This is a genomic window from Vibrio sp. THAF64 (assembly GCF_009363455.1).
Lineage (GTDB): Bacteria > Pseudomonadota > Gammaproteobacteria > Enterobacterales > Vibrionaceae > Vibrio > Vibrio coralliilyticus.
In genome coordinates this window covers 1,383,242-1,440,912 of the sequence record NZ_CP045356.1, presented here as the reverse complement: position 1 = coordinate 1,440,912, position 57,671 = coordinate 1,383,242, and the positions used below count along the sequence as shown (strand labels likewise).

Annotated in this window: 53 protein-coding genes (2 of these 53 running past the window's edge); 22 read left to right on the top strand and 31 right to left on the bottom strand. The window is 45.9% G+C overall.

The genetic code is table 11. The features are described from left to right. Window positions 1–17, top strand: the end of a protein-coding gene (locus tag FIU99_RS22995) for a GNAT family N-acetyltransferase (protein WP_006961567.1). The gene continues 478 nt to the left of window position 1, outside the view; 17 of the gene's 495 nt are visible here — the last part of the coding sequence; its start codon lies off the left edge, out of view; it ends in the stop codon at window positions 15–17. Window positions 18–51: 34 nt separating this feature from the next. On the opposite strand, the gene FIU99_RS22990 is transcribed toward FIU99_RS22995, so the two are convergent. Together FIU99_RS22990 and FIU99_RS22985 are read right to left on the bottom strand one after the other, a co-directional pair. After that, on the bottom strand, window positions 52–1,029 hold the full coding sequence (locus tag FIU99_RS22990; RefSeq protein ID WP_006961568.1) for a phosphotransferase: 978 nt from the start codon (window positions 1,027–1,029) through the stop codon (window positions 52–54). Beyond that, complete coding sequence (locus tag FIU99_RS22985) at window positions 1,026–1,313, bottom strand: GNAT family N-acetyltransferase (protein WP_039952178.1); 288 nt, start codon at window positions 1,311–1,313, stop codon at window positions 1,026–1,028. Before FIU99_RS22985 ends, FIU99_RS22990 begins: the two co-directional genes overlap by 4 nt. Window positions 1,314–1,483: 170 nt before the next feature. On the opposite strand from FIU99_RS22985, the gene FIU99_RS22980 reads away from it, so the two are divergent. Further along, window positions 1,484–2,221 (top strand): flagellar brake protein, encoded by a 738-nt coding sequence (locus tag FIU99_RS22980; RefSeq protein ID WP_006961570.1) that lies wholly within the window; start codon window positions 1,484–1,486, stop codon window positions 2,219–2,221. A 69-nt stretch (window positions 2,222–2,290) separates the two neighbouring features. On the opposite strand, the gene FIU99_RS22975 is transcribed toward FIU99_RS22980, so the two are convergent. Further along, window positions 2,291–3,721 carry a methyl-accepting chemotaxis protein gene (locus FIU99_RS22975; protein WP_006961571.1) on the bottom strand — a complete coding sequence of 477 codons (1,431 nt, stop codon included), beginning with the start codon at window positions 3,719–3,721 and terminating at the stop codon, window positions 2,291–2,293. A gap of 278 nt (window positions 3,722–3,999) precedes the next feature. On the opposite strand from FIU99_RS22975, the gene FIU99_RS22970 reads away from it, so the two are divergent. Continuing rightward, on the top strand, window positions 4,000–4,464 hold the full coding sequence (locus tag FIU99_RS22970; protein ID WP_006961572.1) for a GNAT family N-acetyltransferase: 465 nt from the start codon (window positions 4,000–4,002) through the stop codon (window positions 4,462–4,464). On the opposite strand, the gene FIU99_RS22965 is transcribed toward FIU99_RS22970, so the two are convergent. Together FIU99_RS22965 and FIU99_RS22960 are read right to left on the bottom strand one after the other, a co-directional pair. Next, window positions 4,461–5,363 carry a DMT family transporter gene (locus FIU99_RS22965; RefSeq protein WP_006961573.1) on the bottom strand — a complete coding sequence of 301 codons (903 nt, stop codon included), beginning with the start codon at window positions 5,361–5,363 and terminating at the stop codon, window positions 4,461–4,463. The two genes, FIU99_RS22970 and FIU99_RS22965, sit on opposite strands and share 4 nt — an antisense overlap. Window positions 5,364–5,666: 303 nt before the next feature. Next, complete coding sequence (locus FIU99_RS22960; RefSeq protein WP_006961574.1) at window positions 5,667–6,836, bottom strand: tetratricopeptide repeat protein; 1,170 nt, start codon at window positions 6,834–6,836, stop codon at window positions 5,667–5,669. Window positions 6,837–7,188: 352 nt separating this feature from the next. Here FIU99_RS22960 and nagB point away from each other — a divergent pair, with 352 nt between their 5' ends. From nagB to FIU99_RS22935, 5 genes are all read left to right on the top strand, one after another. Then, on the top strand, window positions 7,189–7,989 hold the full coding sequence (nagB, locus tag FIU99_RS22955) for a glucosamine-6-phosphate deaminase (protein WP_006961575.1): 801 nt from the start codon (window positions 7,189–7,191) through the stop codon (window positions 7,987–7,989). Between the two features lie 256 nt (window positions 7,990–8,245). Continuing rightward, on the top strand, window positions 8,246–8,794 hold the full coding sequence (locus FIU99_RS22950; protein ID WP_006961576.1) for an ECF-type riboflavin transporter substrate-binding protein: 549 nt from the start codon (window positions 8,246–8,248) through the stop codon (window positions 8,792–8,794). 6 nt (window positions 8,795–8,800) lie between these two features. Beyond that, on the top strand, window positions 8,801–10,492 hold the full coding sequence (locus FIU99_RS22945) for an ABC transporter ATP-binding protein (protein WP_006961577.1): 1,692 nt from the start codon (window positions 8,801–8,803) through the stop codon (window positions 10,490–10,492). Then, complete coding sequence (locus FIU99_RS22940) at window positions 10,489–11,328, top strand: energy-coupling factor transporter transmembrane protein EcfT (RefSeq protein ID WP_006961578.1); 840 nt, start codon at window positions 10,489–10,491, stop codon at window positions 11,326–11,328. The genes FIU99_RS22945 and FIU99_RS22940 overlap by 4 nt, the downstream gene beginning before the upstream one ends. Window positions 11,329–11,461: 133 nt before the next feature. Further along, a complete protein-coding gene (locus FIU99_RS22935) occupies window positions 11,462–12,940 on the top strand; it encodes a DUF1566 domain-containing protein (protein WP_006961579.1) in 1,479 nt (492 codons plus the stop codon). A 57-nt stretch (window positions 12,941–12,997) separates the two neighbouring features. Here FIU99_RS22935 and FIU99_RS22930 read toward each other — a convergent pair whose 3' ends face one another. Then, on the bottom strand, window positions 12,998–13,777 hold the full coding sequence (locus tag FIU99_RS22930) for a PilZ domain-containing protein (RefSeq protein ID WP_006961580.1): 780 nt from the start codon (window positions 13,775–13,777) through the stop codon (window positions 12,998–13,000). Window positions 13,778–14,141: 364 nt separating this feature from the next. Between FIU99_RS22930 and rsgA the strand changes: the two genes are divergently transcribed. The 4 genes from rsgA (at window position 14,142) to FIU99_RS22910 (ending at window position 18,500) form a co-directional block, all read left to right on the top strand. Then, window positions 14,142–15,197 carry a ribosome small subunit-dependent GTPase A gene (rsgA, locus tag FIU99_RS22925; RefSeq protein WP_006961581.1) on the top strand — a complete coding sequence of 352 codons (1,056 nt, stop codon included), beginning with the start codon at window positions 14,142–14,144 and terminating at the stop codon, window positions 15,195–15,197. A 208-nt stretch (window positions 15,198–15,405) separates the two neighbouring features. Continuing rightward, window positions 15,406–16,623 carry a serine/threonine transporter SstT gene (gene sstT, locus FIU99_RS22920; RefSeq protein WP_006961582.1) on the top strand — a complete coding sequence of 406 codons (1,218 nt, stop codon included), beginning with the start codon at window positions 15,406–15,408 and terminating at the stop codon, window positions 16,621–16,623. A 280-nt stretch (window positions 16,624–16,903) separates the two neighbouring features. Beyond that, entirely contained in the window at window positions 16,904–17,386 is a 483-nt protein-coding gene (locus FIU99_RS22915; protein WP_006961583.1) for a molybdopterin-dependent oxidoreductase, read from the top strand. After that, on the top strand, window positions 17,370–18,500 hold the full coding sequence (locus FIU99_RS22910; RefSeq protein ID WP_006961584.1) for a GGDEF domain-containing protein: 1,131 nt from the start codon (window positions 17,370–17,372) through the stop codon (window positions 18,498–18,500). The genes FIU99_RS22915 and FIU99_RS22910 overlap by 17 nt, the downstream gene beginning before the upstream one ends. Before the next feature lie 101 nt (window positions 18,501–18,601). Here the strand turns inward: FIU99_RS22910 and pstB are convergent, their stop codons facing one another. The 4 genes from pstB to FIU99_RS22890 all read right to left on the bottom strand — a co-directional run bounded on the left by pstB (window position 18,602) and on the right by FIU99_RS22890 (window position 22,143). After that, window positions 18,602–19,351, bottom strand: coding sequence for a phosphate ABC transporter ATP-binding protein PstB (pstB, locus tag FIU99_RS22905; protein WP_006961585.1), 750 nt, complete (start codon window positions 19,349–19,351; stop codon window positions 18,602–18,604). 57 nt (window positions 19,352–19,408) lie between these two features. Further along, window positions 19,409–20,272: a phosphate ABC transporter permease PstA gene (pstA, locus tag FIU99_RS22900; protein ID WP_006961586.1), complete on the bottom strand. Its 864-nt coding sequence runs from the start codon at window positions 20,270–20,272 to the stop codon at window positions 19,409–19,411. A gap of 21 nt (window positions 20,273–20,293) precedes the next feature. After that, a complete protein-coding gene (gene pstC / locus FIU99_RS22895; protein WP_006961587.1) occupies window positions 20,294–21,226 on the bottom strand; it encodes a phosphate ABC transporter permease subunit PstC in 933 nt (310 codons plus the stop codon). 95 nt (window positions 21,227–21,321) lie between these two features. Then, entirely contained in the window at window positions 21,322–22,143 is an 822-nt protein-coding gene (locus tag FIU99_RS22890; protein WP_006961588.1) for a phosphate ABC transporter substrate-binding protein, read from the bottom strand. A 374-nt stretch (window positions 22,144–22,517) separates the two neighbouring features. Here FIU99_RS22890 and FIU99_RS22885 point away from each other — a divergent pair, with 374 nt between their 5' ends. After that, window positions 22,518–24,161: a methyl-accepting chemotaxis protein gene (locus tag FIU99_RS22885; RefSeq protein ID WP_039952180.1), complete on the top strand. Its 1,644-nt coding sequence runs from the start codon at window positions 22,518–22,520 to the stop codon at window positions 24,159–24,161. A 104-nt stretch (window positions 24,162–24,265) separates the two neighbouring features. Here the strand turns inward: FIU99_RS22885 and FIU99_RS22880 are convergent, their stop codons facing one another. Beyond that, window positions 24,266–24,985, bottom strand: coding sequence for an SDR family oxidoreductase (locus FIU99_RS22880; RefSeq protein ID WP_006961590.1), 720 nt, complete (start codon window positions 24,983–24,985; stop codon window positions 24,266–24,268). Between the two features lie 154 nt (window positions 24,986–25,139). On the opposite strand from FIU99_RS22880, the gene FIU99_RS22875 reads away from it, so the two are divergent. Further along, a complete protein-coding gene (locus FIU99_RS22875; protein ID WP_152472563.1) occupies window positions 25,140–26,045 on the top strand; it encodes a LysR family transcriptional regulator in 906 nt (301 codons plus the stop codon). Here the strand turns inward: FIU99_RS22875 and FIU99_RS22870 are convergent. The 19 genes from FIU99_RS22870 to FIU99_RS22780 form a co-directional block, all read right to left on the bottom strand. After that, a complete protein-coding gene (locus tag FIU99_RS22870; protein WP_152472562.1) occupies window positions 26,031–27,467 on the bottom strand; it encodes a coniferyl aldehyde dehydrogenase in 1,437 nt (478 codons plus the stop codon). The genes FIU99_RS22875 and FIU99_RS22870 overlap by 15 nt on opposite strands. 128 nt (window positions 27,468–27,595) lie before the next feature. Continuing rightward, a complete protein-coding gene (gene dsbD, locus FIU99_RS22865; RefSeq protein ID WP_253899457.1) occupies window positions 27,596–29,335 on the bottom strand; it encodes a protein-disulfide reductase DsbD in 1,740 nt (579 codons plus the stop codon). Beyond that, complete coding sequence (locus tag FIU99_RS22860) at window positions 29,335–30,216, bottom strand: FAD:protein FMN transferase (protein WP_006961594.1); 882 nt, start codon at window positions 30,214–30,216, stop codon at window positions 29,335–29,337. The genes dsbD and FIU99_RS22860 overlap by 1 nt, the downstream gene beginning before the upstream one ends. Then, window positions 30,206–31,429 (bottom strand): DUF3570 domain-containing protein, encoded by a 1,224-nt coding sequence (locus tag FIU99_RS22855; RefSeq protein WP_006961595.1) that lies wholly within the window; start codon window positions 31,427–31,429, stop codon window positions 30,206–30,208. Before FIU99_RS22855 ends, FIU99_RS22860 begins: the two co-directional genes overlap by 11 nt. 19 nt (window positions 31,430–31,448) lie before the next feature. Next, window positions 31,449–31,913 (bottom strand): DUF4266 domain-containing protein, encoded by a 465-nt coding sequence (locus FIU99_RS22850; RefSeq protein WP_006961596.1) that lies wholly within the window; start codon window positions 31,911–31,913, stop codon window positions 31,449–31,451. Beyond that, window positions 31,910–32,374 carry a TlpA disulfide reductase family protein gene (locus FIU99_RS22845; RefSeq protein ID WP_006961597.1) on the bottom strand — a complete coding sequence of 155 codons (465 nt, stop codon included), beginning with the start codon at window positions 32,372–32,374 and terminating at the stop codon, window positions 31,910–31,912. The genes FIU99_RS22850 and FIU99_RS22845 overlap by 4 nt, the downstream gene beginning before the upstream one ends. Window positions 32,375–32,398: 24 nt before the next feature. Continuing rightward, window positions 32,399–33,592: a Tad domain-containing protein gene (locus tag FIU99_RS22840; protein ID WP_006961598.1), complete on the bottom strand. Its 1,194-nt coding sequence runs from the start codon at window positions 33,590–33,592 to the stop codon at window positions 32,399–32,401. Continuing rightward, window positions 33,585–34,154 (bottom strand): tight adherence pilus pseudopilin TadF, encoded by a 570-nt coding sequence (gene tadF, locus FIU99_RS22835; protein ID WP_236612188.1) that lies wholly within the window; start codon window positions 34,152–34,154, stop codon window positions 33,585–33,587. The genes FIU99_RS22840 and tadF overlap by 8 nt, the downstream gene beginning before the upstream one ends. Continuing rightward, window positions 34,144–34,578 (bottom strand): TadE/TadG family type IV pilus assembly protein, encoded by a 435-nt coding sequence (locus FIU99_RS22830; RefSeq protein WP_006961600.1) that lies wholly within the window; start codon window positions 34,576–34,578, stop codon window positions 34,144–34,146. The genes tadF and FIU99_RS22830 overlap by 11 nt, the downstream gene beginning before the upstream one ends. Then, complete coding sequence (locus FIU99_RS22825) at window positions 34,572–35,306, bottom strand: lipopolysaccharide assembly protein LapB (RefSeq protein WP_006961601.1); 735 nt, start codon at window positions 35,304–35,306, stop codon at window positions 34,572–34,574. Before FIU99_RS22825 ends, FIU99_RS22830 begins: the two co-directional genes overlap by 7 nt. Continuing rightward, the gene (locus tag FIU99_RS22820; protein ID WP_006961602.1) at window positions 35,303–36,157 is read right to left on the bottom strand and encodes a type II secretion system F family protein; all 855 of its coding nucleotides are present in this window, start codon (window positions 36,155–36,157) and stop codon (window positions 35,303–35,305) included. The genes FIU99_RS22825 and FIU99_RS22820 overlap by 4 nt, the downstream gene beginning before the upstream one ends. Beyond that, window positions 36,154–37,059 (bottom strand): type II secretion system F family protein, encoded by a 906-nt coding sequence (locus tag FIU99_RS22815; protein WP_006961603.1) that lies wholly within the window; start codon window positions 37,057–37,059, stop codon window positions 36,154–36,156. Before FIU99_RS22815 ends, FIU99_RS22820 begins: the two co-directional genes overlap by 4 nt. Continuing rightward, window positions 37,056–38,393, bottom strand: a complete 1,338-nt coding sequence (locus tag FIU99_RS22810; protein WP_006961604.1) for a CpaF family protein — start codon at window positions 38,391–38,393, stop codon at window positions 37,056–37,058. Before FIU99_RS22810 ends, FIU99_RS22815 begins: the two co-directional genes overlap by 4 nt. Further along, window positions 38,393–39,559 carry a P-loop NTPase gene (locus FIU99_RS22805; protein ID WP_006961605.1) on the bottom strand — a complete coding sequence of 389 codons (1,167 nt, stop codon included), beginning with the start codon at window positions 39,557–39,559 and terminating at the stop codon, window positions 38,393–38,395. The genes FIU99_RS22810 and FIU99_RS22805 overlap by 1 nt, the downstream gene beginning before the upstream one ends. Beyond that, the gene (locus FIU99_RS22800; RefSeq protein WP_006961606.1) at window positions 39,559–40,185 is read right to left on the bottom strand and encodes a CpaD family pilus assembly lipoprotein; all 627 of its coding nucleotides are present in this window, start codon (window positions 40,183–40,185) and stop codon (window positions 39,559–39,561) included. Before FIU99_RS22800 ends, FIU99_RS22805 begins: the two co-directional genes overlap by 1 nt. Window positions 40,186–40,192: 7 nt before the next feature. Then, the gene (locus tag FIU99_RS22795) at window positions 40,193–41,602 is read right to left on the bottom strand and encodes a type II and III secretion system protein family protein (RefSeq protein ID WP_006961607.1); all 1,410 of its coding nucleotides are present in this window, start codon (window positions 41,600–41,602) and stop codon (window positions 40,193–40,195) included. A gap of 18 nt (window positions 41,603–41,620) precedes the next feature. Beyond that, window positions 41,621–42,460, bottom strand: coding sequence for a Flp pilus assembly protein CpaB (gene cpaB / locus FIU99_RS22790; protein WP_006961608.1), 840 nt, complete (start codon window positions 42,458–42,460; stop codon window positions 41,621–41,623). A gap of 24 nt (window positions 42,461–42,484) precedes the next feature. Beyond that, on the bottom strand, window positions 42,485–42,667 hold the full coding sequence (locus tag FIU99_RS22785) for a Flp family type IVb pilin (RefSeq protein WP_006961609.1): 183 nt from the start codon (window positions 42,665–42,667) through the stop codon (window positions 42,485–42,487). A 57-nt stretch (window positions 42,668–42,724) separates the two neighbouring features. Next, window positions 42,725–47,596, bottom strand: coding sequence for a DUF1566 domain-containing protein (locus FIU99_RS22780; RefSeq protein ID WP_050778639.1), 4,872 nt, complete (start codon window positions 47,594–47,596; stop codon window positions 42,725–42,727). A 210-nt stretch (window positions 47,597–47,806) separates the two neighbouring features. Here FIU99_RS22780 and FIU99_RS22775 point away from each other — a divergent pair, with 210 nt between their 5' ends. The 3 genes from FIU99_RS22775 to FIU99_RS22765 all read left to right on the top strand — a co-directional run bounded on the left by FIU99_RS22775 (window position 47,807) and on the right by FIU99_RS22765 (window position 51,049). Further along, complete coding sequence (locus FIU99_RS22775) at window positions 47,807–49,810, top strand: hypothetical protein (RefSeq protein WP_251768430.1); 2,004 nt, start codon at window positions 47,807–47,809, stop codon at window positions 49,808–49,810. Between the two features lie 421 nt (window positions 49,811–50,231). Then, complete coding sequence (locus tag FIU99_RS22770) at window positions 50,232–50,666, top strand: hypothetical protein (RefSeq protein ID WP_006961612.1); 435 nt, start codon at window positions 50,232–50,234, stop codon at window positions 50,664–50,666. 68 nt (window positions 50,667–50,734) lie between these two features. Continuing rightward, complete coding sequence (locus FIU99_RS22765) at window positions 50,735–51,049, top strand: NIPSNAP family protein (protein WP_006961613.1); 315 nt, start codon at window positions 50,735–50,737, stop codon at window positions 51,047–51,049. Window positions 51,050–51,121: 72 nt separating this feature from the next. Here the strand turns inward: FIU99_RS22765 and FIU99_RS22760 are convergent, their stop codons facing one another. Beyond that, on the bottom strand, window positions 51,122–51,763 hold the full coding sequence (locus FIU99_RS22760) for a MarC family protein (RefSeq protein WP_006961614.1): 642 nt from the start codon (window positions 51,761–51,763) through the stop codon (window positions 51,122–51,124). Between the two features lie 156 nt (window positions 51,764–51,919). Between FIU99_RS22760 and nfsA the strand changes: the two genes are divergently transcribed. From nfsA to FIU99_RS22735, 5 genes are all read left to right on the top strand, one after another. Beyond that, on the top strand, window positions 51,920–52,642 hold the full coding sequence (gene nfsA / locus FIU99_RS22755; RefSeq protein WP_006961615.1) for an oxygen-insensitive NADPH nitroreductase: 723 nt from the start codon (window positions 51,920–51,922) through the stop codon (window positions 52,640–52,642). A 430-nt stretch (window positions 52,643–53,072) separates the two neighbouring features. Then, window positions 53,073–54,824, top strand: coding sequence for an SgrR family transcriptional regulator (locus FIU99_RS22750; RefSeq protein WP_006961617.1), 1,752 nt, complete (start codon window positions 53,073–53,075; stop codon window positions 54,822–54,824). A 192-nt stretch (window positions 54,825–55,016) separates the two neighbouring features. Beyond that, window positions 55,017–56,015, top strand: coding sequence for an ABC transporter substrate-binding protein (locus FIU99_RS22745; protein ID WP_006961618.1), 999 nt, complete (start codon window positions 55,017–55,019; stop codon window positions 56,013–56,015). A gap of 71 nt (window positions 56,016–56,086) precedes the next feature. Then, window positions 56,087–56,986, top strand: a complete 900-nt coding sequence (locus FIU99_RS22740) for a proline/glycine betaine ABC transporter permease (RefSeq protein WP_039952184.1) — start codon at window positions 56,087–56,089, stop codon at window positions 56,984–56,986. Next, a protein-coding gene (locus FIU99_RS22735) for a glycine betaine/L-proline ABC transporter ATP-binding protein (protein ID WP_006961620.1) crosses the window boundary here: on the top strand, window positions 56,979–57,671 show its 5' portion. 531 nt of this gene lie beyond the right edge of the window; only the first 693 of its 1,224 coding nucleotides appear in the window; it begins with the start codon at window positions 56,979–56,981; the stop codon falls past the right edge of the window. The genes FIU99_RS22740 and FIU99_RS22735 overlap by 8 nt, the downstream gene beginning before the upstream one ends.

The window sequence follows — 57,671 nt, the reverse complement described above, 5'->3', positions numbered from 1 at the left end:
GGATGAAACCAGAGTAATAAGGGTAATAGCGAGCTATCGAAAAGGCTTACCTCATGGGTAAGCCTTTAACAACTCAAGCGCCTTGTCAGCCAACGCTTCTGTGTAATCATTGATTTTCCAATGGCCGGGACTCCAACCTTTGACAAATCGATGAAAATCCGCCCATGCAATCGCAAATAACGGCCGCCAGCTTTGCTCGACATCGTTGGCATCAATGTCAGGCTTTAATTTGTTGAGTGCCCGTTTAAGGTGGGAAAAATAGGTATCCAGAATCCAGTTTTCCATTTCATCACACTGTTCCGGCTCAACCGCACTGCTCATGAACAGAGCGACATCTTTCATCGCACATCCCTGCCCAACATACTGAAAATCGACCGCTGCGGCTTCACTGCCATCAGAAGTAAAACAGAAATTAGCCAGTTTGGCATCACCATGAACCAGTGTCTGATATGGTGCTTGACGAAGCATTCGGTCAATTCGAACCGCAGCTTGTTTCAAAGGGGTATCATCTAGCGCTTCCAGCTCATCAGGCCTTGTATCTAGGTGCCAATAAGTACCGATGTCCCACAAGCCGTCTCCTCGCTCTCCAATATGTGAAGCATGAAACCAAGCAAGCCACTTTAGCGAGGCTTCCATTTGCACATGAGCCGCGTGTTGATGAGTTTGGGTATAACCCAATTGATGTAAGTCTTCCATCACCAGAAGGAGTTCCGTCCCTTGCTGTTCAACGACTATAGGCTTAGGTTGCGGACAATAACAATGGGCCACCTGAGCAAAGCTCTGATACCAATGCAGCTCAACCTGATAGGATTTCAGTTTACGTTGATGGGAGAGATCGCTATTCCAGCCTCTCGGATGATGGGAAGGTTTAGGCAATTGCACATGCTTGATAACAATACTGGTTTCATCTACATGGAGCCTGACCAATTCGCCATAGCCACTCCACAACGATTGCAAAACTTCAGTGCCTTTAAGTTCTGTATAACCTAAACGTTGACTCAAAGCTTGGTAGTCATAGGAGGTGCTCATGGCTGTTCCGCAAGCAAGTGGGACCATTCTGGATGACGGGACATATAATGCACAACGTAGCTACAGACAGGTTTGATTGTGACTCCAAGACGCTCAAGCTCTGGCAAGATCGTTTCCATCATCACTTTCCCATAGCCTTTGCCTTGCAAAGCTTCAGGTACTTTAGTTGATGTGATGACATAGACATTGTCATGTACCTCAAATTTCATAATGGCGTCATATTCTGCCTCTAGATGGACCCGAATCAGTGAGTTAGCCCTATCAAATGTTAACTTATGTGACATATTGACCTCTAAAATTGATACATAGATCGAAAATATTTGCTATTTTGATATTTGAACGAACAATAAAGCGCACATAGAATTTTAACCCTCTGGGAAAACGTAAGATCTTCCTAGAAAGAGAAACAAACCTACAGCCAAAACAATAACATGGTAGGTCCAACGGAGGCTAGATGAATACTCAGGCGGTTGCCAAGACAGACAAATCTTCACCTATGTCTTCAAGAGATAAGAGCGTTTCCACGCTGAACAGTACTGATGCCTTGGCGATGCTTGAGCATGGCGGAGAGCTAACAATGGGCATTACGACACCAGTCGGAACGACTTTCCGCTGCAAATCCACTTTTATTGGCACTCACTCGAAAAATTTTGTTTTGGCGGAACTGCCAAAAATATCCGACGACGACTTAGACTTTTTCTTCCAATCAGGCTTTTGGACTGCGGTGCGCGCAATTTCTCACCGAGGGGAAGGGGCGATAGTCCATTTCAGAAGCCAGCTTGAACACGTAATGACAGAGCCAATACCTATGGTTGCTCTAACTATTCCTAACGCTATGCAAGTCACCCAGCTACGCAAAGAACCAAGGTATGACGTAAATCTTGCAGCACGTGTGGTTGCATCAACGCATAAGCTTGATTGTCAGATTCGAGACCTGTCAAAAAGTGGTTGCCGCTTTGTCACAGCGCCATTAAGTCGCCCGTTTCAGGTTGGTGATGATATTGCCTTGGAAGTGCATTCTGGTATGGGGAAATCAAGTAAGTTTGAGCCTTTATTTGGCAAGATATGTAATCTGCAAAGCTCGCTGCATTACGCACGTTACGGTGTCCAATTCGATGAAAACGGAACCACCAATGCCAAGCACTTGCTGGCGAACCTGAAATTTGATGGTTCTAAACTGACACTGCGTTAGGTTTTTCTAAAAACATGGCAATAAAAAAGGCTTGGTGATTAACCAAGCCTTTTTAACGTCTGATAAACGTTAAGTGCGATATTGCTTAAGGATATCAGCCAGTGAAATGGACGCCTGAGTCAGGTTAGCGACACCTTTTGAAGACTGCTCAGCCACACTGCGGATAGTATTAGACTGAGTACGGATATCACTCAGCTCAGAAGCAATGTCATTTGCCACCGCACTCTGCTCTTCCGCGGAGGTAGAAATCTGAATACTCATATCCATGATACCGCGCGCCGATTCGGAAATAGATTGCACATCACTGCCAATGTCTTCAATTAAATCGCTACTGGTGCGAGCTTGCTCTACAGTCTGTTCAGTAATCGAAGCAATGTTTTGGCTTTCTGCCTGCAATTTTTCAATCATTGACTGAATCTCAACGGTTGCTGCCTGAGTACGGCTAGCTAGAGTACGAACCTCATCCGCTACCACTGCAAACCCTCGGCCTTGCTCACCTGCGCGCGCCGCTTCAATCGCAGCATTGAGTGCCAGCAGATTCGTTTGCTCTGAAATCGCATTGATCGTCGTGATCACCTCATTAATTTGAGTCGTGTTGTCATTCAGCGTTGCAACAGAGCTGGAAGCTTGCTCGATATAGCTCGACAGTTTATCAATCTCGTTGATCGCAGACTGGACACGCTTGTGGCTGCCATCAATGTGTTGCGAATCTTGCTCCGTTTGCCCCATGGCTTGCTGTGAAATGTTGGACACTTCTTTCGCAGAAGCAGTCATCTCTTCCATCGCTGTCGCAACAGAATCTAAAGATGCATACTGGTTGCTAATCTGAGACTCACTCAACTTCATCTCTTCTTCAAACGAAGCAGAGGTTTCACTTAGTGTATTGGCGTTCTCTTTAACATTGTTCACTAAGTCCGTGAGCGTATCCATTGCTTTATCAAGAGCGCAACCAATAGTACCGAACTCGTCTCGCCCTGGGTGGAAGCCCAAACGCGAAGTCAGATCGCCTTCGCCAATTTTTTGAGTTGTGGTGTAAAGCACCCATAACGCTCCACCAATAAACGTCGCAACCCAGTAACAAAATACCGCAAAAGGAATCACCCAAACAAAACTAAAGAAGAAACTGGATAGGGCTTGAGACCTAGCTTGCTGATCTTGTACCTGATTGTTTAAAGTCAGTTGATAAACATTGCCATCCTTACTGGTTTGAGACACAGTCACAATGCCGTTATTGTAAGCAGGCTTACTGACGCTAGAGACCTTGCCAATATTGGCTTGGCCAGCTATTGACGCTTCAGAACCCGTACTCAACATCCCATCGAGTTGATGACTCGCGGCTAAAATCGCCGTTTTCTCAATTTGTTCAATTTTAGAGTAATAATTTCCACCAGCGATGCTGCCAATAGCAACAAGAAAAATGGCAAAAATCACCCACATTTTGTCATTGATAGACATCTTAATAAAAAGCTTATCTATCGTTCTGAAATCTACTTCTTTCATGTTAATCCTGCCTCTTCTAACCAAGAACTCCCTATACGGAATGTTGGTTATATAAAACTATCGGCCTATAAGAGTAATTTATGAGACATGAATCAAGTAACAATGAAATGTAATACTATTGAAATGTCATTTATGAGATCTAACCCTTACTTATACGACCTGTCGTTCTGCAACAACTCGTTACATCCGCAACATTTAAGCAACTGATTGATTAGCGGTGATTGAGAAATTTCTACGGAAGATTTAGATTATTTGTACGCTATCAACAAGGAAAAGTGATGAAGATAATAGTAGACGAATTAGACCACCCTGATGTCATCCATTTACTGCAAGAACACTTGGCGGATATGAATGCGACATCGCCACCTGAGAGTGTTCACGCTCTGGATACATCTGCCTTAAAAGCCCCTGAAGTCACTTTTTGGACAGGCTGGAAAGAAGAGCAGCTCTTAGGTTGTGCCGCCATTAAAGAGCTGTCTGAGTCACATGCTGAGTTGAAATCAATGAGGACAACACCTAGCGCGCGAAATAAAGGCGTCGCCTCAGCTCTTCTTCAGTATGCCATTGAACAGGCAAAACTGAGAGGCTATCAGCGGATTAGTCTAGAAACAGGCTCGATGTCCTTCTTTAAGCCTGCCAGAGAACTGTATCAAAAGTTTGGCTTTGAATACTGCTCTCCCTTCGCTGACTACCAACCTGACCCAAATAGTAACTTTATGACTCTCGATCTAAACGAGCGTTAACCCGAGACCTGCTCAGCGACACGTGATTTCTTCAACAGCTGGACAGGAGAGAACCCCGTTACAAGCATAGTACCAGACAATACAAGTACGGTTCCGGCAAAGGTATTGAGTCCTATCGGCTCGTCAAGGATCAACGATCCCCACATAATGCCAAACACCGGGATCAAAAATGTTACCGACAGTGCAGATGCCGCCCCTTCATCAGCCACTAGTCGGAAATAGAGCAGATAAGCCACACCTGTACAGACCACACCCAGCGCAACCACAGACAACATTTCATGGGTGCTTGGCTCACCTTGCATCGGGACAAATGGAAGCAAAGGTAATATCCACAGAACGGCCGCCCACATGTTTCCGTGCGCATTTTCAAATGCAGCTACTTTAGGAGCTGTTTTGGTATAGTTGGTCGCAATTCCATAACAGCAAGCTGCCATGACACCTGCGGCAATGGGTAGTGCTGCGCTAATACCAATGTTCACCGCATCCCAGCCGACTAGCACAACAACGCCACTCACACCAAGCAACATGCCAAATATCGCTTTACCGGTCAGAAGGGATTTATGCCAGAAAACGCCAATCAGTGCTCCCCAAATCGCCGCCGTTGAGTTCAGAACGGACAAAGTCGATGCATTGAGCGTTTGAGCGGCGTAAGCGAACAATAAAAAAGGTAACGCCGTATTAAACAAGCCGATGATCATGAAGTGTTTAAAGTGATTTCTGAAAGCTAATTTCTTGCGTAGATAAAGAGAGACTAGAAACAAACTGATCGCAGCAAAACCCACTCTGAACTCAATCAAATAGGCTGGACCAAACGTATTGGCGGCAATCTTCATAAACAGAAAAGAGCCACCCCAAATTGCAGCGAGACAGATTAAGCGCAGGAAACTAGCGGTAGACATGATTTATCCCTCTTATTGTTTGCGCCTAATGTGAATCAATTGTTAAGCAGAATCAATCATAAATTGCATTACATTTCCGAAAATGGCCATATTCTGAGTTAACGCATTTCATACGCTTGCTTCGAGAGTATCACAATGAATTTAAAGACTATTTTTTAGGTCGGTTTGGGTCAGTTAAATAGATTCATCTCGTTCAAAATCGCAACGCGAATACCGATGCCCACTACATGTCCGTGCGACGAGAATATGCAACTGGAGAGTCTGTATAAAAACAAAGCCCCTTAACAAGTAAGGGGCCGCATATCATGCTTTGTCGATATTAGATTGAGAAAAATCGAGCTTCTCTTTAATTGCAGGTTGAGCGTCATTCTCTGGTTGAGGGTCACTGCCATCATCTGGAGAAACCAGAGGCTCTTGAGAAAGATCCAATTCGAGCTCCTCAGTAGCCTGGCTACCAAGTACCTCTTTCTCTTCAAGGGGAATATTGCGCTTATATAACTTGTTGAGCGCTTTAATCACAGCGTGCTTGCTGACTTTCTTATCTTTAATTTTCTTTAGGATAGGCTTAGATAAAGATTGCAAACCCACAACCGTATCCACACCAAGGTTTAATGCTACTTGGTCACGCAATACTCTTGCAGGCTCATGACCTAACTGCCCAGCCAAGAACAACCAAATATAAGCAATCGCATTGCCATTTGGACGATGATTCATCCAAGCTTCACCAGCATTATACATAGCGTCGGTGTAACCTTTTTCGGCCGCGCGTTCGAGCCAGTAACACCCTCTGGCATGATTAGACGCCACGCCAATACCGTGAATGTAGTTCAACCCAAGCTTCATACGCCCTTCATTGTTTCGCAACGCGGCGGCTTTCTGATAATACTCGGTGGATAGACTTGGCTTAGGTTCAGGGTTATGCGGTGACGCATACCAGTCACCCAGAAATATCAGGGCGTCGACATAATTCTGCTCTGCAGCCTGCTTCAATATTTGAATCGCTTTACCAATGTTCTGATCCGTTCCTCGACCATGGAATAAAGCTGTCGCCATTTCAAATTTATGGGGGATGCTGCCTTCCATCGCAGGAATACATGTTTGCCAGAATTTAGCTTCTTCTCTCAGCACTAAGTCCTGATTCATCTTATTACTGATGCGAACAACACCGTACATGCCAGTGACGTTGTCCAGCCGCGCTGCTTTGTTGTACCAGTACAGTGCTTCTTTCAGTCTTGAACGTTCAGCTTCCTTAGCCAAAAACAGTATGGTCGGGATATGGCCACTCTCGGCCTTATGAATCCGATCTTCATGTTCTTGCTTACGGTTTTTTTCCATTGCTTTCCGGTAAGCGATTTCACGCTCTTTACGCTCTTGCTCCAGTCGTTTCTTACGCAGCTGAAGTGCAAGCATCCACATGAACATGCAAAGCAGTAACAAACCGGTCGCCCCGATGGCGATCCCTATAACATTCATCTATATCTTTTCTTCACCTTCGACTGGCGTTTTGTCGTATGAAATTCTTGTCGGCCAGCCACAACAAAAGTTGAGGATTTATACCATCTTTCTCTAATTGTACCTCACTCCAATGATTGGTTGATGAATAAAATACAAAACATGTCACAGGAGCAAACATTTACATGCTTAATTTTCGAAATAAATTTATATTGTCAGTGACAGGTGCTTTTTGAGAAAAGACCGCTAATGATTCCCCTAAATGAAAAGAAAAGTGAAAAATTGACCAAAAACAATAGCCGTTCCAACAAACTTATTTTATAATGCAAATTAATGTTTCAGAGCATCATAATTCCAATACTAGGGGCAACCAATGAGACTAATCCCGTTAAATAAAGCTGCACAGGTAGGTAAATGGGCTGCGGCGCACATTGCTAAACGCATTAACAACTTTGAGCCAAGTGCTGATCGTCCGTTTGTACTAGGTTTACCAACCGGCGGTACACCGCTTGCTACGTATAAAGCGCTTATCGAACTGTACCAAGCTGGTGAAGTAAGCTTTAAACACGTTGTAACGTTTAACATGGATGAGTACATTGGCATTCCAGCTGATCACCCTGAGTCGTATCGCTCGTTCATGTACAGTAACTTCTTCAATCATATTGATATTCAGGAAGAGAACATTAACCTGCTAGACGGTAATGCGGCTAATCACGAAGCCGAGTGTCAGCGCTATGAAGACAAAATTAAGTCTTATGGGCGCATCAACCTGTTTATGGGTGGTGTTGGTAATGATGGTCATATAGCGTTCAACGAGCCTGCGTCTTCATTGTCTTCTCGCACCCGTATTAAGACACTGACAGAAGACACCCGTATTGCAAACTCACGCTTCTTCGATGGTGATATCAATCAAGTTCCTAAATACGCTCTGACTATCGGCGTAGGTACTCTGTTAGACGCAGAAGAAATTATGATTTTGGTTACTGGCCATAATAAAGCACTGGCATTAGAAGCCGCCGTAGAAGGCAGCGTCAATCACCTATGGACAGTCTCTGCGCTTCAGCTACACCCTAAATCTGTCATTGTGTGTGATGAGCCTTCGACACAAGAATTGAAGGTGAAGACAGTGAAATACTTCACAGAGCTTGAAGCAGAAAACATCAAGGGTTTCTGATTCATCAAACAAGCTTAAGTAAGCCAGTAAAAGATAATAAATCCGATGTATAAAGCATCGGATTTTTATTTTCTAACCTATCGAAACCTTAGAGGTGGTTTCTTGAACATACCGGTTAGCCATCTAGACAGTTAGCTTTCCAACTTTATTATCAACAGGTATAATCTTTGCCCTAACATCTACAATCAATTAAAAGTCAATCAGAATAAGAACTTGTGTCAGTTCTTTGAATAATTGAGACAAAATAGGATTATCTATGAATCTATCAGCTAAAACTGTGGTTGTGATTGCAATCGGTGCTGCATTATACGGTATCGGTGGATTACCAATGTTTGGCATTCCGGTATTCGCTAACACCACACTAAAGCCAGCAATGGCAGTGCTGGCACTATTTTCAGTTCTGTTCGGCCCTTTGGTTGGCTTCCTAGTAGGGTTCATTGGACACTGGGTTACAGACCTTTTTGCTGGCTGGGGGGTATGGCTGACTTGGGTATTGGGCTCAGGCATTGTTGGTATGGTGATTGGCTTCTTCCCTCGCCTGACCCAAAATCGAATCTCAAAGGGCGAATTCAGCCTCAGAGATTTCTCTTTGTTCATAATTCTCGCGCTCATCGGTAACATTGTTGGTTACGGATGTTCCGCATTTCTCGATACAGTACTTTATGCCGAACCTTTCACTAAAGTCTTTACCCAGCTGACGATTATTGCTGCGGGTAACACAGTCCTGATTGCGGTGGTAGGCTATTTCATTCTCAAGTCTGTCGCTAAACGAAACAAACAAAGCCGCAATCTGACAGAGGCTTAATCGGCAATGACCATCGAATTTTCTGACTTCTCTTTTAGGTACGAGTCACTGGATAGACCGACGCTAAAACATATCAATCTAAGGATAGAGAAAGGAGAGAAAATCGTCATTATTGGCCCGAGTGGTAGTGGAAAATCTACGCTAGGCCAATGCCTTAACGGGCTTATCCCCCATTCCATTTCCGGCGAGATATCCGGTTCTTTGGCCTTGAATGGTCAGGACGCATCACAATGGGAACTACACCAGTTTACCGAGCAGATAGGCACTGTTCTTCAAGATACCGACAGCCAGTTTGTTGGCCTTAGTGTCGGTGAAGATATCGCCTTCGCTCTCGAGAACCAGTTGGTATCGAATATCGACATGTACCCAGTCGTTAAATCAACGGCTCGAATGGTAGAGCTTGAAGATATGCTTACCCGTTCTCCCCATGATTTATCGGGCGGACAGAAGCAGCGTGTTTCTCTAGCGGGCATTCTCGTCGATGACGTCGATACACTACTGTTCGATGAGCCTCTTGCAGCGTTAGACCCTAAGACAGGCCGCAAGACTATTGAAATCATTGACCAACTTCATAAAGAGAGCGGCAAAACCACCATCATCATTGAACATAGGCTGGAGGATGTTCTCCATCGCTCTGTAGATAGAATTATCCTGATGGAACAAGGGGAAATCGTAGCGGATATGACGCCAGATGCCCTACTCGCATCATCACTTCTGGAAAAACACGGAATCCGCGAGCCCTTGTATTTGTCTGCACTTAAAGCAGCCAACGTTGTACTCAGTGATGAGGACAAACCATCCACATTAGGTGGAATTAATCTTGAGCAACATGCCAAGCAATTCTCTCATTGGCAATGCGACCTGGCAGTAGCATCAGCACAATCAAACACACCCTTACTTTCCATTAATAATTTGACTTATTCCTATGATGGTGAAAAGAACGCTCTTGAAGGTGTGAGTTTCGATATTCATCAGGGCGAGTTTGTGTCGATTCTTGGTAAAAACGGCTCAGGTAAGTCAACCATCACCAAGTTAATCATGGGTGTCATCGAACCTGATGCCGGCAGTATAGAAATGCGCGGCCAAGATTTATCAACACTGTCCATATTTGAACGAAGCCAGAAAATTGGTGTGGTCATGCAGAACCCAAATCACATGATTTCACACCATATGATTTTTGATGAAATCGCATTCGGACTGCTCAACCAAGGTCTGAATGAAAAAGAGATTGAGCAGAAAGTACTTCGTGTGCTCGAACTATGCGGGCTAAACAAATATCGCCATTGGCCGATTTCAGCTCTGAGCTATGGACAGAAAAAGCGAGTCACTATTGCTTCTATTTTGGTTCTTGAACCGGAGCTGCTCATTCTTGATGAGCCGACGGCTGGCCAAGATTATCGCAACTACACATCAATGCTCGACTTTATCCAGACACTCAACAAGGAGCTAGGTATCACCGTTGTGATAATTTCTCACGACATGCACTTAGTCTTAGAGCATACTCAGCGCTCGATTGTAATAGCGGATAGCCGTTTGATTGCCGATGCCCCAATGACCCATGTATTTTCTCAACCTGACTTGCTCAACCAAGCTAACCTGACGACAACCAGTTTGTACGATATGGCGGTGAGGCTCGACGTTGCAGACAAAAACCAGTTTATGCAGCATTTCATAAAGCTGGAGCAGCGAGTCGCATGAATACCTCAAAAATGAAGTTTGGTATCAGTTATGTAGATACTCAATCTCCTTTGCATCAACTGAACGGCATCACAAAATTTCTGTTATTTATCGCTTGGGTCACGGTGGTGCTCACCACTTTCGATTTGCGCCTTATTTCAGCCCTGATAGCAGGCGGGTTATGGTTGCTAGCAAGCACCAAAGTGCCATTTAGAGTCTACAAACCGTTATTGATAGGAACAGGTGGAGTGCTGATGCTAAATGCACTCTTTATGTTCTTACTAGCGCCACAACAAGGTAGTGAGTTGCTGGGGAGTACGAACGTCATCCTTAACCTTCCTGGCCACTATGCATTAACACAGGAAACTCTGTTTTATTTGGTAACGGTGACTCTTAAGTACTTTAGCATGTTCCCAGTTGCGCTGGCGTTTGTCTTCACAACCCACCCAACTGAGTTTGCAGCGAGCCTTAACCGTATTGGCGTGCCTTATAAAATTGCATACGCCGTCAGCCTGACATTACGCTATCTACCTGAAGTAAAAAAAGATTTCATCAATATTATGCATGCCCAACAAGCACGAGGGTTGGATATATCCAAAACTGCGCCGCTATTTAGCCGAATGAAAAACGTCGCCAACATCCTTGGGCCATTGATCTTCTCTAGCTTGGAGCGAGCAGATGAAATCTCTAACGCAATGACACTGCGCGGATTTGGTCGCCACAAACGACGCAATTGGTATAGCCAGAAACCTCTTTCCCGCGCAGACAGATACTGTCTCACTGGTATCTTCGTCATTGTAACTCTAGCCATAGTCAAAAGAGCGCTAGAACCCCAGTTGTTCTGGTATCCATTCTAAATTCCTCTCTAAACCGAGCACTCTGCTCGGTTTTTATTATCTACTCTCTTTACGTTATTTTACTCGCTCACTACTCTCCTTTACACATCTGACGATAAAATTCATCATATAAATCATTGAGCAAGGATACGTCATGAAGATAAATTACATGGTCATCACCCTGATGGCCTATAGCATCTCTTGGACTAGTTCAGCCAGCCTGACCTACCCTATTGTTGATACAGGCCAAACAGAATGTTTTGGCATTAAACAAGCGTCTTCGACCTGCCCCACCTCTTCTGCCGACACTTTCGGTCAGGACGCACAATACGTTGGTAACCATCCCACATACCAAGCTAACATCGACGGCACCGTCACGGATAAGGTGACTGGGCTAGTTTGGTCGTCAACCACTGATATCAACAAAGACGGCAAGATCAACGCCGATGACAAGCTCAGTTATCAAGAAGCGCTTGAGTATGTAGACAAGTTACGTCTTGCTGGTTACGACGACTGGCGGTTACCTAGTATTAAAGAACTTTACTCGTTGATCTTATTTGATGGTCAAGATCCCAGCGGACTTAAGCAGACTGGCAATATCAAATTGGTGCCATTCATCGACGACCAGTACTTTGCAATGAACTCTGGAGACACACTATCAGGAGAGAGGCTCATTGACAGTCAGTTTGTATCGAGCACTAAGTATGTCTCAACAACAATGCGTGGAGATGAAACAGTATTTGGCGTTAACTTCATAGATGGTCGAATCAAAGGCTATGGTATTGAAAATCCACAAGGTGGTAAGAAAACCTTTTATGTTCTAGCTGTACGCGGCAATACTTTGTACGGTCAGAATCAATTCACAGACAACAAAAACGGCACGATCGAAGACACGGCTACTGGCCTGCTATGGCAACAAAGCGATAATAGAAAGAATGTTAAATTCCCAGAAGCCCTAAGCTACTGTCAGAACTTATCATTCGCAGGCCGAAGTGATTGGCGCTTACCAAATGCCAAAGAACTGCAATCCATTGTGGATTATTCTCGCTCTCCTAATACATCAAATTCTGCAGCTATAGATCCGATGTTCGAGACCACTACAATTCGCAATGAAGCAGGACAAACAGACTACGCCAACTATTGGAGCAGTACCACTCACCAGAATTTGCGCAATGGTGCCAATGCGGCTTATATCGCTTTTGGTCGTTCAATGGGATACATGAACAATCAATGGATAGATGTTCATGGTGCGGGTTCACAACGAAGTGATCCTAAGTCTGGCAGCAGCAACATGTACCCAACAGGTCATGGACCTCAGGGAGATGCGGTACGTGTTGAAAACATGGTGCGCTGTGTGGCAGGCGGTGATGTCCAGTTTGTGCAAAACCCACCTCAACATCAACGCATGGCTAAAGTTTTTACTAACAGTGGGACAAATACCCATTCTATGAAAAGTAGCCGCCCACAAAAAGGGGTCTCAGGCTCAGGAGGGTTACCGCCAAGAATGGATCGAAATGGTGACGGGAAACTTTCACGCAATGAGGTAAAAGGGCCGTTGAAAAAAGATTTTAGCCGCCTAGACCGGAATAACGACGGTTACCTCACACCAGATGAAATTCCCCCAAGACGCTAAGGCATAATAAAAGGGAGCGCCTGGTACAAAGGCGCTCCCTTTCTTCGTAATACTTTACTACAGTGTAAATTTTTGGCTCATCTGACAAAAGTTGAGCCCTTCAATTAAGCTTGCTACAGGCTCGAGACTACTTTTCTCAAACTGTACTCCGAATTTACAATAGCGGCTGGTCATTTTCACGTTTCTGACCACAGCTTCAAGCACTTGAGGCTCTGCAACTTTATCGGTTTCCGTAACTTGGATGCTCAATGAGATAAGATCACCAACTTTATGATTAGTCAGGTTGCGATCGACAACAATCAAGCAGCCATTACTCGAGATGTCGCGAATCTGACACTTAAAGTGATGAGATTGTGGAGCCAATACCCCTTCTAACGCTAACTCTAATCGAGCACTTTCTCTCAACCCAGCAGCAACCTGAGTCGCAGCAGGTAAAGTAATAAGAAATAGACTGTTACCTCCCGCTTCAATCACATATTCCAGCTTACTCTTAAAGTAAATTCTTGCGCCTTCACCAGCCTCAGAAATGACGCAGGCTTTGATCGCGTAACCGCGCTGAAAAAATACGGCCACTTCTTTGGGGGAAACCTTTGGCATCTCTAGCAGCATGAGGTTGTTTGAGTGGAGACCAATATATTTGGTTTTGCCTTTAAGGTTTTTGCCCGTTGGGGTGGTGATCAGGAATGCAACTTCACTCAAGGGCTTAACATCACGGAAAGCATCTTCACCATATTTGATGTTATCAGAAGGCGGTTTGGGAGCTTCTTTAGTCTGGGCAGCTTCAGCGGAAGATAGCTCGATCACTTCCGCTGTCTCGCTTTGCGTCGCTTCTGTCATTATTCTACTGTGTCCATATAAACCAACTCACATATACAGTTTATAAGCAATCACACGGTATCAGCAAGAAAAGTTAACATTAGATTTACATTAATTTATAATGCGCTTAAAAAAGAGTCGATTAGAAGAACAATCGAGATTATAATCTGGCTGAGTTTGGCTAAACTCACCACAAAATCAAACCGAAAAATTTAGGAGGATACGATGATTGTAGCAAGAACCCACCCGGCAGAATTAGTGAAGACCTCATAAGTAACAATAGGTTACAGACTTCCCTTCCTTTGCCCGGTGTAATCATACCGGGGTCTAATGACCCTAGCTGACAAATTAATGCAGAAACCCTTCTGCAGGTCTGGGGTATACAATGAATATCATTCCCAAGCAGCCGTTGAATTTGCCTCAACTTGGCTGGAATAACTTATTTCAACAACAACTGACACTTGAAGAACTTGAACACAGCCGCGTTGCGCGCGTAGTAGAGCACCATAGAAGTGGCTACAAGCTGCTCAGCGAAGATGGTGAAACGACGTTAGCCATCCATAAATCACTGCCGATGATGACTGTCGGTGACTGGCTTTTGTTAGACAAACAAGGTGGCTTCGAGCGTTTATTGGACCGCCAATCTTTGTTTGCTCGTAAAGCTGCTGGCAGCAAAGTCGCCGAGCAGCTGATTGCTGCAAACGTGTCCACTTTGTTTATCGTTTGTGCGCTTAACGATGATTTCAATCTAAGCCGTATTGAGCGCTATCTGGCCACTTCAAACGAAGCCGAGGTCGAGCCTGTCATCGTGTTAACAAAAGCTGACCTAGTCACTGATGCAGAAGAGAAGCGCCAACAAGTACAACAACTCGATCCTTTGCTTATGGTAGAAATGCTCAATGCTTTAGATGGAGAGCAATATACATCGCTAAGTAGTTGGTGTAAGTCAGGATCCACTGTCGCTTTCATGGGCTCCTCTGGTGTCGGAAAGTCGACTTTAGTCAATGGCTTACTAGGCGATTCTGTTCAGTTAACTGGAGGCATTCGAGAAAGTGACAGTAAAGGACGACACACCACCACTGGCCGTTCAATGCACTTCCTGCCAAGTGGCGGTGTCTTAATTGACACACCTGGAATGAGAGAATTGCAATTGTTCGACTGCGCGGATGGCGTGGCAGAAACCTTTTCAGATATCGAAGCGTTTGCGGAGAAATGTCGCTTCTCTGACTGCCAACACGACCGTGAACCTGGTTGTGCGGTAATAAATGCAATCGAGACAGGGCAATTAGAACAGCGAAGGCTGAATAATTATCTGAAGTTGATGCGCGAACAGCAAAGAAATAGCGCTACTTTAGCTGAGCGTCGCGCTTCTTATAAGCAGCAGACTAAGATGTACAGGAACATTCAAACGGCCAGCCGAAGTCGCAAACAAAGTTTGTAAATTTAAAAGGGGCTAAACGCCCCTTTTTTTGTACAATACTGACAACATAAATAACACAATATTCACATTTTGACATTTCCAATAATTTATCATGCTAAAAATCAATTAATTCTAGACACATTATATCAACACGCTAGTATTGTCCCACTCAGTTATCAATAACTGAAATTACTAGAAGTTTATAAAATAATTCATTGCAGGGATAACTATGCAACACAACTCTATCTTTGCCCGCTTTGCTCGCGGAAATCTGGTATTACAAATCTTAGCCGGTATCGTCCTCGGTGTAGGCTTGGCAACTGTATCTCCAGAATACGCACAAAGTGTTGGTTTACTCGGAAGCTTATTTGTCGGCGCATTAAAAGCCGTCGCCCCTATTCTTGTTTTTATTCTGGTTGCTGCATCAATCGCTAATCAGAAGAAAAATCAGCACACCTACATGCGTCCAATAGTGGTTCTGTACCTTTTCGGCACGCTGACCGCAGCGTTAACCGCAGTCGCACTTAGCTTCATGTTCCCGACCACATTGACACTGGTTTCTGGTGCTGAAGGTGCCACCCCACCTCAAGGTATCGGCGAAGTTATGAACACTCTGCTGTTCAAAATCGTTGATAACCCAGTGAGTGCACTGATGAATGCTAACTACATTGGCATTCTGGCATGGGCGATTGGTTTGGGCCTTGCACTTCACCATGCATCAGGCACAACTAAAGCAGTATTTGAAGACTTGAGCCACGGTGTCTCTCAAATCGTTCGCTTTATTATCCGTTTAGCACCATTTGGTATTTTTGGTCTGGTGTCTTCAACGCTAGCAACGACGGGTTTCGATGCTTTGGCAGGTTACGCGCAGCTACTAGGTGTACTGCTAAGCTCAATGTTGTTTATTGCACTAGTCGTAAACCCTATCATTGTTTTGGTCAAAACTGGCGAAAACCCTTACCCGCTTGTATTCCAATGTCTACGTGAAAGTGGCGTAACAGCCTTCTTCACACGTTCAAGTGCTGCGAATATTCCAGTAAACATGGCACTGTGTGAGAAACTAAAGCTTGATGAAGATACATATTCTGTCTCCATCCCGCTAGGTGCAACTATCAATATGGCTGGTGCGGCAATCACGATCACCACATTGACACTTGCAGCGGTTCATACAATGGGTATTGAAGTCGATATTCTGACCGCCTTACTTCTGAGTATCGTTGCTGCTGTTTCTGCATGTGGTGCTTCTGGTGTTGCAGGTGGATCACTGCTGCTAATCCCATTGGCCTGTGGCCTATTTGGTATTCCTAATGAAATCGCGATGCAGGTTGTTGCTGTAGGCTTCATCATCGGTGTAGTTCAAGACTCAGCTGAAACTGCACTCAACAGCTCGACAGACGTTGTCTTCACTGCAGCAGTATGTAAAGCGAAGCAAAAGCAGAACGCTTAATCTTCGTTGTTTACACACATATTAGAGCCCGGCTACATGCCGGGCTTTTTTTATTCCCTATCCACCACGTGTTCCATAGAAATCGTCGTAACAATTGCCTTTCAGGAAGTGTCTCCCAACCTTACATATTTCGTCACAAGCTAAAGACTAAACACTGTAGCTCATGTGGTTAAGCCAGATAAATCGACTTAGTTGGTAAATTAATTTCCATGGCTAATATCTGAACATATACTTAGTGACATAATGCTTATTAATTAACTGCCGTATTTAAGGAAGTTCTATGAGAGGTGTTGTTATCGCCTTTGTGCTTCTGTTTAGCACGCCCCTGTTCAGTGCAGAGTTGGTCGTCCGCATGGAAAACCAACAGCCTAAGACTTTGGTTTATGACCAACTGGTTTCCCAATACCCCCCAATCACCTTCACAACCCAGCTTCCATGGTACCCAGATGCCAATCAATTCACGGGCTTTAGAGTCTCTGACCTGCTCAAGCAGCTTGGTGTTGAAGACACGCTCGCGGTTTCATTCATTGCTCTTAATGATTATGCAGCCAGTACCACGATCGAAAACATCCTCAAGTATGACCCGATAGTTGCCTATAAAATGAATGGCGAGAAAATGAAGGTGCGAAATAAAGGCCCTTATTGGCTGGTCTTTAATTTAGATAAGTACCCTGAGATTGATAACACCGCTTTTCACTCTCAGATGGTGTGGCAAATTGACGAGATAAAGATTCACAGATATATCGATGAGAAATCCAACTAGAGTTCGTAGTTTTAACCAGATTCTATCTAGAGCTAAGGTATTACTGATCTTTCTCTCTGCGATACTGATCGTCGCCAATCTTTACTTTCTTTCTGCTACTCGAGACTTAGCCCACTCTTACAGTGAACAGCAAAACCAAGCTACGTGGTTTCTGTTTCAACTAACAAAAGAATTTTCTGAGCTGAGAGCCATCACTCCTTTAGCTGAAAAAGATGACGAGTTTTTAGATCTTACGATACTAAAATACGAACTCACTTGGAGTCGCTTCGATCTACTAATAAACAGCCGCGAAGCCGATACATTTATTGCATTGCCCGGAGCAAAGAGCTACTTCAAAACCTTGTTTGAGCAATTTAAGAGCTTGGAGCACAAAATAGAGCGGTTACCTGAAGATCGAGGACTGGCTCACAGCCTCGCAAAAGACTTCGAATATCAATACATGTCGATGATCAACTACGTAAATACGAACTTTCGTATTAAGAGTCCGCTATACCAATCTCAAATGAAGCAAGCTCAGACAATAACACATGCGCAATTCGTCCTGATGATGCTACTTTTTGCCTGTGTTGGTGTCGTCAGCTATATCATCCACAAGGAAGCGCTATTTCATAAGCAAGCATCCCTGACTGACTCTCTGACAGGGATTGCGAATCGCTTAGCATTCATGAGGCAACTGACTGATTACATCGAACAGAACACTGAATTCTCACTGATTTTGCTCGATCTCAACGGTTTCAAAAAAATCAATGATTCCCACGGCCATCAAGCAGGCGACCTCGCGTTGAGGATCGTCTCTGCGCGTTTGGTCGAACTAATGAGTCGTCACAATCTATCCGTATTCAGGATTGGTGGTGATGAATTCGCGGTTCTCACCAACTCAGCAGATGAAACCACCATCAAACAACTGTCGGAGTCCATCAATCGCTGCTTTGACGACAGTATTACTATTCAGAACCAGAAGGTCTATCTTTCCACTAGTCTAGGAATTGCAACCTATCCACACGACGCTACCAGCCTTAACCAACTGATTTCCATTGCCGATCAGAGTATGTACCAAAAGAAGTTCTCTACCAAAAGCGGTGACGGCAACGTATTTAGCCTCAAAAGACACTAGCAATAGTCCCAACCCCGAGACATAAAAAAGCCCCTCTCGAAGAGGGGCAAAGTACCATCGCTTATTGTTATAGTGATAATGCCAGTAAAACGGTTAGGTGATTAACCGAAATCACCATTTACATATCCCTTAGTGCGGTCATCTTTTGGTTCGCTAAAGATAACCTGAGTGTCATCGTGCTCCACCAACTCTCCCATCAGGAAGAAAGCCGTACGGTCTGAGATACGACGAGCTTGCTGCATGGAGTGAGTCACGATAACAATTGTGTAGTTTTTCTTGAGTTCTTCCATCAACTCTTCAATTTTGTGTGTCGCAATTGGGTCAAGGGCAGACGTTGGTTCATCCATCAAGATGACATCTGGTTCCATCGCAATCGTACGAGCGATACACAAACGCTGCTGCTGACCACCAGAAAGACCAAATGCGTGTGATTTCAAACGATCTTTGACTTCATCCCAAAGTGCAGCACCACGTAAAGAGCGCTCGACTACGTCATCAATGTGCTTTTTATCCTTGATGCCCTGTGCACGTAACCCGTATGCCACGTTTTCGTAAATGCTCATTGGGAATGGGTTTGGCTTTTGGAAAACCATACCAACTTTGATACGCAGGTCTGCTACATCGATGTTGCCATAAATGTTTGTACCGTCCATATCCAACTTACCCGTAATCTTCACGCCTTCAATTAGGTCATTCATACGGTTAAGGCAACGAAGTAGTGTAGACTTACCACAGCCTGAAGGGCCGATAAGCGCTGTAACTTGGCGTACAGGAATAGGTAGGTTAATGGATTTCAGGGCTTGGTTTTCGCCGTAAAACAGATCTAGGTTTTCAATATCAAATTTGTTCATGTTCTCAATCTCTTAAATCTAAAATTCGTGTTAGTGCTTAATCAGTAATGTCGCTTGTTAGTAGCTTGCTGTGTTGATACGACTTGCAATTAACTTAGTGATCATGTTGATAACGAGAACAACGACAATCAGCACGGTTGCTGTACCATAAGCTTGGTTCCACTCTTCAATAGTGAACAGCTCAGTAGTCAGCTTATAAAGGTGAACGGTCAACGTACGACCTGAATCGAGAAGCGAGTCAGGAATACGTGCCACCATGCCCGCTGTCAGGAATACAGGAGCTGATTCACCAATTACACGACCAATACTTAGAATGACCGAGGTTAAGATACCTGGCATTGCACTAGGCAATATCAAACGCCAGATAGTGTAGATTTTTGAAGCGCCTAAGCCATATGAACCTTCACGATATGTCTGAGGTACAGCCATCAGCGCTTCTTCCGTTGTACGGATGATAACAGGCAGAATCAGAATACTCAGTGTTAGCGCACCCGATAAAATCGAGAAACCAAGACCAAGAATTGCCACGAAGAAAGTCATACCGAATAGACCGAAGATGATTGACGGAATACCCGCCAATGACTCGGTACAGAATCGAATCACTTTCACCAAACGGCTACCCACTTTGGCATATTCAGTCAAATAAATTGCCGTCATGATGCCCAGTGGCGCCGCAACCGCAATCGATGCGATTACCATGTAAACCGTCGCTACAATCATTGGAAAGATACCGTGTTCTTCGCCAGTACGAGTGTAGTTGTCCGTAATGAAGTTCCAGTCTACGTGCTGTAAACCGTTCGACAAAATGTACCAGATAATCCAGAACAAAAAGCCAACCGTCAGCGCAGCGGCAGCCCAGATAAAGCCGTTAAAGATGTTGTCTTTAAACTGGCGTGCTTTTTTAAGTTTTGCGCGATCCATAATAGTCACCTTTAACCCGCTTTACTTCGCTTTCTCGCGATTCAAATAAAGCAATGCTGCGTTAAGCATCATGATAAACACCAGTAGAACAACACCTGTTGCGTAGAGTGCATTGGCGTGAACACCGCTTGCGTAAGACATTTCAATGGCGATGTTAGCGGTTAGGGTACGAGCCGAGTCTAGTATGCCTTGTGGCATCGCAGGGGCATTACCCATTACCATGATGATTGCCATCGTCTCACCCAGAGCTCGACCGATACCGAGAATAACACCCGTCATAATGCCGGAACGTGCTGCTGGAACGAGCAACTTAAAGATGGTAAAGATTTTGGATGCGCCAAGAGCTAAAGAGCCCTCTTTGTAAGTACGAGGTACCGCGCGAATTGAGGTTTCTGAAACCGTAATAACGGTCGGAAGAATCATCACACCCAGTACAATGATACCCGCTAGAATCGTGTTACCTGCCGGAACATCAAAGACGTTCTGAATCAAAGGAACAATGATTACCAGTCCAAAGAAACCATAAACCACTGATGGAATACCTGCTAACAACTCAACGGCTGGACGAATAACATCCGCTAAGCGCTTCGGTGCGATTTCAGCAATAAAAATCGCCGTCAGAACACCAACAGGAACGCCAACAATAACCGCACCAAACGTCGACACGATTGAAGCAACAATCATTGTTGCAACGCCGTATAGTGCTGGCGGCAACCAGTCCTGACCAAGCACGATGCCAGTCACACCGGCTTCTTGGAAGGCTGGAATAGATTCTTTAACGATGAAATAGGCGATAACCGCCAGAGACACAATGCCAATTACAGCACTGGTAAGGAATAAGCCATGGAAAATGCGCTCTTTCCAGTCCACACGCTTTTGAGCACGTAAACCAGGCTTAGAAACTTGAGTCGCTTCAGTATTCATAAGCTTGTCACTATTTGTTGCGATGGTCATAAAATTCTTACCGTTCTCACGAATTATGTTCGCTTGAAGTCAAGAAAAGGCTCAGCCCAAAGTGGGCTGAGCAATTAAGAAGTCTTACTAAAAAATTAGTTAACTGAGATGTAGCCTTTGCTGTCTACTAGAGATTGAGCTTCGGTAGAAACCATCCAGTCTAGGAATTTCTGAGTTTCAGCAGAAGGTTGGCCGTCTTTGTAAAGAACAAGGAATGGACGAGCAACTTTGTAAGAACCGTTCTTCACATTGTCTACATTAGCTTCAACACCATCGATAGGTAGTGCGTTTACTGAGTTATCAACAGTACCTAGAGAGATGTAGCCAATTGCGTATGGGTTAGATGCAACCATAGTTTTTAGAGCACCATTACCGTTTGCAACTTGAGCACGCTGAGAGATAGCTGACACTTTTTTACCAGAGATTTTCTTCTTCAGCTTCATGATGTCTTCGAAAGCACCGCGGGTACCTGAAGCTGTGTCACGAGTGATTGCTACGATTGGCTTATCAGCACCACCAACTTCTTTCCAGTTAGTGATGTCGCCTTTGTAGATAGCTGTTACTTGTTCAGCTGTCAGTGCTTTTAGGTCGTTCTTAGGGTTAACAACTACTGCAATACCATCTAATGCAACAGTTAGCTCTTTAAGAGCTGGCTCTTTTTCAGAGTCTTTCAGGTTACGAGAAGACATACCTAGGTCAGCAGAACCGTTTTTCGCTGCTTTAACACCAGCAGATGAACCTGGGCCCTGAACTTCGATAAATACGTTCGAGTTAGTCTTCATGTATGTTTCAGAGAAAACTTCCATCAGTGGAGTTACGCTGCTAGAGCCCACTGCAGAGATAGTTTCTTTAGCAGAAACTGAAGTCACTGCCATTGCGCCTAGAAGTGCGATTGCACCGATAACTGTCTTTTTCATCACAATTTCCTTAGTTGGCATTATTGCCGTTGTATTTCACTTGAACGGTGCTCACTTTAGGACTCAAATGTGACAGTTGTGTTTCACTTCGTTGAAGCCTGTATGACAGATGAGATTTGCTAGGAATTTTTGATGGGGAATTACTGACAGGTCAAACAATGGTGTAACAAGCTGTAAGATTCGACTATCGAAATACGACAATAGAGCAATAACCCTATGACTTAAAAAGAAAATGATTTTCGAATTTATTAAGGATAATTTTATAAAATCATCATTTTCCAGATTGAATTATATCTGAGACAAATTAGAATCATTCCTCCTAATTATAAAAATAACAACATACAACTCACTAACAATATAGAAGAGGACAATTCATGCGCCAATTACTTAGTGGGCTTTCCATTAAGCTCCAGGTAGTGGTTCCTGTCATATTCACATTGCTACTACTAGTGGTCGGGATAAGTTACAGCACAACCAGTCTTAAAAATGCTTTCAATCAAGTTACCGTCTCAACAGAAAACCTCGTTAATCATAAAGATGAACTGACTCAGATCATCGATAACACTTATGGCATGCGAATCAAAGCCATCTACAGCCTTTTTCGCGCTGAAGATGTAAAGCAGCTGGCGACACATTTGCAAAGCAAACAGCAGGCAAACCGTCAGTTACTCCAGTCTCTCAGTACAGTAGAAGGCTTGGAGCAAGAAATTGCTGATATGAACACCGCTATCGACCATTACGTGAACTACTCCATCAATGTGATGATCCCTTTGCTCAAGGTGCGCCACGGCAGCGACAACCCACCAGCAGGGTTTGAGGCAAAATATGATCGCGCGGCAGGCGACTATCGCACTGCAGGCAACCAAATGGTTCAGGCAATCGATAGGCTATCGAAAAAGCTCAACACATTGGCGCTTGATGAAGTGCATGCTAACGAGGCCATCCACTCCAATGTGATGAACAGCGGTATTGTCGGTCTTTTATTGGTTCTGTCTGCAGCGCTAGCCATCAGCTGGATGCTGGCGGGTATCATAGTGACACCGATTAAGAAATTACAGCAAGCAATGAAAGAGCTCGCACAGGGCAACTTGTTGGTTTCCGTAAAAGAAGAAGGCAACAATGAAATCTCAGCCCTATCTCGCGATTTCAATAGCACAGTGGGACAGCTACAGAATACGGTCGACTCACTGGTTCGAATCAGTGTTGATGTTGCATCCGCTTCCACTGAATTAGCAGCAGTCATGACTCAGTCAAGCACCAACTCTGATCAAGAGAAAAATGAAGTCGAGCAAGTCGCCTCCGCGATTAATCAAATGGAAAGCACCGCCACGGAAGTCACTCAGAATGCTAACAGCGCAGATTCCGCTTCCATTAATGCGGATAAACTGGCGCGAGAAAGCTTAGAAACATTTGAACAAAATACCCGCGCCAGTGAAAAGATGGCTCAGCATCTTTCTCAAGCCGCTGGGGTGGTTAACTCGTTAAAAGAGCAGTCGGAGCAAATTGGCAAGGTCATTGAAGTGATAGAAAGCATATCAGAGCAAACCAACTTACTCGCACTGAATGCCGCGATTGAAGCGGCTCGCGCAGGGGAAAGCGGGCGTGGTTTTGCCGTTGTTGCAGATGAAGTAAGAATGCTTGCAGCTCGAACTCAGGAGTCGACAAAAGAGATTCAGGTGATCATTGAAGATCTTCAGCGCCAGTCTGGTGTTGCAAATGACAGCATGAACTCAAGCCTTGAAATGATCGAACAAAACCAAACTCAAGCGGCCAAAGTGAGTGAGGCACTCGGTCACATCAGTGCATCAATTTCAGAATTGACTAGCATCAACGCTCAGGTCGCCGTCGCGTCTGAGGAACAAGGCCAAGTCACATCCGACGTCAATAACAACCTAAGTAACATCTATGAACTGGTGAGCCAAAACGTAACTGGGATTACCCAAGCCGCTGCAGCCAGTCATGAGTTGTCTACTCTGGCTGAAAAACAAAAACAGCAGCTAGGCTTTTTTAAAGTTTAGAATAACAAGCGCCGACCCAAGGGTCGGCGTTTTTACCTCACTAAATACCACTAGCAAAGTAAAAAAGGCCAGCATTCGCTGACCTAATTAAAATCATAAAGTGATTATGGCTGTTGCTTAGTTGGCGCTAGCGCAATCTCACGAATACACACGTTTTGAGGTTGGCTGTAAGCAAACTCGACCGCACGAGCTACATCATCTGCTGCCAATACACCACCCATGTCCACTTTCCAGTCGTCGTAGCCATCTTTGATTTCCTGAGAAGTCGTGTGAGACAACAGTTCAGTCTCTACCGCACCCGGAGCAATCGTTGTTACACGTACGTTTGACGCAGCCACTTCTTCACGTACATTTTCAGAGATGGCGTGAACGGCAAATTTAGTACCGCAGTATGCTGCATGATTAGGGAAGGTTTTCTTACCCGCGATAGAGCTGACATTGATAATCGTGCCGCTGTTTCGCTCCATCATAGGTGCCAATACAGATTGCATACCGTTCAGTAGACCAAGTACGTTGACATCAAACATGCGTTTCCATTCAGTCGCGTCTTGAGTATCAATCTGACCTAACAACATAACGCCAGCGTTGTTTACTAGGCCATCAACCGGGCCAAATTGCGCCTCTGCTTTTGCAATCGCTGCTTCAAATGAGGCTTTGTCTGTCACATCCACTTTTTCACATAAAGTGTTTGGCAGATCTAGTGCTTCAAGACGCTCAACACGACGAGCAAGCAGAAGCAGAGGATGACCTTCGTTGCTTAGACGACGAGCAATTGCTTCACCAATACCAGAACTTGCACCTGTGATTACGATTAGTTTTTTCATCTTTATTTCCTCTGTAGTTGTTCAGTAGCAGCTCTGTTTCGCTGCGATGGAGGTATATTACGTAAATCGTTTTTGTTGATATATATCACTCCAGTTGAAACACTGTTGCTGTAGTGCAACAATAAACAGAATTAGATTCGATTGGATATCTACTGTGCTCAACCAGATTAATCTCGCTGACATCCGCTCTTTTGTCCTCATCGCACAATTGGGGAACTTTACTAAAGCTGCAGAAGCGCTGGATGTGTCGCGCTCTCACGTATCACGCCAGATAAGCAGCCTTGAAAATCAAATGGGCGTGACATTACTGATCCGAACCACCCGCACGCTCAAGCTCACTGAAGCAGGGAAAGCCTTTTACCAGCAATGTGAGAAAGCGCTGCATAATATTGATCAGGCGTTATTGGCTGCAGTGGATGACGTAGAAAAGGTACAAGGCGAAATAAAGATCAATTGCGTGGGCGGCTATCTCGGGGAGGAGCTGATCGCTCAAATTGCGACGGAGTTTATGCATGTACACCCCGATGTCAGCATCAATCTAGATTTCAGCAGCCATCGGGTGGATTTGATTGAAGATGACTTCGATATTGCCTTTCGCATGGGCAAACTTGAAGACTCAGGATTCGTCGCCCGAAAGCTGCTTGATATCAAAATGGGCACTCTAGCCAGCCCTGGCTACCTAAAACGATATGGTCAACCTAATCACCCTAAAGAGCTCACTCAGCATCATTGCTTAACTGGCTCAGTCAAAAGGTGGAGCTTTGAAAATACAGCGGATGCGCAACACTACGATGTGTTAGTCAATGGCCACATGCAGTGCAAAAATGGCCGTGTGTTGGTAAAAGGCGCACTCAATGGCAACGGCATCATACGTGTGCCGATGATTTACTGTGAAGAAGAATTAGCACGGGGAGAGCTGGTCGAAGTATTTGATCACTGGGGGATTCCGAGCGTCGATTTTTCGGCCATCTATCATAGAGATCGTTTTCAGCCTAAGCGGCTACGAGAATTCATCAGCTTTGTGAAGCACTACTTCAATACTCGCTTAGCGGATAAATAGTCGTCCTAAGACTTTTTCAGCCAAATTTCTGAAGCGCAAAAGAATCCGGCTTCTTGGCAGCCAAGCTGGGGAGCTCAAAACGGTTTTTGCTTTAGAGAAAGTCTGAAAACCTTCGAAGCCATGATAGTGACCAATACCAGACTCCCCTATCCCGCCAAACGGTGCATCTTCAGCCGCCACATGTAACAGAGTATCGTTAATCGCAACACCGCCACTGTGGGTCTGCTCGATGATTTGTCTCTGCAAAATGCGATCTGTCGACATCAGATACAAAGCCAGCGGTCTTGGTTTAACGTTAATGTAATTGAGCGCCTCATTCAGATGACGATAGCCAATCACGGGTAGCAGTGGGCCGAATATCTCTTCCTGCATCACCTGCATATTTTCTGTAACCCCCGTAATCAAATGCGGCAGCATCTGACGCCCATCCAACATCACGTCCTCAATGGTGTAAATGCCGGCACCATGGTCTTTTGCGTCCGCTAACATCGCGTGAAGGCGGTCATACTGCCGTTCGTTGATGATGTGGGTTACCGTTGGCGCTTTATCGCCCTCTATATACAGTGCCTTATAACGTTTCAGATACAGGTTGATGAATAACAGCTCTTTTCCTTGAGGCAGCAGAACATAGTCTGGTGCAACACAAATTTGTCCGGCATTAACCGACTTGCCAAGTAACACTGCATCAACCGCTGCGCGAAGATCAATGTCATTATCAATCACGACTGGCGACTTACCGCCGAGCTCCAATGTCACAGGGGTAAGGTTCTTCGCCGCAGCCTGAGCGACGAGCTTCCCTACTGGCGTCGACCCCGTAAAGATAAGGTGATCAAAGGGGAGCTGAGAAAAATAGCTGGCAATCTCAGCTTCGCCCTCAATGGGGTAAATGTGTCGGTCTAAGCAAGATAAGATCTGGCTGAGTACCTGATTGGTATGATGGGTATGCTCACTCAACTTAACCATGACTCGGTTTCCCGCCGCAATCGCCGTCACGATAGGTGCAATGCTCAGCACGATTGGAAAGTTCCAAGGGACAATAACTCCGACCACACCTAGCGGTTGATACTCGACTGTGATTGACGAAGGAGACAGCAACAAGCCCGCTTTACGTCGACTTGGTTTCATCCACTTTTTCAGGTGCTTGATGGTGTAATTGATGTGAGAGACCGCGGGTAGGATGTCGCAAATCATGCTGTCGAAACGGCTGCGCGCACCATAGTCCTTTTGCAGAGCCTCAACCAACTCTTCCTTGTGTTCAAGTAACGCTTGCTTGAGGATCTTTAGCCTTTTCATCCGAACGTTGTAGCCAGAAAATGGCTCACTCAAATAAAAAGCTCGGACTTCAGCATAGAGATGAAGTAACTCTTGCTGCGTTCTGATGTGTTCTTTTTGCCAACGATTAAGATCTACGACGCCTTCCATGTACCATCATTGCCTGATTGGTTATTCTTTGCTCATAAGTATAGTAGCCAGATTCGACAGCAATGTCTTGGCTAGCACGCTCCTAACGTGCATAAGATAAAGGCGACATAAATGCCGCCTTCTGTTAATTACTGCAATTGGGTCATCACAGATTGAAAATGCTCAAGCCCTGTGGCTCCGACAATTCTCTGCTGAGCGATTTCAGCACCTTTGGTATCAAAGAAAAATACCGCCGGTGGACCAAACACATTACGCTCTGCCAGCCACGCCATCTGCTCAGGGGTACTCTCTGTGACATCAAACTTAATCGTATTCCAGTCAGCAAACTGCTTTTGTACAGATTCATGGCCAAACACTTCATTCTCAATGACCTTACACGAGACACACCAGTCGGCATAAAGGTCAATCAGTACCGGTTTACCCTGCTGCTTCGCTAGTGCTAATTGTTGGTCCAAGACTTCAACAGAGCTGACTTTCTCAAATGGTAAAACCGCGACTGGTTGGTCTGATGTAGTCTGTGCAACATTAAGTGGTTTAAGAGGATCGTTTGAGCCGGTCAACATGCCGACAAATAAGATCAACCCGTAGAACAGAGACATAAATGCTGCCAGTTTACGGGTTCTCGCCCAACCTGGTTGTGCTGAATCCAGCGCACCAAAATGAATGCCGCCTCCAATGGCAAGCACCGCCCATAAGAGCATCGTCAACCAATCTGGAATAAAACGGCTCAACAACACAATCGCGACCGCCAGCAACAAAACACCGAACAGTTGCTTCACAGCAATCATCCAAGGGCCGCTTTTGGGGAGCAATTTACCGCCACTCATGCCAATCAGAATCAGTGGCACACCCATACCTAATGCCATCACAAACAGGGTTACGCCACCCAATACCCAATCTTGCGTGGTGGAAACATAGAGTAACGCCCCAGCCAATGGCGCACTCACACAAGGTGAAACCACTAACGCAGACACAGCGCCCATCACAAATACGCTTGCCACTTTGCCGCCGCCTAGTTTGTCTGAGCTTGCATTTAGTTTCTGTTGAATGGATGCAGGCAATTGCAGCTCGTAAAAGCCAAACATCGCTAAAGCAAGCAAGACAAACACCACCGCAAATATCGATAGCAACCAAGGTTGCTGCATCGCCGCTTGCAGGTTAACACCTTTAGCCAGCGTCGTGACTAAGATCCCCGTTAGCGCATAACTGGAAGCCATACCCAACACATAGGACGTTGACAAAACTAGACCTTTTCGGCCTGTCATTTTTGCGTCACCACCAATGATGCTCGACAAAATAGGCACCATGGGCAACACACAAGGTGTCAGTGACAGCCCTAAACCAAGTAGGAAAAAGATGAGGAGAGCCTGAGTTTTGGACGCGCTGCCTAAGAGCTCAGACAGGCCCGCCGTGTCTTCCGCCAAACCGCCAACTTTATCCCAAATAGAGGAGCTGCTGTCATTCAGTGTATTGGCGGGCAAGTCGAGTTTGATCGTCTGAGGTAAGTAACACAGACCTTTTTCTGAGCAACCTTGATAACGAACCTTTAGTTGACCTTCGCCACCATAAGGTACCAGCACGGTTACTGGCTTATCGAAAACGACGACTTCGCCAAAGTACTTGTCTTGTTTCTGTTTGCCCGGTGAAGAAAATTGAGGGTCAGTCAACTCAACGCCGCTATCTGCTGAAAACTTAAATCGGCCTTTATAGAGATAATATTCAGGCTGAGTCGCGAAATGGATCTGCACACCTTGTTCACTGACCGACCATTGATAAGGAAATGCCTCTTCGACAGGCAAAAAGTCAGGATCCTGCGCGAACGTAAAGGCAGAGATAAACAGTAATAATGGCAGGATGAAAATTCTGATCACGCTACAAACTCCGTGTCTTGATGAATAGCTAATTGATCGTCAATAAATACAACACCGACTTGTTCAGGGACTGGTAAAGTCGGCTCTAATGTCAATGCCGTACTGAGGGCGCCGGCTTCCAGTGTCGTTGGAGCTAAGACGCTGACAGAGAGCACTTGAGGATGTGTTCCACGTTGCGACAATATGTGTGAGCTTTCCTCATCACCAAATTGGAAGCTTCGCTCGTAATGAGCTGAGGTCGTCAATGCGGCATTAGCCAGTGGCAATGAGAAAAATGGCTCATGCTTATTCTTCGGATTGAGCACCGCCACATTGAAAGGTGCACCGTCTGGCTTAGTGCCAAGCGCTCGAATGTCTCCACCAAAATTCACCAGCGCAGAAGAAACACCAAATTTCTCTGCGATCATCACCGCCTGATCGACCGCAAACTCTTTAATCACTCCACCCAAGTCAAATTGAGTCTCTGCGTGGGGGATAGAGAGCGTTTTATCTGATAGAGACCAAGCATCAACGCCCATAAACGCCTTAGCACCTTCATAAGCCGCACTTCTGTCCAATTGAGGCGTGCTGGCCATCATTGACTTCACAGTACCGACCGTAGGGTCAAAAACACCTTTCGTGCCATCAACCAAACGCTTCAAAACTTCAAATACAGCGTAGCTTTCATCATCCAAGGCCACAGATGATGACTGACGTTGATTCACTTGCTGATTGAGCCAAGATTGAGAATCATAAAAGTTAAATTTCTGCTCTAATCTCAGAGTATTAGACTCAATTAAAGCCACGATATCTGCGGCTTTCTCTGAGTGATACAACTGAACTTCACAAGGAACCGTCATCGCCTGAAATCGGTGAACAAACGGCGGATTAAAACTCATAGGTTGCCCCTACTGCCCACCACTGAGCTTCAAAACCATTGGACTGCTCGTAATAAGCGCCAAGCAGATTGAAACGCAGTTTCTTATGCACTTTAAAGCTTGCGCCTAATTCATAGGCATTGGCCGTAAAATCACCAAGACGTAAATCAGAGGTCGCATAACCCGATGAAGCAAACGTAGGATCACTGCCATTAGGATCACGGTAGAAATCGGCGGCGCTTTGGGTGTACCAGAAATAACCCGGAGCTAACGTTAGCCAACTGTTGACCGTCCAAGAAAGCTTGCCGCCAAGCTGATGAGAGGCTACGCCCCAGTCGTCCTGGAACCATTTGTAACGAGGGCGAACCACTAGAGTTTCGGACATTGACCAGAACGCCTGAATATTCACGCCACCTGACAAACGAGTATCCGGGCGTGAATCCTGACCAAGAAAGACCTCGTCAGTACCAATCGAGCCATCGCCATCAATATCCACCTCACGCAACACCGTCAGATAGTGATTGCTAAGATAGCCAGAACGATAACCCGCATAGCCGGTGAAGACCATGTAGTAATTTGGCGAGAAGGTTTGTGAAAGCCCTGCCTCAACATTCCCTGTAAAGATGTCTTCCCAAGATTGTGGATTGGTCGAGGTTTGATATTTGCCAAACGTCATCGTTTCATCAAACAGGGTAGAAAACCCTAAACTGTATGAGCGGTTTTTCTGTGCGTCGGCGTAAATTAGCCCTTTACCATTTAAGCCAATACTGCGGTAATCCTCTTCTTTGGAAAAGTTAGCGCCGAAAGTCCACTCGTTACGCAGCTCGTCTCGGTAAGTCGCGCTGCCATTGATCGATTTACGGGTATCTTCCAGCTCATATTTCTGAATTTTGTAGCCACTGCTGTGGGGATCGTAGCCAGCGCGGATCACCTGATCCGTCATATTTTGAGCTTGTTGAGTTTTCGTCGCACGGTTTACCGCATCCGCTGCACTGCCAATTGGAGTTGTTGGCCCCCAAGATGGTGACGCACCAGAAACCGTGTCGTAGCCCAATTCAAGATTGATGGTCCAATCAAGACCAAAACTCTTTTCGATAGAAACAACGCTGTCGCCTGCTTCCACTTTATCGTCATACTCTTCGTAATTTAGGTAGTGAACAGAGATATGGTCTTCTGCTAGCGCACTATTCGCCACTGCCGCTGCGCTCAGCAGCGTTAAAGGTAGTTTTTTCATTCTGATTTATTTTTAGTATTTAGTTACAACCACAGCCGCCGCCACCGACGCCACTGCCACCCACTGAACCTTGCTTGTATGAGAAGACCTTCTCCGAAAATAAGTCGAACTCAGGCACCGGCCCTCCGGGTTTCATCTCTTTCTTAGCCAGCGTGCCTTTTTCCCACGGCTTAACGGGTTCGATACCCAATGCTTCGTCGACAAAAGCGAGTGCTGACTTTTCATTTGCGACGGCTTTTGGCTTATTCAGCGTTAAATCCTTAGCCTGAGGTTTGACTAATTCAACGTTGCGACGAGCACCGATTTCAGAACTGCCACTGGTGTAGACCTGACCAGAAATCACCTCTTCTTCAATGCTGGAAGCACTGACAGATGTTTCCGTAGCATGGGAAGTTTTTTTCCCTAACTGACTTAAATCCACTTTGGGTGCAGCAACGCTCAGCGCCGGAAAGCAGAGAGCAAACACAAGAACGACTGGCTTCATAGCTGCACTCCCATATCGGCCAGATCAGTGAGAATAACGTTACGGATATCGTTGATGGCGCCAAACCGAACTTTGAGTACTTGGCCCTGATAGATGTAGTAGAGCGCTGGCATACCAATCGGCTTGAACTCGGCGATCAACTGTTGCTTTGGATCGTTGACGACAGGAAAGGTCAAACCTAACGATTTTTGAAACTCAAGGCCAACTTCGACCTCCTCATCGACATCCACACCGACAACCGTCACGCCTGTCCCTTCTAGTTCACGGTAAAGCTGATTAACCAAAGGCAGTTCATGGCGACATGAAACACACCACTCCGCAAAGAAATCCACTATCGTTAACTGGCTTTGATCCAGCTTGAGCCCCGTTGACGCTGAATCTGTAATTGTGTCTCCTTCTTTAAACGCAGATGCAGAGAAAGAGGCGCATAAGGCGAATAGCACAACCAATTGTTTAATCATTATTTTCTCCATAATTTTGTTGTTTTATTTCTGTCCGAAGTTAAGCGTGGTGTCATACTGAACTTCTAATATCTTTGAAAAGTACTCATCGAGTTTCTCGGTGTTGGTTGCAGAGAAAACCTGCCCCTTGATTCCGTCTGTATTTGCAGCGTTGATGCAGCTCTGAAACTGAGCTAGGCGGCTGTCTTGGACATTGAAACCAATAAAATTGAGCTCAATAGCAAATTCATTGGCTAAACGGTCACAAAGGCCAGCGTCAATCAGGTCATCCAGTACATAACCACTATCAACTCCATCAGTCATCAGAATCAGCTTTTGCTTAGGTGCGAGCGAATAAGGGTTATATCCCCATTCTTGGCGCCACCTTGGAATCAGTTGACGAGCCCCCCAGATAACCCCTTGATACGAGCGGGTGCCACCTGTCGTAGTCAGGGCATTAATTGCTGTTTTCACTTCGCTCATATTGTCGGTAAGCGGGACAAGGGTGGCTGAGGCACTGCAGTCTGCGAGAAACTCGTCCGGTGCACGGTGACTAACCGCCTTCTCGGAGTGGATTCGGTCTAGGTTTTGAACGGTTTCATTCACCAATACAGAGCCGCCAGATTCTTTGGTTAGCCCATCGATACAAAAGACGCCTTTGTCATCTAACCAATCGGCATTGCGAGCAGACACCCCATCAGAAAAAGGCACGATAGAGATACTAATTGCTCGCCTTCCATCGATTTGTACATTGTCTTGCTCAATGCGTTCTATTGCTCGAGTAAGGATGCTCTTTAATGTGTCGATTGACCCTGCCATGGAACTGGAAATGTCCAACACTAAAGTCATTTCCGTTGGGGTCACACTAGCCGACTGATTGACGTGCGCCTGCTCCACAGAGCCTGACTGCGCAGAATACGAAGCCTGTGCAAATTTCAATGATGAGAAAAGCCCCGTCAGTTGATACCCCATGTTCAGCTCACAGCCTGAAGCGCTGTATATCTCGCTTTTCACCAGTTTTACGTTGGGCTGGTAATACTCCAGATACGCCTGATTAACGCTAGGATCGGAGTAGTCGGCAAATGCACACGCCAAGGAAGCCGCGTCTACGGCTTGCATCGCACGACTGCTCAGTTGTACCTGAAAACCAATCATGATGGTCGCAGCAGACAGCACCACCAAAGGAATCAGCAGAGCTAAGAAGGATAAGGAGACGGAGCCTGTGTGTTGCTTAAGCACTGTAGCGCCTCCCTATCATGGCAGCTTGGCTGCGCATGGATGTTGGAAGCGGTAACGGCAGCCAATTGAAAATGGCACTATCCGACTCCAACGGCTCAGAGACACAAAGCGTTACCTGATATAGGCTCGCAGTCTTACCACGTAACGAGGCGATCGAGCTTCGGCTAACTGGAGCGAGTGTAGAAAGAGCATCTATCGTTTGTTCTACCTCGCAGTCACTGCCTGCTTTTTGGGTGACGAGCTCAGTGCGGCCAGCAGTCACAGTTCGAATTTCAAGTACAAGCCCTATACGCTCTGCTTCAAAACCTGTGGGTAAAGAACGCTGTGCAACACTCAACAGTTGATTAGCACTCGCATCGTCATAGGCTTTAGCGCTACCTTGTGGCACTAACGCTCTTGCAGCAGCGCTCGCCATCGAATATGCCGTACTATCGACACGACTTTGAAGGTAGAGCAGCTTGTACACTGCGAACAGCCCCAAAACGATGGTTAGAATTCCGAGCACAACAAACGGAAACTCGATCACGGTTGCGCCATTTTGCTTTGAAACACTACGCATCATGACTCACCAATACGGTTCGGCTTAAAGACGCCACTGAAGGAAACGTTTCAGACAGGGCTGGTACCAATAAAAAGGTAAAACGGTATCGAATGTGGTACTCGGCCATCACCGCAGTCAGAGAAGTGGTCGTTCTCCCCAAAGCTAAAGATTGAACGCTATCGCTATAACGTGGAGGGTCAATGTCGATCTTCTCTAGATCGAGCAATGGAAACGAGGCGATGCGATCGCGGATTCGACTGTCTAAAGTCGTGGAAGGTGGCAGCGTTCTTACATCCCTAACCGCAGCATTGACGGCAGATTCAAAGATCATGGTGACCCACATCAGGCGAGCAAATTCAAATGCCGCCAGTAGCACAATCATCAGGGGAACAATTACCATTGCAAACTCTATCGTCTGGCTCCCAGAATGACGCTTCATCACCATGCGCTAGCTCCCAGCTCAGCAAGATGCTGGTAATACGCTAAGTTGTTCTCTAACTCCGCTTTGGTCAGATCGCCCATCGCGATCGTTCGTGCAGCATCGACCTCACCTTGCAACGCATAAGATAATGCTAGATTAAGCCGCAGCTTAGTTGTCGCTTCTCCGCGTTGGTAAATTGGGTAAAGAATCCGAATACTTTGACCTGGCTGACCATCTAGCATCCAGCTCAGCGCGAGGTTGTTTCGGTACTCTAAACTGTCCGGCCTGATGTTAATCGCCTGCTGAAATGCATCACGAGCATCCGTATAGTTTTTTTGCAGTGAGTAACTCACACCAAGACTGTTTAGCGCCACTTCGTCTTTCTCGTTTCCTTCCACCGCTCTGCGCAGTGATTCCGTCGCTAAACGTACATTTCCCAATGCTAAGTGCGCGCGACCTAATTCACGATCAAACTGTGGGGAGGGCTTAAGTGCACTGCCCTTTTTGAGATAATGCAGCGCCTCATCGTAACGAGCGGCTTGATTACTGGCACTCCCCGCCAGAAACAAAAGCTGGGGATCATCTGGAGTCACTTCCAGTTTCTGCTTATAAATACTAAGCGCATTGTCCGCATGACCATTTGTCAGTGCGGTTTCAGCCAGCTGAAAATCGGATTGTTCAACCTGATTGTCTGTGGACTGGCAACCAAGAACCAATAGACAAAAGCAGGCAGAAATGAATGGTTTAATCATAGTGTGTCCAAGGTATTAAACAGACTGAGAACAACAGGGGCGACAATCATGACCACGACTGGAAGCATGATGAACACCACAAGTGGGAAAGACATTTTGGCTGGAATTTTTCCTACCCACTCTTCGAGATCGAGCAACTGGTATTGACGACTATCAGACGCAATCAGGCTCAATGCCTGCGAGAGAGGCGTACCAAACTGAAGTGCTTGAGACATAGTCACAACCATGTTGTTGATATCTGGCAATTCCAATCTCTGATCCAGATTCTGCAAAGCTTGCTGCGGAGAATCCAGCACCGACATTTCCGTTGCGGTCAGTGCCCATTCTCGGGCTAAAGCCGGAGAAACTGACGTCATTTCTTCACCAACAACACGGAAAGTGTTTTCCAATGTCAGCCCAGAAGCGACGCAGACCACCATAAGATCGAGTGCATCGGGTGCCACTTTGGAGATTTCCTGACGAATCTGGTTAACGCGCCATTCGAGCAGTCGATCAACCGCAATACCGCATGCGATTGCCACAGCTATATCCTGAGCAATATCCGCCGCTGACCAGCCTAAAGAGCGGCTAAAATGCCACAAGCCAGCGCCGCAAAGCATCAAGACAAAGCGAATCAATACAAACTGGGTTTCTGCATGATTTTGGCTAAAGCCAATTAATGCCAGTTGTTTTTGACGAGCTGGGTTCGACTTCCATCGCCATTTTTCGCCTAGTGAGCGAGTGTGCAGTGTCGAAATACTGACCTGTTTCAAGCGGCGATGGATGACGTCCTGCTGACGTGCAAGCTGAAAGCAAACCACGGAACTAATGACGCCCACCACAATCAGCAAGGTCGCAATCATAGATATCATGAGAACTTCCTATTTTTAGTCAGCGAATGGAGCGTGAAACCGCCAAAAGCAATGCTGGCTGCACAGTAAATCAGAATCGACTGACCACTTTCGGTGTAGACCAGTAACTCGAACAACGACACATCAATCCACGCAACAACGGCCACCAGTATCAATGGCAGCAGCGAAAGAAATTTTGCCGTCATTCTCGGTTCCGCGGTCATACTTTTTACCTTCTTGAGCATGGCTCGATTGTCATGCATGGTGCGGCTCAGATTGTGGAGGATCTCCCTCAACTGGCCTCCGTTACTCTGATTAAGAATCAGAGCGACGGAAAAATAACGAAAAGTACGGTAAGGAAGGCGAGTACAGGCTTCATCAAGTGTTTGACGCAGTGAAATACCTAACGCCAAATTGTCTGTAATAAGCGCAAATTCCCGCCCCAATAACCCTGTTTGAGAATTCGCCACTTGTTCGATGGCTTGAGGAACAGAAAGGCCGGCGGACACCGCACGACTAACAAGCCCCAACACCTGAACGATATTGGTATCAAACTCTTCAATTTGCTTTTTACGACGCACAACAAACAGCGCGCAGAACAAGACACCAAAACACACTAAAACAACAGCGGTTTGCCAATACCATGCTAGCGCTTGCAGCCAGAATATCGTGCCAAGCGGTAAAGCGAATGCTGATAAAGCAAGCAGTAGCTTGTCCTGACGTGGCAACAAGGCGTCAGTACGATACAAGAACTCGCGCACTCTCCCGCCAGACTGGCGCGATTTAACAATCGAGCTCAAATGACTCGTACCCGCCTCAGGGGTATACTTCGACAAGCGTCGCTTCACATTACGACGCTGGCTGTAGTAATGAAGGGAAAACGCTACGGTCAGGCACCAAATCACGACCAGAGCAAGGATCATAAGTTGAGCTCCATGGCCGAACGTAATTGGCTGTCAAGTTGGTAATATTGCGCTTTGGATGCAAAAGCAGGCAAGCTTCTGGCACTCATGTACTTGCCCAGCAGTTGACCCTGATGATCTTCGCCCTGAACCTCAAAGCGGTAGAGATCGTTGGTGACATACTGCTCGCCTTCCAAACCGATAACCTCTGTGATAGCGACGACACGACGCTTGCCATCACGCATTCTCTCTACCTGAACCACCACATCAATCGTATCAGCCACTTGTCGACGCAATGCAAACAATGGCAAGGTGGATTGCGCCATCATCAGCATGTTTTCAATTCGAACCAATGCATCTAACGAAGAATTCGCGTGTAAGGTCGATAAAGAACCTTCGTGGCCAGTGTTCATAGCCTGCATCATTTCAAAGGCTTCGTCACCACGCACCTCTCCAAGGATGATACGATCAGGGCGCATCCTTAGCGCATTCTTAACCAACTCTCGTTGACTGACAGCAGCGAGCCCTTCTGCGTTTGCAGGTCTGGTTTCAGCTCGAACCACGTGCGGCTGTTGAAGCTGAAGCTCTGCGGCATCTTCAATGGTGATAATCCGCTCATGAGGCGAAATACTGAATGACATCGCATTGAGCAGCGTCGTTTTACCTGCACCGGTTCCACCCGCAATCAAAACGTTCAACCGACAACGAACAATGATGTCCAGTAAGCGCACCATACTGTCTGACATGGCGCCATTTTGCGCCATCTGATTGAGAGACAGTTTTTCCTGATTGAATTTACGAATTGAAATACACGTGCCATCCAATGCAAGCGGAGGGATCATGACATTGACCCTGCTGCCATCTTCTAAACGCGCATCAACCAGTGGAGAGCTTTCATCAATTCGACGACCTACTTTGCTGACGATTCGACGAGCTAGGTTGAGCAACTGCTCTTCACTGCGAAACTCGACCGACGTCTTTTGCAATTTACCCAATTTCTCGATGTAAACCTCATTGGGGCCATTCACCATGATGTCACTTACCATGGGATCATCGATCAATGGTTGCAGCGGCCCCAAACCCAATAGCTCATCCACCAGCTGTTTGACCACTAGCGCGACTTCACGATTGCCCAGTGGTAGCTGATGAGTCGCAACCACATCCGTCACCAGCAGTAAAATCCTCGCTTCTAATTCCTGAGGGCTGAGTTTGATGACAACACTGGCTTCAATCGCATTCACCACCTGAGAGTGGATCAGGTGATAATGTTCACGAATAGGATCCGATTGCGCTGCTACGGCACTGTGTGCGTGGTTTACCGCTAATGGCTCTTTCGCTCTTGTCGACTTAAACATTACGCCCCTCGTTTCCAGAATCTGAATGAGCGTGATTGCGGTGTGCCTTCAACTTTATCCGCTAAGTCAGAAAACGCTTGGCTGACCTTGCGATTCCCTCTGATGGCAGACTGCCCCAACGACTCTTTAGCTAAGAAGTGATTCGGTGCAAAAGGCACTGAAACATCAATATCAACACCCAGTGCACGGTGAACATCATTCAATGCAATTAAGGAAGCTTTGTTCGATTTGGTGCGATTGACGACTAAGAGGTTTTCCTTAGCGAGACCAGCTTCTGCCCCAGCAGAAAGGAAGCTAAAGATTTGCCCAGCGTTACGAATTGACGACAAGGTTGGCTCAACGACGATAACGCGCACATCTGCACTTTTTAGCACGCTCATACCGACCTGATCTCTCAGAGAGAACGAGGGAATATCAAAGATGAGATTATCGGCGTGCTCCAGGCAGTATTTACTGAAATGTTCTAACGCGTTTTTGTCCGGCCAAAACGGGTCTGTATCCAAAGGTAAATAGCCCGTGAACAAGGTTAAGTCTGGCTGAACCGTAATGCCACTTCGTTCAAAGACTACTGGCTCAAGGCGCTCTGGATACTGCAGCATTTCAACCAAAGCGGTATTCCCTTGAACATCGAAGTGCAAGTCCAGATCCCCTGAGGCAAAATCAAGGTCAGCCACTGCTGTCGACTGGCCACGGCTGTTCATCATTCGTGCGAGATTCGCAACGACAGTGGAAGTGCCAACGCCACCTTTAGTACCTACTACAGAGATACGTTTACCCCTTTGGTTTCCATTGTGATGGTGACCAAAATCGAGAGACGCGAACGCATCCGGTGCAATAGGATTCACCAGATATTCGAGAGCTCCAGCCGATAGCAAACTGCGGTAGTAAGCGATCTTCTCATCATCACCAATTGCGATGACCTTGCAGCCTGTACGATGAACTAGATTACTCACAAGACTTTGAGCATCTTCAATTGACAAACCAATCACATCTAGCGCAATGACGCTGTGGTTATTGATCAGTGCCTGCTTGATGATCTGCTCACGCTCTAGAGAAACCTGAGTAAGCTGAGTGATCCCTTGCTCTGCAAATGCAAGGCTTAGATGGTAGCTGTCCAGCGCCGGAGAGCTTGCCACCAATACTGAAAGGTTCTGATTTTTCATCATTAGTTACCCCCCGTACTAATCGAAATCACCGAGCCGTTGTCTTGACTATTTTCATTGGTGCTTGCTGGAGCAACATAAGCATCAATGGCTGCAACGGCTTTTGCCCCATTCGTTGGACCGAGCTTTTCACCCACAACCAAATCCTTCGGGTTAGCGACCATTTGCGCTAAAGCCGCAGCATTACTGCACCCGTATGCCTGATGCGTTTTATATTGGTTGAAGATGACCGGCTGTGATTTGTCAGTGCCACATCCAGGCACTTTGGCACGAAACGACTCAACGATGACCTGCACATCACCAGATTGAGTTCCGGTCGCACGTTCCGTCATGATCTGGTGCTTGGCGAGGCCCTGTCCGAGCAATAGGTTTGAAATAGGCTTAATCTGAGACTGCCCTTTAGGTGAATAGCTCACCAATTTCACTCTTAGGCTATAAGGGTTTCCGCGCTGAACGATGAACGAACGGATATCTTGTTGCTGCTGCGGAGTTAGCGACTGCTTTTCGACCGCAAGAGTAAGCTTATTAGTTACGGAGACCACATCTATGGCAGGCTGACGCGCTATTTGATCAGAAGCACAGCCACTCAGGGCAAGCAAAACAGGCAAAAGTAACGATTGTATTTTCATGCGCACCTCAGTAGTAAAATCCGTTGTCGCCCAGTAAACGAGGCTTGCGGTTGTCGGTGTAAGTTGCTTTGCCACTGGTTCCGACGAAATCCTCGTCAGGCAGCGCCAGTAGTCTCTCCAAATCGCTTTGTGGAATCAGAGCATCGGTAGGAATCGGCAAGTTATCGCTTCGTGTTGGCTCGACAAGATAAGCGGTAGCGATAATGATCAGTTCTGTTTCACGGCGTTGATACTCGTTAGAACGGAAAAGACCACCTAGAATTGGAATATCTCCCATACCCGGCAGTTTTTGTAGCTGCTCAATTTCACTACTTTGCAGTAAACCGCCAAGTGCAAAGCTCTGCCCGCTAGCCAGTTCAATCGTTGTTGACGCTCTACGTGACGTAAAGGAAGGCAGTACATTGCCATTTAAAACCGCTTGATTATCAACAGAGACACTGCTGACCTCAGGCTCAACTTTTAAGCTGATTCTATCTGGACCAAGCACCACAGGTTTGAAGTTCAGATTGACACCAAATGGCTTGTACTCAACCGTCGCAGTGTCCCCTTGAATCAGAGGAATTGGCACTTCGCCACCAACTAGGAAGTTAGCTTCTTCACCAGACATTGCGGTCAGGTTTGGCTCTGCCAGAATCGACATATCACCAGTAGAAGCCAGCGCATCAACCAGCGCACTTAGGTTAGGTTTGCCCCAACTACTTACATCCCAAGGTTTATTGTAAAGAAAGCTACCGACCGTATTCTCAACGGTGCTGCCATTGGTGACCAGAGAGCCCCACTTAATGCCGAGTTTATTCGATACATTGCGTGAGACTTCTGCAATTCGAATACGGATGTTAACTTGCGTTGGCATCGTCACGACCAACTGGTTAATCAGCTCGTCACCATTCGAGTTTTGCTGGTTTTCAGAGTTACTCTCCGATGAATTACTGCTTTTTGAAGAGTCATTGTTATTGCTCTCTTGCGGAGCGACGATCGGAGACAAATACCCTTTCGCCACATTAACGATACTGTGCGCCATTACCGGAGTCGGCACAGACCCTTTAAGCCACAGCTTGCCACCGAGTGATTCAGAATTCACGGAAGCGTCAGGGAACTGGGCTTTGATTAGTTCATCCAATTCCTGAGTATCATGGACCACGCGAATTTTGTTGCTGTAAATCACTCGTTCCTGCTCATTAAGAACGGTGATCGTGGCAGTGCCAGCCTGCATACCAAACACCATGATTTTAGTGTTGGTCATAGGTTGATAGTCCGCGATGTGTGTATTGGAAATAAAAATCGACTTTGCCTTTTCTGACAGGCGAATCATTTTCGCTTCATTTATGTTCACTTCGAGGGCATTTGCCCATGTTGGAAGCGCAAAAAGCCAACCGGGAAGCAGCAACAAGCTCCACCAGCGCAGTAATGTGTTCATTGTTTCGTCCTGAAGTTGTTAGTTTTTGTCGCTGTTTGGTCGTAACTGAATCAGGTCTACGTCCGGAGCAATTAGTTTGCTTTCCGGATTCAGCTGAGTCGTTGTGATGGTATGGCTTTGCGGTAATGAAAAGTCTGTTTCACCCGAACCACGCAATGAAAGAGTCAAGCGGCCTAACTGGTTAGCAAGCACAATTTGTGTTGCCTGCTCTGGCGTCACTTCAAGTGATACAGAGCTGTTATCCGGTATTTTTGCCCCGTAGTCATGACGCTTTTCCTGGAACCCTTCAGATGATGAGAGATTATTGAAAGCAAGAATACGAACATTGGTTGCAATAGTGCTGACGTAAAGGCCTTCAACCACATTATCGTACTTCTTCAACTCGCTGACCTTAGAACCCAGCAGTAAAATATCGACTTTATCACCCGGTTGAACAAAGCCAGAATTGGCAGTCACCTGATCAACAGGCACCGATACCGCTCTATACCCAGCTCTGACTTTCAAGGCTAATGAAGCCCCACCCTGTGGTGGTATCAAGTCAGCCGCAGCGATAACTTGCCCTTGTTTAATTGCAATATGTGCAATACCACTCGCCAGGTTAATGGAAGTGATCTCATCTTCCGTCACGTAATCGACGTAATCAGAAAGCTGCTCCTCACTCAGAGATTGCCAACGAAACATATTGGGCGTGTAGACATCGCCGACACCGATATCCTGACCCGAAACCAGCACTCGCTGGAACACTTGTTCAGGTTGCTCTTTCGTCTGATGTTCTGAGTTATCTTGCCCAAGCAGCAACAATCCTATGCCTACGCTAGACAGTAAGATAGATAACATCATCAATCGCTTAGCCGTCATGATTATTCCTTCAGCCTTGTCGGTTTAGTTACCAGAATCCTGAGTTTGCTCCAGTGATTCGATCACTGTCTCGTAGGCACCCACAATGGCTTTGGTCAACTTGCCATCACTGCCTCCAACGAACGAAAGAAGAACAACAGACATTGCCGCTGCCAAAATTGCGTATTCAATCGCAGCTGCGCCACGTTGCTTATTTTTATTTAACATGAATAGACTCCTGAAAAAGAGAAGGTTCAGCCGCAATAAAAGGGCTGAAAGTTATTATTATTTTGAGATAAATCGGTATAGGTAATTTTTAAAGAACTCGTGAGAGCTTCTTTCTTTCCGTCCTTGCTCACCTGATTTTAAATCTAGATAATCGTAATAATTTGAAGTTGTTAGGTTGTTCAAATAAATGGAGACTGTGCCGCCGTAAGAGCCTTTTACTATGCTGTGTACGAATACAGTTTCATCTAGTGGCATCAAGCTTGATAGTTCATCGACAGATGGCAACCGCCAGTTGCTTAAGCCGCAAACTTTTTCAGAGTTTTGAAGGTTTAACCTTTCGCTGTAAAGTGCGTAATCAACTTGGCGAGCCCCCCCATCATTGGTATCAAACAACTGCCAGACTTCCCCAGTAGAATCATTTTTTGCACACGATGCCTGTTCTCTACTTTGCACAATATCGCCATTGTGCGCGAGATAGATCCAGTTAATCTGTTGGACCGTTTCACGGACTAAACGCGCTAACGTAACATCTTGATCTGAATAATGACTGTGTGAGAACCTTTCCGTCTCACCTATGTGCGTTTCAGTTGAATAGGTATAAGCCTTCTGCTTGTCCGCACTGTATTCAGCGTCTGACCAGTAGTAATATGTGGAAGTTTTCTGGCCTTGATTAGCGGGGTGATGAGGGAAAGCTTTAAGATCTAAAGTCGCCTCTTTACCTTCTAGCGTGGTAGCTGTCGCCAATCCTTTTAACTGAGGTAAGCTCGGCACCTGCCAGTCACTGAATCCGCAAAAAGAACGATTGTTTCTCGCTTCTAAGTAACCACCAGCACCTAGCAAGGTTTTTATGTCAGCGCCTGCTGCATTGAAAGAGACGTGGTCAACACCACCAATTTGGCCATCTTGTAGTAGAGTCCATGTTCTCTTTTTATCACCAGAACTCACATCCAATACACAACGCCAACCTTGAGCATATGTTGCACTTGCAGGCAAGAAACGACCAAGTAAATCTAATTTGGCAAACCGACCCAATACGGTCGCTTCTCCCTGACTGACAACATACCCAGCGTCATGCGCTCGATTTAATCCGTCTACAATTGCGACTTTCAGAGCCGAAATATCCTGAAGTGAAGAAGCGTGTGCAACTTCCTCTGTAAGAGGGGTAATTAACAAACCAAGTGTCTTAAAGCGATCCGGAAGAGCCGCTAAATTCGTGTCTAATAGTTGCTTCAAAATCGCAAGTGATTGGATTTCACTTTCCATTTGAGCGACTAAATCGCTCAATGCCAATGACGAAGAATGAATTTCACTGCCTAGACTTGCTGCCAATAAACGATCTTTTTCAGAAACAAGCTCACTATCTAGTGTATGTATTTTCGCTATTTGTTTGGCGGCTTCTAGAAGCTCTTTTGTTACGACTAAAGCATTTATGTTTTCACGAATGGTAGACAGCTTAGTCTCAAGGCTTTTTACGTTGACCAGGAAACTAATGCTCGCCGTATCAGTGTTGTAGCGCAGGAGGTTGGACTGTAGTTTAAAATCTTTTAACACTGATTCAAATTGCACTAATTGAGAACTTGATGGCATGACAGCCTTGTTCACAGTCTCCAGTTGATCTGAAACGTCAGTAAGTAATATTCGAGACGTTTTGGTTTGATTCTTGAGTGCAGTAAACCAGTTAGATAAAAAATTCTCAGACTCTGTCGTTAACGTATTTTGGTCAGATAATAGCTTTTCTGCACTAGCTAACTGAGTGATTGAGTCAGCGAGCAACCTATCGCTAGATATGGTTTCCCATTTTGCATAAGCATAGTTGAAAAGCATACCAGGCTCTTTTTCTATACCTTTTGCATAGGTCACGGGTACGCCGGACTTGTTGGCCCAAATGGACGGAGAAGCATCACTGATCATGTTGCCTCGCACTGTTGGAGGCAAAGAATCACTGTTTCTCTTCGACAGTAATGCAACTTCCTCAGCTGTAGGCAAAGTCCATTGGCTGATACCGCAGTTGTTTAGTTCAGATATCACGCTCATTACTTCAGCTGAAGTCGAGATAGAAACAGAAGTTGACCAAAAGATAGGTGTACCTTTACCTTCAGTATCATATTCAGCGATACATTTAACATTGCTACCTACCCAACCATTGTAATCCGCATAGCTTGGTACTTGCAGCATTGACACCATCGGAAGATACTGAATCGCAACAAACTTACCTTCCAAACTAGATGCCCAAAGAATCTCACTCGCCGGGTGTTCCAAACCTGGGAATACGCTCTTTTTAACACGCAGGCCGACGTTACTCTTCGCATAAGCCTGTGTACCGATAAACTGAGGAACCGATGTAACAGGTTTCCAGCTAGCACCTTGGTCGACCGTAAATTCATAATACTCAGGCTTATCAAAGGTGACGGCTTTATCAGCAATGGTGGTCGAGAGGAAGTTCCAAGAGATTAAGTTGGGGTACTTTGTGTTGGCTTGGTCACTCCCTACAACGATGTTTCCACCTGTCAGTGCAGGTAATTTTGGAAGCTCTGTAAAGGCAGTGTCATTACTGGCTTGTGCGCCTGCTGGCATGCCGTTTTCACTATTAGCACGAACGCGTACTTGAACATGACCGATACTTTTGGCGACATCGCCCACTACTACAGGCTTTTCTAGCACTGGAGCCCAATCAGTTCCCTGATTCATTGACCACTCATAGTCGGACAATGAGGTAAAGCCAGTGACAAAGGTCCAGTCCAATGTATCAGCAATGTCATCCACCACCACACCTGTTGGCGCTGCTGGCGCATCCGGTTGCTTTGTCAGAGCCTTGGTGTTTGACAAAGCGGAACTAGCAAGACGTCCTGTGACGGGATCGTACTTAACACGGACCTCTAAACTACCAACGGCATAAACTTTGTCTTCAAGTTGAAGAGGTTTGCTCTGAACGGTTGCCCAAGCTGCACCATCGACGCGATATTCATAATCACTATCCGAATTAAAACCATCGACCCAATCCCAATTGAACGTATTCAACGCATCATTAACCAGCCCATTCGTCGGCGCACTTGGCGTACTTGGAGTGACAGTGAATACCTTGTCTGAACACAAGTTTTCACCGACAGCATCATCGTCTGATGCTTTGATACGAACACAGACCTGTCCCACTTTGAATGCTTCATCAGGAATAGCCTGAGGTTTTGATGTTACAGGGCGATAGCTGATTCCACTATTAAGTGAGTATTCGTATTGCTCCACGTTCGGGTAACCGTCAACGTTCGTCCAGTTCAGAAGGTTGTCAGCATCGTTGATGACTGGAAGCGTCGGTGCAACAGGCTTGTTCAACACTTTGTTAAACGCGCTGCTCACCACCAGACTTTTACCAGCCGGGCGGCCATCAATCGGGTTCGCTTTCACTCTCAGTTGAATGGTGTTGGCTGGAATGTTTACATTGCCAATTTGGTAAGGGTTCGCTGACGCATCTTGCCATCCGCTGCCGAGATTGATTTCATAATCAGCGGCGTTACCGAAACCAGACACGTTTTCCCAAGCCAGGATATCTGAGTCATCATTCGCAGAGATTAAAACCGGAGCAACGGGCGCATCAGGAGTGACCGTCATCGCGGTCTCTGATTTCACCACCAGCCCAGCAGGACGACCTGAACTTTGGTCAGCTTTAACTCTGAGCTTTAAGTCTCCGACTGGAATCGCAATATCAGCGATGTTTTGTGGTTTGCTCACTACATCGTGCCAATTTTTGCCACCATCCAGTGTGTACTCATAGTGAGCGACGAGCCGAAAATCTGCCGAGTGTTGCCAGTCAAAGCTATTGTCAGCGTCATTGAGTGTCAAAGATGTCGGAGCGGCAGGTACAAGCGTCGCCGTGAACGCTTTAGTCGATAGAAGTGCCATGCCTGATGCCAAAGATCTCGCTGGCTTTGCCATGATACGTACCTGAACATCACCAACACTTCTTGCTGGAGCACCGACATTAATGGGCTTTGACGTTGCCGGTTGCCAACTTTGACCTCTATCTAACGAGAATTCGTAAGCGTTAACCTCTGTGAAACCCGGAACAAATTGCCAATCAAACGTGTCAGCCGCGTCATTGACGACCCCGCCGCGTGGTGCTCTCGGTCTGGTTAGAATTTTGTCGCCATCTAAGTCTTCTGGCTTAATTTTAAGATGCTCATAGTAATCAGAACCGATCTGAGCTAACGCTTCTTCCGTATTGCTCGCGCCATGAGATAACTGATCGGTACGAAGCTTTAGTTGCGCGGCGTCTAAATTCGCCAATCTTTGAATCGAGCCTTTTCTCGCCACTTCCTGACTGACACCGTCATTGACGGAGCTTTCCTGAGCAGACTGCAAGACTCGGGTAATCCCTCGTGCCAGCATGTGTATCTCTCGACTTTCCTGAGAAGTATCTGCCGCATAGTCTGACTTAAGCACATCGGCGGAAACACTTAGCTCGCTAGCAAGGCTTTCTGCAGCTTCATCAAACGTTGCCCCAGAACTTGTTGCTAGGCTGGCAACCATCGACGTCATAGGGCTGATGATGCTCGGTTGTGATGATGGCGTTTCCAGAGTGAAGCCCTGAGTGACAGCTTGATTTGGGTTGTCCATGTCAACCGTCACATTGGCAATGGCTTCTACCAGCAACTTGTAATTTTCGACGTTGCCTTCAAAAGGCAATGTGTACTGACCCGACTTGTCCGTCTGAACCGTTGTACCATCTCCACTATCACAGACCGCATTGTTGTTTTTATCCAGACAAACATTCGCTTTGTAAAGATAACCATCGAGTACCACACCAGATAATACTGAGCCAGAGTTGCCTGTTGCAGGCGTCTCATTTGAAGTCAGTTTTGGGTCAGATTCATTTCCTCCGCCACAACCGAAAAGTGCAACGGAAATAGCCCCGACACTGAGCTTTTTGGTCAGCATTTTCACCGCTGGATACTCCTTAAATTTGTAGGTCTAATCAAAATTCCGGCGGCGATATTAATTTAAATGATATTTATTATCAATATCATTTGATCTTTTATTTCACATGGTGATTAAATAATAGAGATAAATGCTAGGTCTGATATTAATTAACAAGATTATTGGTTTAACATGCTTAAGAATACAACAATATGCAGTGTAGCCCTTGCTGTGTCTAGTGCTATAGCTCTATCCGCATGCGGTGGTGGCGGAGAATCTGGAAGTTCATCATCGGCGGCAACAGCCAGCACGTACAGCTACCAAAGTATGGCATCCTGTGCAGATACTGACCTTGATGGCAGTTGTAGTAACTATGAAAAACAAGTGGCGGTTACGAGCGGCTATTCAAGAATGATCGATGCCAATGGGGCAATACTTACCTCTCCCGCTGAATTGAGCATCATCTCTCCCTTCACGACTCTGCTCCACAGTGAGATGCTATACAACCCATCGACGAGTGGCAGTGTCGAAAAATCAAAGGTTTACCTTCAGTCTGTGCTTGGCCAGCACGTAGGTGTCGACTTCACATCGGTGGACGTCAGCCATGGCCCTCAACAAGCGACAAATCTTCTGATGGCATCGCTGGAACAAGCTCAGACCCAGGGCTCAAGCAGTTCGCCAATGGTGAATATAGCCCAAGCTCTTGATGCAATGATTGAACACAAGACGCTTGATCTTTCCGCAATAGATCTAGCAGCTCAAACATCACGCCATGTCAGTTTTGATGGTTCACTGTTAATTCATGGGTCACAAAGTGATGCTGGCTTGGCCGCTATGAAATCGATCGCCCTTAACCCTGCCAATAGCAGAATAATCTACGTTGATGCACGCGATAATGTCCGAGAGCTGGATACGGCCACAAAACAATCGGTTGCAGTCGGTGCTTCAAGTTCATCATTTAGCTCTCGTAGTATCTCTTCGTATGATGACGACGATGAAGATGAGCATGACGATGATGACCATTATGGCGGAAATGCTAACAAACTTCCTGGATATCAACAGGATACCTCCAACACGCTCAAGGAAGTGGTTCCCGCGCTCAACAGTGTTCAGTCATACAAATTGTACGAACCTAATGGCGTACGAAACCAGAGCTTCGTCTGCAATACGACAGGGGGTAACGGCATATTCCTGACCAGCCTGCAGGACAAGACGGGCAACCCGAATACCAACGTTGCGGTCAGAACAGCAACGCGGAAATTGCAAATCGATGCGTACGGAGGTGCCTCAGGAAGTGAGCTCCCTGTGACTCCACCACCTGCTCAACCAACCGTTCCGCTATCTGCGTCTTCCTGCTACAACGATAACTTTGAGTGGATGCACCCTCTCTATCAGCAAGGTACGATGATTGCTAAGTTGGATGACGGATTAAATGCAAACGGGGATCAGCTACGCCGCTTAGACGCCACCACGCTCAGTATGGAGTCCATTACTTACACGTTAGATTCTGATGAGAAAACCATTATCTTCTCCAAAGATGATAATGAAATTCTGATTATCTCGGATAATCGTCAATCTGCACCTAAGCTAGTTGAAACCAAGACTTTAACCGAACGGTTAGCTTTGAATATCACCGACGTCTTAAATGCCAGCTTCGCTTCTGGCGGTCAAATAGTGATGGCACTGGCATCGGAAAACAAAATCATTTGGACAGATAAAGCGCCTAATACTCAGCAACTTGGCTCTGTTAATCTCGACGGTCAGGTCAAGCTGATGGACTCATCTCCCAACGGCGCGTTCACCGTTGCCATCACTGCCACCAGCGTCTACTTGCTCGACAATGTTAAGCGAGAAATCGCTAAGCAAATCAGCTTTGACGCAAGCCAGACAACGAATCTGTTTGTCCAAAACGACAAAGCGATAGCCATTAACAAAAATGGAGTAGATTACTTCCAGTTCGCCAACATCTCAGGGCCTAAGCTAAAAGTTGCTTCTCAATTAGTAACCAAGGAGCTGCTTGAGAGCTGGGAAAAAACCTCGACCTCTCACTGGAACTCAACCAGCTTAGGTTATGTGCTGACTCAAACAGGAACATCGGCAAGTTCAGCGCAGGCGTTTAATGATGTCACGTTGAACTGGAGCCCTTCAACAGCGACACAGGCTAGCCAGATTACCGGAGTCTACATAAACGGCACAAACCGTGGTGACAGAGTGCAACTATACAAAGCGCTTTAGCCCTAAGGGAGGCCAAGCCTCCCTTTATTTTGTGAGTACAAAATGAAGCGACCTGGTGCCTTTCAGCGCTGCTCTCTATACATGCGACAGGCTTGTTCAAAGTTATTCAGTGAATAAAATATCACCTAAGTCCTAGTAGCTAAAACCACTTTAAATTCAGTTACTTTTCCAGCTTTACGAAGCATTTGTAGCTCGTTAGTATTGGCGTTCAACGTTGAACTAGGAATCATAAGCGAATACTGCAAAATACAAGGTTTAAAACCCTCACCCCGTATCATGAATTACATCGATCAAATGAATCACATTACGGACATGTCAACGGTGTTTGAACGTATCATGAATCAGCAATAACCATTGATAGCATTAAAGGCTTCTCTGGAAACATCCGGTGAAGAAAGAAAGTTTTGGGAGTGCATTTACAATGCGTTATAAAACTATGGCCTTAGGCTTGTTGTTTTGCAGCCTTTCGGCACAAGCAGCGAGTCTTGATCCTTGGGCAGAACAGCTCGAGCAAGAAATGCATGCCAAATATACCGTTCTTAATGAACGCGTTTCAGCGTGTAAGGCCATGCGCAAAAGCTTTGATTATGCCAAGCCATTAAATGAAGGTTGGTTTAAGACTCTTGATACCACTGAGCAACAAAAAGTTATTCAGTTTGGATTCGCAAACGCCTCACAGCAATGCTCAGCGAAAGAGCGCGAAGCTTATGCAGGTTCTATGCTCGATTACGTCGCTTACACCGGAGACAAGAAGCCTCTCAATGAATGGCTTGAAGCACATCAATCGTCCTTGCTCAGCCGCTCGCCAATGCTCGATTACTGGCGTGATGTCAAAACTTTGTTTCGTCTGACGTAAAATATTGCGTTTGTTATTAAATCGGATTACAACAAGAAACATCACTTTATCTACCAGTGGATGACACTTTGAAACTCATTGAACTTCGTGAATACAAGATCAAACCCGGCATGACTCAACAATGGCTAGACTGGATGCACGAGGAAATTCTTCCGTATCAGATCTCTAAAGGCATGAAAGTACTCAATACCTATATTCACAAGGGTGAAGACGGAGAAGATTACTTTATCTGGTTACGCGAATTTGACGATGAAGCATCACGCGAAAAAATCTACGCGGAAACGTACAACGAGTGGTGGATCAACGAAATTCGCCCACGGGTATTTGAGCATATCGACCAAGACTCCGTCACAGTACGTGTATTGACCCCTTCGGGCATCTGATCACGAATTGAACGCATTAAAAAGGCCATCCATCAGGATGGCCTACATGTATCAGTTTAAAAGTGCTCAACCTTAAACAAAGACAGTTTTGTAAGCTTCCGCCAACCCTTCAATCAGCATCTGAGTACCAATTACCGCTAAAATCAACCCCATCATTTTAGTCACCACGTTCAGCGCACTTGGGCCAACGGCTTTCACCAGCTTGTTGCCAAACAAGAAAAGAACGTAAGTGATGACGCACAATACCCCGAACGCGACGATAGTAATGATCGTCTGGTCAAAGCCACCTGTCGTGGCAAAGTTCATTGCTGTGGCGATCGTACCTGGGCCAGCAAGAATAGGCATTGCAAGCGGAGAAACCGCAACACTCAAAGCCGCTTGCTGCTGCTCTGGAGAATAGGCTTTTTCCTTGGTTTTATGATGAGTGGAATTGCCTTGCAGCATATGAAAACCAATCAGGAACACTAGGATTCCCCCCGTGATGCGCAGCGCGTACAACGTGATGCCAAACAAATCAAAAATCAGTTTCCCTGAAATGGCAAACACTGAAACAATCACAAAAGCAAAGAAAACCGAACGAAAAGCAATCGATTTTACCGTCTGTCGATCATCATCGCTGGTCAGGCCAAGAAAAATAGGAATGTTGGCAATCGGGTTCATGATGGCGAAAAAACCCATAAACACAGTAACAGCATGCACGACTAATTCTTTCATAAGTCCTTCTTATTCTATAAATTTTCGATTTCAGTATAGAAGGAGACCATAACTGTGAAACAGAAAAGTGACAACTAAGTGATCTCTGACTCGACATTTCCACGCATACTCGATATGTTGCACAAGCAATTTATACCAAGAACAAAGGACTCAGCCATGACACCGACGATAGACACTATCCTGTCTCACCGTTCGATCCGTAAATTTACCGATCAGGCCATCGATTCATCTCAGCTCAACACCATTATTCAGTCTGGCCTTGCAGCTTCGTCTTCCAGCATGTTGCAAGTTGTGTCGATCATCCGCGTCACGGATAAAGAAAAGCGCAAGGCGTTAGCGCATCTAGCAGGCGATCAGCCTTACGTTGAGAGCGCGGCAGAGTTTCTTGTATTTTGTATTGATTATCAAAGACATTTTGAAATTAACCCGCAGGTAAAACCTGAATTTACTGAGTTGACACTGATCGGGGCAGTAGATTGCGGCATCATGGCGCAAAATTGCCTAGTGGCAGCCGAATCACTCGGGTTGGGCGGTGTTTACATTGGCGGTTTGAGAAGCTGTGCTGAGGAAGTTGACCAGTTACTGAATCTGCCAGCCAACAGCGCGGTATTGTTTGGGCTGTGTTTGGGTCATCCAGATCAAAACCCTGAAATCAAACCACGCCTGCCTGCACACGTCATTGTGCATGAAAACGAGTATCAGACTCTGAATCTAGACGATATTCGCGAGTACGATGAAACAATGCAGACCTACTACGCAGGTCGTAGCAGCAACCAGAAACAAAGCACTTGGTCTGAGCAAGTCACAGGCAAACTCGCTGGCGAGTCCCGTCCGCACATCAAAGGTTACCTAAACAGTAAGGGCCTAGCCAAAAAGTAACACCTCACAGGCTCAGGCATGGGCCTGAATGCGTGGTAAAAAGAGCAGCACTGCCAATCATGTTCGTGGGGGTTTTAGGAGCATGTTTGCCTGCCAGTGCTGCTGTCTTTAGCCACTTACCAGTGGCAAAGTTGTATCAAGGCCAGAATCGCTGAACGTTCCAACCAAGAATCGGTTTTTTCCAATCTCTCGTGATAGTACGAGACCAGACACTTCTGCTTACTGTAACTCATCTTGCTTCTCTCTCTGTATCCTGTGTTGACCTGATTATTATTCCTCTATAATAGGAACAGAAAAACCGAGAGATTTATTCTATATATTTCCCTATTAGTTCCCCAATTGGGTTTAATCAATCAAATGACGCCCAAAATAGGTAAAATAGGGAAATTAAAAATTAGCATTGTGCTTGTTTTTTCGATCTGAGGGACCGATGTCAGACTTAAACTTACTGCGTTACTATTCCCGACTAGAACCACTAGGTGTTGGCGAAGAAATCAAAACGTCTCTGCCGCAGGTGGCTGAACTCTTGTTTACCAGCCCTCGTCATGCGAGAAATTTGCTCAACCAGATGCAGCAACTTGAATGGTTGGAATGGTCACCTAAGGTAGGCAGGAACCAACGTTCCGGTTTGCTGCTCAACCTTCCGCTGGATGAACTGAAATCTCAGCTGGCTGCCAAACGTATTCTGGAAGGGAAGTACGAGAAAGCACTGAGCATTCTCGATGATGATGAAACTGCATTTGGCCGCTTGCTACAAAGCACATCGGGTGCATCACTCAGAGAGGGATTACTTCATATTCAGTTGACCTATAAACGTCCTTTTGAACGCTTAGTGCCTCATCAATTGCAGCGTTCCAGTGAGCGATACTTACTGCGCCAGATTTATTGCTGCTTGGTAAGCAGTGACTCCGAAGGCAATTTAGAACCTCAACTCGCACATCATTGGCAATACGATGAGACTCACTATCAATGGACGTTTTATCTCAGGCCTGCCCTCACATTTCACAATGGCGCAGCGATAGACGCAGACAGTATTGTCAGCCTGTTTGCCAAACTCTCCACTCTAGCCAACTATCAGAGTGAACTCTCTCATCTAGTCAGCGTGACGTCTCCGATGGCGAACAAGGTCGTGTTCCAGCTTTCAGAACCCGACCAAGGTTTTGGCGGCCTTATCTCTGGCGTGAAGTATGCGATTCAACCAACCAGTCAAGTCAACAATGCCCACAGTTACGCGGTGACTGGTTCTGGCCCTTTTCAGGTAAGTGAACATTCACAAACTCGCCTTTGTCTGGAAGCCTTCGAGCGCTACTATGGCTGCCGCGCATTAACCGATCAAGTCACTATCTGGAAGCTTGATGAGAGTGAATTGGCCAACAAACAGATTCAGACTAACCAACCCGGCGCTCAGGAAAGCAGCGAGTGCAATTATTACCTCTCTCATGCGGTGGACGTGAAAGTACGCAATGATACTCAGCAATCTCGTATTGAAGATGGCTGTATGTTCATACTGTTCAACCAGATTGCCTCCACCACTCTTAATGATGCTCAGCGGCGCTACCTGTCTTCACATTTAAGCCCATCTCGTGTTTTTGAACAGCTCAAATCGAGTCAGACACTGTTTGGCTGCGAAATCGCGCAGAACATGCTGCCGATGTGGCATCCAGTCATTCGCCCAGAGGCGTCCAGTATAGAATTACCAAAGCAACTCGATATTGCCGTTTATGATTACACTGTGCTGAGAAATTGCGCGTTTGCTGTCAAAGCGATATTGGCGAAACTGGGCGTAAAAGTTGAGGTTAATACCTATTCTTATCGAGAGCTCAATGAGCTTGCCCAAAATCAACAGCTCAACGAGTCCATGATCATCACTAATATCAATCTGGATGATAACCGACACGCTTCCGCGTTCAACAGCCTGTATCACAACCCGGTTCTGCAAAGCTGCATTGGTGAAGAATCTAAACAATGGCTCACTCAATCACTCACAACACTTCGAACGCAAACTCCTTTAAATCAATACCTTGATGCTCTGGAACCGATCGCTTCAGCCCTGATTAATCAGTACTGGCTAACACCACTTTTCCATCATCGCCAGACACTGCGTTTCCACGGTGTACTCAAAGATGTAGAGCTGACCAATTGGGGTTGGCCTGACATAAGAAATGTTTGGTCGACGGATTAAACAAAATTCGTTTGTACTCTTATGTTTAGCACTCTAAGGGAATGTTTTAGAAAAACATTCCCTTTTGCTTTAAAAATCGACCTTTTGCAGCCAAAACCAATATCTCACTTCTAAAAACTAATAAAATAATAATTTGAACACTAAATAAATATTTATTACTCTGTGCTTGTATACTTCAGAAAGGATTTCGAAATGAAATACACAACTGCAGCGTTAGCCTTAATCGCCGCTAACGCAGCCTTTACCTCTCAAGCTGTTGCAAGTGAATGTGGCAAGGTGACCATCGCTGATATGAACTGGAACTCTGCCAGTCTGATCGCCAACATCGACCGCTTCATTTTGGAACACGGTTACGATTGTGAAGCCGAGTTAATTCCTGGTGATACCATGCCAACCGGCACATCTATGATTGAGAAAGGTCAACCAGATGTCGCTCCTGAGCTATGGAGTAACAGCCTGAAAGATGCACTCGATAAAGGTGTAGAGGAGAAGCGACTCCGCTATGCAGGGCGATCACTAGTTGATGGTGGTGAAGAAGGGTTTTGGGTTCCGTCCTATCTGGTCAAACAATATCCTGAAATGAAGACCATTGATGGTGTTATCAAGCACGCCAACTTGTTTGAACATCCTGAAGATCCAGAGAAATCTGCATTCTACAGCTGCCCAGCGGGTTGGAACTGTCAAATTAGTGCAGGTAACCTGTTTAAAGCACTAAAACTTGATAATTCAGGTTTCGTTATCGTCGATCCGGGCTCAAGTGCGGGCCTCTCAGGTGCAATTGCAAAAGCTTACGAGCGAGAAGAGCCATGGTTTGGTTACTACTGGGCTCCAACTGCTGTGTTAGGTAAATACGACATGGTCAAAGTCGATTTTGGCAGCGGCGTCGATGAAAAAGAATTCATCGCCTGTACCACGAATGCAGACTGTGAAGCGCCTAAAGCCACTATGTACCCACCATCACCTGTACACACAATTACAACTGAAGCATTCGCGACTCGAGCGCCAGATGCTTATCAATACTTTACCAAACGTGGTTTCACTAACGCTGATATGAACCAACTGCTTGCGTGGATGGAAGACAATCAAGCGGATGGTGAAGAAACCATGTACTACTTCTTAGAAGATTACCCACAAATCTGGACCAAGTGGGTTTCTCAAGACGTAGCAAACAAAGTAAAAAGCGCGCTTTAACAAACGTTAGGCGCGTATGAAGTACTCCAAAGCCAGCACTGTCTGGCTTTGGTTTTAAAAGGAATTAAATGATGTCTGCAGAAAACTGGTTTAACAGCTTTCCTGAAATGGAACGCTCTGATTTAAGAGCTATCCGAAAAAGCCTCGATGGCGCTTACCGAGAGTTCTCCCGAGAATACGGAGAATTTATTGAATCCCTCTTTGACCCACTACTCTCATTTCTCATCTGGTTTGAGAAGCTTCTTCTTTCGACGCCTTGGGTCATTGTACTTGCTATCTGTACTGGTCTCGTTTTTCTCGCCAGTCGCTCATGGAAACTGACTTTAGGCTGTTTTGTCTCTTTGATCTTCATCGGATACTTCGGTATGTGGGAAGACACCATGCGCACCCTAAGCATCATTACCGTCTGTACCATGCTCTCCATCGCACTCGGAATACCGATTGGTATTGCAATGGCGCGTTCTGACCGCATTCAATCCGCTGTGACTCCTATGTTGGATATCATGCAGACCATGCCTGCGTTCGTCTACTTGATACCTGTAGTGATGCTGCTGGGCATAGGTAAGATTCCGGGCCTGATTGCAGTTGTAATTTACGCTATTCCACCAGTCATTCGTCTAACCAACCTCGGTATCCGTCTGGTCGATAAAGAAGTGCTGGAAGCGGCCACCGCTTTTGGTGCCAGCGCCAAACAGAGACTATGGGGAGTCCAGCTTCCGCTTGCTATGCCAACCATCATGGCTGGAATTAACCAAACTATCATGATGTCTCTATCTATGGTGGTTATCGCGTCGATGATCGGTGTGAAAGGTTTGGGCCAGCCTGTACTTAAATCTATTACCAACCAATACTTTACTTTAGGTCTACTTAACGGATTTGCCATTGTAGCCTTAGCCATTTTGTTTGACCGAGCATCTCAAGCCTACGCAAAACGTACTCAAGCTCACTTAGGAGACATGAAGCATGACTAAACCTCTTATTGAAATTAGTGGCTTGTATAAAGTATTCGGGCGCAAACCTAAGTCTGTGATGGAACGTGTCAAAGCCGGTGAAAGCAAAGACAAAGTGCTTGCAGATACTGGTCACACGGTCGGCCTCAAAGATATCAACTTGCAGATCAACAAAGGTGAGATCTTCGTTATCATGGGCCTTTCTGGCTCAGGTAAATCGACATTAATACGTCACTTTAACCGCCTTATCGACCCAACAGAAGGACAAATTCTGGTCGAAGGCACAGACGTGATGCAGCTCAATCAGAAAGAACTGGAAGAGTTTCGTCGTCATAAAATGTCGATGGTTTTTCAGCGCTTCGGCTTGTTGCCACACAGAACAGTAGTGGAAAATGTTTCCTACGGCCTTGAAGTTCAAGGGGTTGAGAAAGCTCAAAGACAAAGCAAAGCCGAACAATGGTTGGAAACCGTTGGGTTGAAAGGGTATGAGAATCAATATCCAGCTCAACTGTCTGGCGGTCAGCAGCAACGAGTTGGTCTCGCACGGGCTCTATGTACGGATGCAGAAATCTTATTGATGGATGAAGCCTTTTCTGCACTCGATCCTTTGATCCGCAGCGAAATGCAAGATCAGCTGATTGAGTTACAAGAGAAACTTCACAAGACCATCGTATTCATCACTCACGATCTCGATGAAGCACTTCGT

Excerpts from the sequence above, each read along its gene's own strand:
- FIU99_RS22990 (WP_006961568.1), bottom strand. The coding sequence starts at position 1,029 with ATGAGCACCTCCTATGACTACCAAGCTTTGAGTCAACGTTTAGGTTAT.
- FIU99_RS22985 (WP_039952178.1), bottom strand. The coding sequence starts at position 1,313 with ATGTCACATAAGTTAACATTTGATAGGGCTAACTCACTGATTCGGGTC.
- FIU99_RS22980 (WP_006961570.1), top strand. The coding sequence starts at position 1,484 with ATGAATACTCAGGCGGTTGCCAAGACAGACAAATCTTCACCTATGTCT.
- FIU99_RS22975 (WP_006961571.1), bottom strand. The coding sequence starts at position 3,721 with ATGAAAGAAGTAGATTTCAGAACGATAGATAAGCTTTTTATTAAGATG.
- FIU99_RS22970 (WP_006961572.1), top strand. The coding sequence starts at position 4,000 with ATGAAGATAATAGTAGACGAATTAGACCACCCTGATGTCATCCATTTA.
- FIU99_RS22965 (WP_006961573.1), bottom strand. The coding sequence starts at position 5,363 with ATGTCTACCGCTAGTTTCCTGCGCTTAATCTGTCTCGCTGCAATTTGG.
- FIU99_RS22960 (WP_006961574.1), bottom strand. The coding sequence starts at position 6,836 with ATGAATGTTATAGGGATCGCCATCGGGGCGACCGGTTTGTTACTGCTT.
- nagB (WP_006961575.1), top strand. The coding sequence starts at position 7,189 with ATGAGACTAATCCCGTTAAATAAAGCTGCACAGGTAGGTAAATGGGCT.
- FIU99_RS22950 (WP_006961576.1), top strand. The coding sequence starts at position 8,246 with ATGAATCTATCAGCTAAAACTGTGGTTGTGATTGCAATCGGTGCTGCA.
- FIU99_RS22945 (WP_006961577.1), top strand. The coding sequence starts at position 8,801 with ATGACCATCGAATTTTCTGACTTCTCTTTTAGGTACGAGTCACTGGAT.
- FIU99_RS22940 (WP_006961578.1), top strand. The coding sequence starts at position 10,489 with ATGAATACCTCAAAAATGAAGTTTGGTATCAGTTATGTAGATACTCAA.
- FIU99_RS22935 (WP_006961579.1), top strand. The coding sequence starts at position 11,462 with ATGAAGATAAATTACATGGTCATCACCCTGATGGCCTATAGCATCTCT.
- FIU99_RS22930 (WP_006961580.1), bottom strand. The coding sequence starts at position 13,777 with ATGACAGAAGCGACGCAAAGCGAGACAGCGGAAGTGATCGAGCTATCT.
- rsgA (WP_006961581.1), top strand. The coding sequence starts at position 14,142 with ATGAATATCATTCCCAAGCAGCCGTTGAATTTGCCTCAACTTGGCTGG.
- sstT (WP_006961582.1), top strand. The coding sequence starts at position 15,406 with ATGCAACACAACTCTATCTTTGCCCGCTTTGCTCGCGGAAATCTGGTA.
- FIU99_RS22915 (WP_006961583.1), top strand. The coding sequence starts at position 16,904 with ATGAGAGGTGTTGTTATCGCCTTTGTGCTTCTGTTTAGCACGCCCCTG.
- FIU99_RS22910 (WP_006961584.1), top strand. The coding sequence starts at position 17,370 with ATGAGAAATCCAACTAGAGTTCGTAGTTTTAACCAGATTCTATCTAGA.
- pstB (WP_006961585.1), bottom strand. The coding sequence starts at position 19,351 with ATGAACAAATTTGATATTGAAAACCTAGATCTGTTTTACGGCGAAAAC.
- pstA (WP_006961586.1), bottom strand. The coding sequence starts at position 20,272 with ATGGATCGCGCAAAACTTAAAAAAGCACGCCAGTTTAAAGACAACATC.
- pstC (WP_006961587.1), bottom strand. The coding sequence starts at position 21,226 with ATGACCATCGCAACAAATAGTGACAAGCTTATGAATACTGAAGCGACT.
- FIU99_RS22890 (WP_006961588.1), bottom strand. The coding sequence starts at position 22,143 with ATGAAAAAGACAGTTATCGGTGCAATCGCACTTCTAGGCGCAATGGCA.
- FIU99_RS22885 (WP_039952180.1), top strand. The coding sequence starts at position 22,518 with ATGCGCCAATTACTTAGTGGGCTTTCCATTAAGCTCCAGGTAGTGGTT.
- FIU99_RS22880 (WP_006961590.1), bottom strand. The coding sequence starts at position 24,985 with ATGAAAAAACTAATCGTAATCACAGGTGCAAGTTCTGGTATTGGTGAA.
- FIU99_RS22870 (WP_152472562.1), bottom strand. The coding sequence starts at position 27,467 with ATGGAAGGCGTCGTAGATCTTAATCGTTGGCAAAAAGAACACATCAGA.
- FIU99_RS22860 (WP_006961594.1), bottom strand. The coding sequence starts at position 30,216 with ATGAGTTTTAATCCGCCGTTTGTTCACCGATTTCAGGCGATGACGGTT.
- FIU99_RS22855 (WP_006961595.1), bottom strand. The coding sequence starts at position 31,429 with ATGAAAAAACTACCTTTAACGCTGCTGAGCGCAGCGGCAGTGGCGAAT.
- FIU99_RS22850 (WP_006961596.1), bottom strand. The coding sequence starts at position 31,913 with ATGAAGCCAGTCGTTCTTGTGTTTGCTCTCTGCTTTCCGGCGCTGAGC.
- FIU99_RS22845 (WP_006961597.1), bottom strand. The coding sequence starts at position 32,374 with ATGATTAAACAATTGGTTGTGCTATTCGCCTTATGCGCCTCTTTCTCT.
- tadF (WP_236612188.1), bottom strand. The coding sequence starts at position 34,154 with ATGATGCGTAGTGTTTCAAAGCAAAATGGCGCAACCGTGATCGAGTTT.
- FIU99_RS22830 (WP_006961600.1), bottom strand. The coding sequence starts at position 34,578 with ATGGTGATGAAGCGTCATTCTGGGAGCCAGACGATAGAGTTTGCAATG.
- FIU99_RS22825 (WP_006961601.1), bottom strand. The coding sequence starts at position 35,306 with ATGATTAAACCATTCATTTCTGCCTGCTTTTGTCTATTGGTTCTTGGT.
- FIU99_RS22820 (WP_006961602.1), bottom strand. The coding sequence starts at position 36,157 with ATGATATCTATGATTGCGACCTTGCTGATTGTGGTGGGCGTCATTAGT.
- FIU99_RS22815 (WP_006961603.1), bottom strand. The coding sequence starts at position 37,059 with ATGATCCTTGCTCTGGTCGTGATTTGGTGCCTGACCGTAGCGTTTTCC.
- FIU99_RS22810 (WP_006961604.1), bottom strand. The coding sequence starts at position 38,393 with ATGTTTAAGTCGACAAGAGCGAAAGAGCCATTAGCGGTAAACCACGCA.
- FIU99_RS22805 (WP_006961605.1), bottom strand. The coding sequence starts at position 39,559 with ATGATGAAAAATCAGAACCTTTCAGTATTGGTGGCAAGCTCTCCGGCG.
- FIU99_RS22800 (WP_006961606.1), bottom strand. The coding sequence starts at position 40,185 with ATGAAAATACAATCGTTACTTTTGCCTGTTTTGCTTGCCCTGAGTGGC.
- FIU99_RS22795 (WP_006961607.1), bottom strand. The coding sequence starts at position 41,602 with ATGAACACATTACTGCGCTGGTGGAGCTTGTTGCTGCTTCCCGGTTGG.
- cpaB (WP_006961608.1), bottom strand. The coding sequence starts at position 42,460 with ATGACGGCTAAGCGATTGATGATGTTATCTATCTTACTGTCTAGCGTA.
- FIU99_RS22785 (WP_006961609.1), bottom strand. The coding sequence starts at position 42,667 with ATGTTAAATAAAAATAAGCAACGTGGCGCAGCTGCGATTGAATACGCA.
- FIU99_RS22780 (WP_050778639.1), bottom strand. The coding sequence starts at position 47,596 with ATGCTGACCAAAAAGCTCAGTGTCGGGGCTATTTCCGTTGCACTTTTC.
- FIU99_RS22770 (WP_006961612.1), top strand. The coding sequence starts at position 50,232 with ATGCGTTATAAAACTATGGCCTTAGGCTTGTTGTTTTGCAGCCTTTCG.
- FIU99_RS22760 (WP_006961614.1), bottom strand. The coding sequence starts at position 51,763 with ATGAAAGAATTAGTCGTGCATGCTGTTACTGTGTTTATGGGTTTTTTC.
- nfsA (WP_006961615.1), top strand. The coding sequence starts at position 51,920 with ATGACACCGACGATAGACACTATCCTGTCTCACCGTTCGATCCGTAAA.
- FIU99_RS22750 (WP_006961617.1), top strand. The coding sequence starts at position 53,073 with ATGTCAGACTTAAACTTACTGCGTTACTATTCCCGACTAGAACCACTA.
- FIU99_RS22745 (WP_006961618.1), top strand. The coding sequence starts at position 55,017 with ATGAAATACACAACTGCAGCGTTAGCCTTAATCGCCGCTAACGCAGCC.
- FIU99_RS22740 (WP_039952184.1), top strand. The coding sequence starts at position 56,087 with ATGTCTGCAGAAAACTGGTTTAACAGCTTTCCTGAAATGGAACGCTCT.